Source organism: Ruegeria sp. HKCCA4812 (genome assembly GCF_013034245.1).
GTDB lineage: Bacteria > Pseudomonadota > Alphaproteobacteria > Rhodobacterales > Rhodobacteraceae > Ruegeria.
The window spans coordinates 1-57,142 of sequence record NZ_WQFQ01000008.1 but is presented as its reverse complement, the minus strand read 5'-3'; the positions used below and the strand labels follow the sequence as shown (position 1 = coordinate 57,142).

Annotated in this window: 53 protein-coding genes and 1 tRNA gene (1 of these 54 cut by a window edge); 27 read left to right on the top strand and 27 right to left on the bottom strand. The window is 57.5% G+C overall.

The annotated features are described in order from the left end of the window. The 6 genes from addB to regB form a co-directional block, all read right to left on the bottom strand. Positions 1-479, bottom strand: the 5' end (the start) of a protein-coding gene (gene addB / locus GOW04_RS18060) for a double-strand break repair protein AddB (protein WP_171233516.1). 2,446 nt of this gene lie to the left of the window's left edge; only the first 479 of its 2,925 coding nucleotides appear in the window; its start codon is at positions 477-479; the stop codon falls past the left edge of the window. Next, a complete protein-coding gene (locus GOW04_RS18055) occupies positions 472-1,158 on the bottom strand; it encodes a nucleotidyltransferase family protein (protein ID WP_171233515.1) in 687 nt (228 codons plus the stop codon). Before GOW04_RS18055 ends, addB begins: the two co-directional genes overlap by 8 nt. After that, entirely contained in the window at positions 1,155-2,159 is a 1,005-nt protein-coding gene (locus GOW04_RS18050; protein ID WP_171233514.1) for an aminoglycoside phosphotransferase family protein, read from the bottom strand. The genes GOW04_RS18055 and GOW04_RS18050 overlap by 4 nt, the downstream gene beginning before the upstream one ends. Next, positions 2,156-2,629, bottom strand: coding sequence for a tRNA (adenosine(37)-N6)-threonylcarbamoyltransferase complex ATPase subunit type 1 TsaE (gene tsaE / locus GOW04_RS18045; RefSeq protein ID WP_171233513.1), 474 nt, complete (start codon positions 2,627-2,629; stop codon positions 2,156-2,158). Before tsaE ends, GOW04_RS18050 begins: the two co-directional genes overlap by 4 nt. 41 nt (positions 2,630-2,670) lie before the next feature. Continuing rightward, on the bottom strand, positions 2,671-4,179 hold the full coding sequence (locus tag GOW04_RS18040; RefSeq protein ID WP_171233512.1) for a PAS-domain containing protein: 1,509 nt from the start codon (positions 4,177-4,179) through the stop codon (positions 2,671-2,673). A gap of 66 nt (positions 4,180-4,245) precedes the next feature. Then, positions 4,246-5,643, bottom strand: coding sequence for a sensor histidine kinase RegB (gene regB, locus GOW04_RS18035; protein ID WP_171116656.1), 1,398 nt, complete (start codon positions 5,641-5,643; stop codon positions 4,246-4,248). A 90-nt stretch (positions 5,644-5,733) separates the two neighbouring features. On the opposite strand from regB, the gene GOW04_RS18030 reads away from it, so the two are divergent. The 3 genes from GOW04_RS18030 to GOW04_RS18020 all read left to right on the top strand — a co-directional run bounded on the left by GOW04_RS18030 (position 5,734) and on the right by GOW04_RS18020 (position 7,468). Then, on the top strand, positions 5,734-6,360 hold the full coding sequence (locus tag GOW04_RS18030; protein ID WP_152459640.1) for an SCO family protein: 627 nt from the start codon (positions 5,734-5,736) through the stop codon (positions 6,358-6,360). An 80-nt stretch (positions 6,361-6,440) separates the two neighbouring features. Continuing rightward, a complete protein-coding gene (locus tag GOW04_RS18025; protein WP_152459641.1) occupies positions 6,441-6,995 on the top strand; it encodes an ActR/PrrA/RegA family redox response regulator transcription factor in 555 nt (184 codons plus the stop codon). A 101-nt stretch (positions 6,996-7,096) separates the two neighbouring features. Beyond that, positions 7,097-7,468, top strand: a complete 372-nt coding sequence (locus GOW04_RS18020) for a VOC family protein (protein WP_171233511.1) — start codon at positions 7,097-7,099, stop codon at positions 7,466-7,468. Between the two features lie 78 nt (positions 7,469-7,546). Here GOW04_RS18020 and GOW04_RS18015 read toward each other — a convergent pair whose 3' ends face one another. Beyond that, positions 7,547-8,260, bottom strand: coding sequence for a GDSL-type esterase/lipase family protein (locus tag GOW04_RS18015; RefSeq protein WP_171233510.1), 714 nt, complete (start codon positions 8,258-8,260; stop codon positions 7,547-7,549). Between the two features lie 51 nt (positions 8,261-8,311). Continuing rightward, positions 8,312-8,905, bottom strand: coding sequence for an HD domain-containing protein (locus GOW04_RS18010; protein WP_171233509.1), 594 nt, complete (start codon positions 8,903-8,905; stop codon positions 8,312-8,314). Between the two features lie 206 nt (positions 8,906-9,111). Here GOW04_RS18010 and GOW04_RS18005 point away from each other — a divergent pair, with 206 nt between their 5' ends. The 4 genes from GOW04_RS18005 (at position 9,112) to GOW04_RS17990 (ending at position 12,163) form a co-directional block, all read left to right on the top strand. Beyond that, on the top strand, positions 9,112-9,426 hold the full coding sequence (locus tag GOW04_RS18005) for a hypothetical protein (protein WP_171171572.1): 315 nt from the start codon (positions 9,112-9,114) through the stop codon (positions 9,424-9,426). 103 nt (positions 9,427-9,529) lie between these two features. Next, positions 9,530-10,918 carry an adenosylhomocysteinase gene (gene ahcY, locus GOW04_RS18000; RefSeq protein ID WP_171233586.1) on the top strand — a complete coding sequence of 463 codons (1,389 nt, stop codon included), beginning with the start codon at positions 9,530-9,532 and terminating at the stop codon, positions 10,916-10,918. A 13-nt stretch (positions 10,919-10,931) separates the two neighbouring features. After that, entirely contained in the window at positions 10,932-11,681 is a 750-nt protein-coding gene (locus GOW04_RS17995) for an extensin family protein (RefSeq protein ID WP_171233508.1), read from the top strand. Positions 11,682-11,821: 140 nt separating this feature from the next. Beyond that, on the top strand, positions 11,822-12,163 hold the full coding sequence (locus GOW04_RS17990; RefSeq protein WP_152459648.1) for a DUF2853 family protein: 342 nt from the start codon (positions 11,822-11,824) through the stop codon (positions 12,161-12,163). A 218-nt stretch (positions 12,164-12,381) separates the two neighbouring features. Here the strand turns inward: GOW04_RS17990 and GOW04_RS17985 are convergent, their stop codons facing one another. The 5 genes from GOW04_RS17985 to tsaD all read right to left on the bottom strand — a co-directional run bounded on the left by GOW04_RS17985 (position 12,382) and on the right by tsaD (position 16,606). Then, positions 12,382-13,695 carry a hypothetical protein gene (locus GOW04_RS17985; protein WP_171233507.1) on the bottom strand — a complete coding sequence of 438 codons (1,314 nt, stop codon included), beginning with the start codon at positions 13,693-13,695 and terminating at the stop codon, positions 12,382-12,384. A 161-nt stretch (positions 13,696-13,856) separates the two neighbouring features. Next, positions 13,857-14,279, bottom strand: a complete 423-nt coding sequence (locus tag GOW04_RS17980; RefSeq protein ID WP_171233506.1) for an EVE domain-containing protein — start codon at positions 14,277-14,279, stop codon at positions 13,857-13,859. After that, positions 14,279-14,548 (bottom strand): YciI family protein, encoded by a 270-nt coding sequence (locus GOW04_RS17975; RefSeq protein WP_171116638.1) that lies wholly within the window; start codon positions 14,546-14,548, stop codon positions 14,279-14,281. Before GOW04_RS17975 ends, GOW04_RS17980 begins: the two co-directional genes overlap by 1 nt. Position 14,549: 1 nt before the next feature. Beyond that, positions 14,550-15,512, bottom strand: a complete 963-nt coding sequence (locus tag GOW04_RS17970; protein ID WP_171233505.1) for an NAD(P)H-dependent glycerol-3-phosphate dehydrogenase — start codon at positions 15,510-15,512, stop codon at positions 14,550-14,552. Further along, positions 15,509-16,606, bottom strand: coding sequence for a tRNA (adenosine(37)-N6)-threonylcarbamoyltransferase complex transferase subunit TsaD (gene tsaD, locus GOW04_RS17965; RefSeq protein WP_171233585.1), 1,098 nt, complete (start codon positions 16,604-16,606; stop codon positions 15,509-15,511). The genes GOW04_RS17970 and tsaD overlap by 4 nt, the downstream gene beginning before the upstream one ends. A 98-nt stretch (positions 16,607-16,704) precedes the next feature. Between tsaD and GOW04_RS17960 the strand changes: the two genes are divergently transcribed. From GOW04_RS17960 to GOW04_RS17950, 3 genes are read left to right on the top strand one after another with little or no spacing between them, the layout of a single operon-like run. Then, positions 16,705-17,418, top strand: a complete 714-nt coding sequence (locus GOW04_RS17960; protein ID WP_171233504.1) for a uroporphyrinogen-III synthase — start codon at positions 16,705-16,707, stop codon at positions 17,416-17,418. Between the two features lie 54 nt (positions 17,419-17,472). After that, positions 17,473-18,687, top strand: a complete 1,215-nt coding sequence (locus GOW04_RS17955) for a COG4223 family protein (protein WP_171233503.1) — start codon at positions 17,473-17,475, stop codon at positions 18,685-18,687. A gap of 10 nt (positions 18,688-18,697) precedes the next feature. Continuing rightward, on the top strand, positions 18,698-20,191 hold the full coding sequence (locus GOW04_RS17950; protein WP_171233502.1) for a heme biosynthesis protein HemY: 1,494 nt from the start codon (positions 18,698-18,700) through the stop codon (positions 20,189-20,191). A 343-nt stretch (positions 20,192-20,534) separates the two neighbouring features. Here GOW04_RS17950 and GOW04_RS17945 read toward each other — a convergent pair whose 3' ends face one another. Then, a complete protein-coding gene (locus tag GOW04_RS17945; RefSeq protein ID WP_371813782.1) occupies positions 20,535-21,113 on the bottom strand; it encodes a TetR/AcrR family transcriptional regulator in 579 nt (192 codons plus the stop codon). 89 nt (positions 21,114-21,202) lie between these two features. Here GOW04_RS17945 and GOW04_RS17940 point away from each other — a divergent pair, with 89 nt between their 5' ends. Further along, positions 21,203-21,676, top strand: a complete 474-nt coding sequence (locus GOW04_RS17940; RefSeq protein ID WP_254430201.1) for a cupin domain-containing protein — start codon at positions 21,203-21,205, stop codon at positions 21,674-21,676. Between the two features lie 260 nt (positions 21,677-21,936). Here GOW04_RS17940 and GOW04_RS17935 read toward each other — a convergent pair whose 3' ends face one another. Then, positions 21,937-22,578, bottom strand: coding sequence for a TetR/AcrR family transcriptional regulator (locus tag GOW04_RS17935; protein ID WP_171233500.1), 642 nt, complete (start codon positions 22,576-22,578; stop codon positions 21,937-21,939). A gap of 87 nt (positions 22,579-22,665) precedes the next feature. Here GOW04_RS17935 and GOW04_RS17930 point away from each other — a divergent pair, with 87 nt between their 5' ends. Together GOW04_RS17930 and GOW04_RS17925 are read left to right on the top strand one after the other, a co-directional pair. Then, a complete protein-coding gene (locus tag GOW04_RS17930) occupies positions 22,666-23,826 on the top strand; it encodes an efflux RND transporter periplasmic adaptor subunit (RefSeq protein WP_171233499.1) in 1,161 nt (386 codons plus the stop codon). A 12-nt stretch (positions 23,827-23,838) separates the two neighbouring features. Continuing rightward, entirely contained in the window at positions 23,839-26,982 is a 3,144-nt protein-coding gene (locus GOW04_RS17925; RefSeq protein WP_171233498.1) for an efflux RND transporter permease subunit, read from the top strand. A gap of 518 nt (positions 26,983-27,500) precedes the next feature. Here the strand turns inward: GOW04_RS17925 and GOW04_RS17920 are convergent. Then, positions 27,501-27,587 (bottom strand) — tRNA-Leu (locus GOW04_RS17920). A gap of 201 nt (positions 27,588-27,788) precedes the next feature. Between GOW04_RS17920 and GOW04_RS17915 the strand changes: the two genes are divergently transcribed. Then, positions 27,789-28,772, top strand: coding sequence for a complex I NDUFA9 subunit family protein (locus GOW04_RS17915; RefSeq protein WP_171233497.1), 984 nt, complete (start codon positions 27,789-27,791; stop codon positions 28,770-28,772). Here GOW04_RS17915 and GOW04_RS17910 read toward each other — a convergent pair whose 3' ends face one another. After that, complete coding sequence (locus GOW04_RS17910) at positions 28,773-29,576, bottom strand: undecaprenyl-diphosphate phosphatase (protein WP_171233496.1); 804 nt, start codon at positions 29,574-29,576, stop codon at positions 28,773-28,775. Positions 29,577-29,806: 230 nt separating this feature from the next. Between GOW04_RS17910 and GOW04_RS17905 the strand changes: the two genes are divergently transcribed. From GOW04_RS17905 to GOW04_RS17870, 8 genes are all read left to right on the top strand, one after another. Then, positions 29,807-31,240 carry an NAD(P)-dependent oxidoreductase gene (locus GOW04_RS17905; protein WP_171233495.1) on the top strand — a complete coding sequence of 478 codons (1,434 nt, stop codon included), beginning with the start codon at positions 29,807-29,809 and terminating at the stop codon, positions 31,238-31,240. A gap of 23 nt (positions 31,241-31,263) precedes the next feature. Next, the gene (locus GOW04_RS17900) at positions 31,264-31,701 is read left to right on the top strand and encodes a GFA family protein (RefSeq protein ID WP_152459664.1); all 438 of its coding nucleotides are present in this window, start codon (positions 31,264-31,266) and stop codon (positions 31,699-31,701) included. Next, positions 31,698-36,230 (top strand): glutamate synthase large subunit, encoded by a 4,533-nt coding sequence (gene gltB, locus GOW04_RS17895; RefSeq protein WP_171233494.1) that lies wholly within the window; start codon positions 31,698-31,700, stop codon positions 36,228-36,230. The genes GOW04_RS17900 and gltB overlap by 4 nt, the downstream gene beginning before the upstream one ends. A 181-nt stretch (positions 36,231-36,411) precedes the next feature. Next, positions 36,412-37,326 carry a Hint domain-containing protein gene (locus GOW04_RS17890; RefSeq protein ID WP_171233493.1) on the top strand — a complete coding sequence of 305 codons (915 nt, stop codon included), beginning with the start codon at positions 36,412-36,414 and terminating at the stop codon, positions 37,324-37,326. A gap of 39 nt (positions 37,327-37,365) precedes the next feature. Then, positions 37,366-38,100, top strand: a complete 735-nt coding sequence (gene mtgA / locus GOW04_RS17885) for a monofunctional biosynthetic peptidoglycan transglycosylase (protein WP_171233492.1) — start codon at positions 37,366-37,368, stop codon at positions 38,098-38,100. 58 nt (positions 38,101-38,158) lie between these two features. Beyond that, on the top strand, positions 38,159-38,824 hold the full coding sequence (locus GOW04_RS17880) for a glutathione S-transferase family protein (protein ID WP_152459944.1): 666 nt from the start codon (positions 38,159-38,161) through the stop codon (positions 38,822-38,824). A gap of 74 nt (positions 38,825-38,898) precedes the next feature. After that, a complete protein-coding gene (gene queG, locus GOW04_RS17875; protein WP_171233491.1) occupies positions 38,899-39,936 on the top strand; it encodes a tRNA epoxyqueuosine(34) reductase QueG in 1,038 nt (345 codons plus the stop codon). 72 nt (positions 39,937-40,008) lie between these two features. Next, a complete protein-coding gene (locus GOW04_RS17870; RefSeq protein ID WP_171233490.1) occupies positions 40,009-42,012 on the top strand; it encodes a hydantoinase/oxoprolinase family protein in 2,004 nt (667 codons plus the stop codon). Between the two features lie 39 nt (positions 42,013-42,051). Here GOW04_RS17870 and msrA read toward each other — a convergent pair whose 3' ends face one another. Beyond that, positions 42,052-42,564, bottom strand: coding sequence for a peptide-methionine (S)-S-oxide reductase MsrA (gene msrA / locus GOW04_RS17865; protein WP_171233489.1), 513 nt, complete (start codon positions 42,562-42,564; stop codon positions 42,052-42,054). Next, positions 42,564-43,010, bottom strand: a complete 447-nt coding sequence (msrB, locus tag GOW04_RS17860) for a peptide-methionine (R)-S-oxide reductase MsrB (RefSeq protein ID WP_170345953.1) — start codon at positions 43,008-43,010, stop codon at positions 42,564-42,566. The genes msrA and msrB overlap by 1 nt, the downstream gene beginning before the upstream one ends. 145 nt (positions 43,011-43,155) lie before the next feature. On the opposite strand from msrB, the gene GOW04_RS17855 reads away from it, so the two are divergent. Further along, the gene (locus GOW04_RS17855; RefSeq protein ID WP_152459672.1) at positions 43,156-43,677 is read left to right on the top strand and encodes a glutathione peroxidase; all 522 of its coding nucleotides are present in this window, start codon (positions 43,156-43,158) and stop codon (positions 43,675-43,677) included. Here the strand turns inward: GOW04_RS17855 and GOW04_RS17850 are convergent. After that, positions 43,653-44,540 carry a DMT family transporter gene (locus GOW04_RS17850; protein WP_171233488.1) on the bottom strand — a complete coding sequence of 296 codons (888 nt, stop codon included), beginning with the start codon at positions 44,538-44,540 and terminating at the stop codon, positions 43,653-43,655. The two genes, GOW04_RS17855 and GOW04_RS17850, sit on opposite strands and share 25 nt — an antisense overlap. Before the next feature lie 182 nt (positions 44,541-44,722). Here GOW04_RS17850 and GOW04_RS17845 point away from each other — a divergent pair, with 182 nt between their 5' ends. After that, on the top strand, positions 44,723-45,919 hold the full coding sequence (locus GOW04_RS17845) for a BCCT family transporter (RefSeq protein WP_171233584.1): 1,197 nt from the start codon (positions 44,723-44,725) through the stop codon (positions 45,917-45,919). 201 nt (positions 45,920-46,120) lie between these two features. On the opposite strand, the gene GOW04_RS17840 is transcribed toward GOW04_RS17845, so the two are convergent. The 5 genes from GOW04_RS17840 to GOW04_RS17820 all read right to left on the bottom strand — a co-directional run bounded on the left by GOW04_RS17840 (position 46,121) and on the right by GOW04_RS17820 (position 51,595). Further along, positions 46,121-46,609, bottom strand: coding sequence for a CHAP domain-containing protein (locus GOW04_RS17840; protein ID WP_371814418.1), 489 nt, complete (start codon positions 46,607-46,609; stop codon positions 46,121-46,123). A gap of 327 nt (positions 46,610-46,936) precedes the next feature. Continuing rightward, complete coding sequence (locus GOW04_RS17835; RefSeq protein WP_117871130.1) at positions 46,937-47,224, bottom strand: HU family DNA-binding protein; 288 nt, start codon at positions 47,222-47,224, stop codon at positions 46,937-46,939. 130 nt (positions 47,225-47,354) lie between these two features. Next, entirely contained in the window at positions 47,355-48,818 is a 1,464-nt protein-coding gene (locus GOW04_RS17830) for an AMP nucleosidase (RefSeq protein WP_171233487.1), read from the bottom strand. Then, positions 48,815-50,617, bottom strand: coding sequence for an adenine deaminase (ade, locus tag GOW04_RS17825; protein ID WP_171233486.1), 1,803 nt, complete (start codon positions 50,615-50,617; stop codon positions 48,815-48,817). Before ade ends, GOW04_RS17830 begins: the two co-directional genes overlap by 4 nt. 108 nt (positions 50,618-50,725) lie before the next feature. Next, positions 50,726-51,595, bottom strand: coding sequence for a LysR family transcriptional regulator (locus tag GOW04_RS17820; protein WP_171233485.1), 870 nt, complete (start codon positions 51,593-51,595; stop codon positions 50,726-50,728). A gap of 112 nt (positions 51,596-51,707) precedes the next feature. Here GOW04_RS17820 and GOW04_RS17815 point away from each other — a divergent pair, with 112 nt between their 5' ends. Both GOW04_RS17815 and GOW04_RS17810 read left to right on the top strand, forming a co-directional pair. Beyond that, positions 51,708-52,463 carry a class II aldolase and adducin N-terminal domain-containing protein gene (locus GOW04_RS17815; protein ID WP_171233484.1) on the top strand — a complete coding sequence of 252 codons (756 nt, stop codon included), beginning with the start codon at positions 51,708-51,710 and terminating at the stop codon, positions 52,461-52,463. A gap of 23 nt (positions 52,464-52,486) precedes the next feature. Continuing rightward, positions 52,487-53,476 carry a sterol desaturase family protein gene (locus GOW04_RS17810; protein ID WP_171233483.1) on the top strand — a complete coding sequence of 330 codons (990 nt, stop codon included), beginning with the start codon at positions 52,487-52,489 and terminating at the stop codon, positions 53,474-53,476. 24 nt (positions 53,477-53,500) lie between these two features. Here the strand turns inward: GOW04_RS17810 and GOW04_RS17805 are convergent, their stop codons facing one another. After that, entirely contained in the window at positions 53,501-54,133 is a 633-nt protein-coding gene (locus GOW04_RS17805; RefSeq protein WP_171233482.1) for a class I SAM-dependent methyltransferase, read from the bottom strand. Between the two features lie 88 nt (positions 54,134-54,221). On the opposite strand from GOW04_RS17805, the gene GOW04_RS17800 reads away from it, so the two are divergent. Next, positions 54,222-55,067, top strand: coding sequence for an SDR family oxidoreductase (locus GOW04_RS17800; RefSeq protein WP_171233481.1), 846 nt, complete (start codon positions 54,222-54,224; stop codon positions 55,065-55,067). Positions 55,068-55,072: 5 nt separating this feature from the next. Here GOW04_RS17800 and GOW04_RS17795 read toward each other — a convergent pair whose 3' ends face one another. Then, positions 55,073-56,692, bottom strand: a complete 1,620-nt coding sequence (locus GOW04_RS17795) for a GMC family oxidoreductase (protein ID WP_171233480.1) — start codon at positions 56,690-56,692, stop codon at positions 55,073-55,075. Positions 56,693-57,142 lie beyond the last annotated feature (450 nt).

Genomic DNA, 57,142 nt, shown 5'->3' with positions numbered 1-57,142 from the left:
ATAAAGGCTTGTGCCCGCGACCAGTGTCCGGACATGTCGCTGACGTCCAGCTGCCGGATCGCCTCGGGGGATACGCCTTCGCCCTGCATTTCGTCAATCAGCGCGGCCAGACTGTCAGACAGGTCAAAGATCGATGACCGGGCGGCAAGGTCCGGCTGTTGTTCCAGCAGTTTGGATACAAGCTGAGTCAACTCAAGACGCCGCCGCAGAGGCGGGATAGCAGGCGGGATCCGCGCCAGATCAACCCTTTCACCCAAGTCCGTCACCAACGAGAGACGGGGCAGAAGGCAAGGTGGCCCCTGATTGAACAGATCGCGGACGCGCCGTTCCATGCGTCGTGTGTTCAGGATCAACTCTACCTGCGCCAAAGCTTCGGGTGGGCCCGAACAGCGCTGCCGCAGGCCATCGACCAATGCCTTGGGGAAATCCGTACCGGGAGGCACGGCAAATACACGGGGCAGGGTGCCGGATTCAAACATCTGCCAGCAAACCCTCGGCCAGCGCGATGCCTTCCAGACGACCTACGTCGCACCAGCGTCCCGGGTATTCGACCGCAAAAAGCCGACCCTTATCAAGCATCTGGTTCCAGAGCAGGTTAAGTGAAAACGCAGTTTGCGAGAACGAATGCAAACCCTGGGCCCTGAGGATCTGGGCCCCGCCGTAAACCAGACCAGGACCGCGCGTGATCCGTCCATCTTTTCCAGCGGTGAAATCACCCGATCCAATATGACCAACGGTTCGCGCAACTGGAACACACATCAACAGCGCATCCATACGACCCGGGTCCCAGGCTTGCTGCAACAGGGTCAAAGGGTTTGGCCCGGACCAGATCGCGTCCGTGTTCAACGTGAATACGGGGTCGGTGCCCAGCATCGGCAAAGCTGCCCGCAATCCGCCACCTGTTTCCAGGATTTCAGGGTCTTCCCGAGACAGCAGAACGCCTTTGGGACCGAGATGCGCCGCGAGTTGATCAGCGTGATAATGCAGGTTGGCAACGGTACGGACGGGATCAAGATCTTCGACAAGGTCCAGCGCATGATCAATCAGTGGTCGCCCCGCCACTTCGATCAATGGCTTGGGCCGATCTTTGGTCAACGCTCCCATACGGGTGCCGAACCCGGCTGCGAACAGCATTGCGGCAAATGGCGATCCGGTCATTGCGCTCTCAACTTGGCCAGGTTTTCCGGTGTGGGTCTGGGCAAAGCTTCGTGCAGCAGGGACGCCACCGAAACCAGGGCAGGGTGATCCAGATCGCGCATCAGATGTGCCCAGACGGCCGGGATCATGTCCACATAGTGAGGCTTGCCATATTCCGTCGCCAGACGTGCGAAGACGCCAAGGATACGCAGGTTTCTCTGGGCCCCAAAAACACTGTAGGCCGTGCGGAAATCATGGTCGTCCATACCTGACGCAGAGATGTAGTGGTTGATCATCTGCATTTCGATCCCGGCCGAGACATCTCGGCGTACATCCTGTAGCAGAGACACCAGATCGTAGGCCGGGTGCCCCAGCATGGCCAACTGAAAGTCCAGCAACCCGACGCGCTTCACGCCTTCGCGCTGCGGCAGCCACAACAGGTTTTCCGCGTGATAATCCCTGAGAACGACGACTTTCGAACCGGATGTTTCACGATGCAGGATGTCCGCGAACCGGTGCTCGAACCGGGACATGGCGTCTTCATCACATGTTCCCAGGATACCGGCCGCATACTTGGTGAAAGCCAATGCCGCCAGTTCCGTCATCAGGGACGGATCATAAGACTTCAAGGCAAGAGAAGGCGCCTGATGCAGGTGGAGCAGCACGTCGGTGGCGGCCCGGTACAATTCACGCTCTTTGCCCGGGTCTTTTTTCAGGACGCGTGCAAAAAGATCATCACCCAGATCTTCCAGCAACAGAAAACCGTACTGGGTATCTTCGGCATAGATTTCCGGCGCGCTCAGACCAACCGATCGGAGGTATTCGGCAACCCGCAAAAAGGGTTCAACATCGTCACTTTTTTCAGGTGGCGCGTCCATCAAAACCGCAGTGCGCCCGTTGGTTGGATCAATCAGCCGTTCGTATCGCCGGTTCGAGGCATCGCCTGCCAGTGGCGTACGTGTTGCTCCGGCCCAGGGTGTTTGCGCAATCAGGGCTTCGGCCAGGACCGTCCTGTTCGTCATGCGGTTCTCTCCAGTTTTTCCGCCCATTTCGGAGCAGTCCAAGACAGGGTCACACGGCGGAAATCGATATTGTTAGGGTCTGTTTCAAAGGTCAATGTCAACGCACCTTGAGGCGCCAACGGGCCCAGCTTGTCCGGCCATTCCACAAGGCAGATTGCCGTATCGAAAGCGTCCGTCAGGCCCAGTTCGTCAACTTCTTCGGCCGAGCTCAGACGATACAGGTCGCAATGCCATATTTCCCCTGATGGCGTGTCGTAAGCCTGGACCAAAGTGAATGTTGGCGAGGGCACATCTTCGGGTTCATCCATCAATGACTGAATGAGGTTGCGCGCGAAATGCGTCTTGCCGCTGCCGATCGGGCCCTCCAGCAGAACGACATCGCCCGGGCGCAGAGATGTTCCCAATTGCCGTGCGAAAACTGCGGTTTCTTCGGGCGATTTGAAAGTCAGAGATCGGGCGGTCTGTGTCATGCCGCCACAATGGCCTTGCGCCTGACCGGCTGCAACCCGGTTCAGGCGCTGATCTGTTCCATCGCGGTGGATTTCGAGGGAAACTCGGATTGCGTAAACCGCACGATTGTCGCGCCGTTATGAACCGGTGTGACGGTGCAATCCACGGTTATGCCGGTTCTCATCTGGATTTCAGCTGTCCATTCGGCGCGGTTTTCCCGCATTTCGACAAAATCCCGCACCTCACCCAAAACCGGTGTCGCAATACAGAGGTCTTGCCAGCGTCGCGTGACGTCGGTGACCGTTTCGCTTTGGAACCCGACCTCGTGCGCGTCTCCCCACAGCTTTTGATACGCATAGTTGGTGAAGGCCAGCGTACCGTCATCCGCAAAGACGGCAATCGCGTCCGCCAGTTTGTCCAGGATGGACTGCATCAGATCCATTTCTGATCGAAAGCGCCGCGTCAGGGTGATTTCGGCGGTGATATCCTCGAATAGAAACGCCACTGCGCCGTCCGGGTGAGGGCGGCCGCTGACGGAATAGACCGATCCGGATGGCAGCGACCACGTCTCGTGATAGTTTCCATCTTCAGCCGCTTCGAGAAGGTCGTTCATCTGACGCCGCCAGCTGCGGTAATTCTTCGGCTCCGGCATCATGTGTTGATCCCGCAAGCGGTCGAAGAAACTGCTCAGGCTGGGGCGGCAACTGAGGAAATCGGGCGGCAACGTGGTCAGATCGATCAGGGCCGGGTTGAACAGGGCCAATTGCCGATTGCGGTCAAAAATGGCGAGACCAATGGACAATTGGGCAAAGGTCTTGGTCATGGTCTGCACGAATTTGCGCTGGGCGGTTTCCGCCTCGACAATCGCGTTGACGTCAACGGCGTAGCATAGATGACCGTTTTCGTGTTCGATCCGAGTCAAATCGAACCAAAGCTTGCGATCAGTATCTGCCACATCCACCGACACGCGGGTTTTTCCGGTAGGTCTTGTGGCATCCTCCGGGCTTTCAAAAAGCGGTGCAGTCAGATCGGCGTCCTGATCACGTGCCTTTTGAACAAGTGCGACATAGGCGGCATTGCACCATTGCACCCGATTGTCGTTATCCGCCAACCATACCGGGTAAGGGGCCAGATCCATTGCCAGACGGGTCGGTTCGCCTGGGGTAACCGATCCGGCCGAGGAGGTCCTGGCGCATTCGCAAAGTCGAACGCGGACGATACCGTCGATCCACTCACACACGACTTCTCGTTCAACCGTGCAGTCAATGGCCGATACCAGGATTTTGCCCTGATCGCGCACTTTGTCGGAAGTTTCGGGAAAGGTGGGGAAATCCCTTTGCAACAAGCGCCGCAGATCCAGCCAGTTTTCAACATGCTCAAACCCGGCCAGTGCGAAATCAGAATGGCTGATCAGTTGGTCGCCATCGAACAGGAATACGGCATCAAACAGCGAGGTGTTCGAAAACAGACCAAAAGCCTTGTCGCGCTGAGCCCGGCGTGGCAACAGCCACAGAACGGCGAAACAGCACGAAACAAGACTGATCGCGGCCAGAATAATCCAATCGGCCATCAAATCCCCCAAGCCTGAACGATACAAGGGCAAACTATGCGTGGGATTGGTTAATGGTCTCTTAATTCACACCTGGATGCGCGTGTTGGATCCCGACGGGACCGGGGTGTCACCTTTCTGCGCATCAATCAGTTTGCGTGGCCAGGTCACCTTGACGATTGCCCCGCGCCGTTCAGGATTGTCGGTCAGATGCTGGTAGGGGTCCGAACCATTGGCGAATTCCAGTTCGGCGCCGCTGCGTTCCAGCAGGGTTTTGGCGATGAACAATCCCAGGCCCATCCCTTCGTATTCCGGGCGTGCTCTCTGATCGGATTCTGCCCGTCTGCGGCGCATAAAGGGATCGCCGATGCGTCCGATCATGTGGGGCGGATATCCCCGCCCGTCATCCATGATGCTGACGGTGATCCTGCTGTCGGTCCATTCGGCCTCGACCCAGACATTTGCGCGGGCGAAATCCACGGCATTCTGAATCAGGTTGCGCAAACCGTGAATGATCTCGGGTTTGCGCAGGATCGAGGGCTGCTGAACATCCCCGTCCTGCGCGGGGCCTTCAGAGAAATGAACCTCTTTGCCGCGACCGACATGTGGTTCGGCCGCTTCGTTCACCACTGTCGAAAGCGGCGCCTGCCGCAGGTGCAGATCATCTTTGCCCGCCCGCCCCATGTCGCGCAGAATGTCACGGCAACGGTCTGCCTGCTCGCGGATCAAAGCGGCGTCTTCTTTCAGGTCCGGGCGGTCGTCCAGTTCTTCGATCAGTTCCGCGCTGGTCAGTTTTATCGTCGCCAGAGGCGTGCCCAGTTCATGCGCGGCAGCGGCGACAACGCCCCCCAGATCGGTCAGCTTCTGTTCGCGCGCCAGCGCCATATGCGTGGCGGCCAGCGCTTCGGACATGGATTGGACTTCGGAACTGACGCGGTGGGAATAGGCGCCGATGAAGACGATGGCGATTATGATCGCGGCCCAGTTTCCAAACAGAAGGATATCGGGGATATCCAGAACAAGCCCCAGACTTGTCCGCAACGGAAGGTGAAATTCCGCCAGCACAGTTGTCAGAACGATTGCGACGGCGCCGACAATCAGGGTCGATCGTGTGCTCATGACATTGGCTGAAATCGTGACCGGGCCCAGCAGAAGCAGCGCAAACGGATTGTTCAGCCCACCGGTCAAGTACAGCAGAATTGACAATTGCAGCAGGTCGAACAGAACCATCAGGAAGTTTTCAAACTCGGTCAGGCGCTTGTTTTGCGGAAACAGCAATATGGCAGTCAGGTTGCCCATGACCGAGATTCCGATGGCCAGGTAACACAGGCCCAGTTCCAGCTGCACGTCATAATATCGCTGGGCCACCGTGATTGCGGTGAGCTGGCCGATGATGGCCACCCATCGCAAAAGGATCAGGGTCCGAAGCCGAATCCAGCTGCTGCGTTCCTGGCCGCGCCAAAAAGTCTGATTGGATTCTGCCATCGGTCGCTTATGTCCTGTTGCATCGGCTGGTCATCTTGATAGGTGTCCCGGCCGGAACGATCAACAACCCCTTGAGACCGGATAATCGAAATGACCCGCCTTCTCGCAATTCTCGCAACTGTTGTTCTGGCTATCGGACTTGGGGCCATGTGGATTCTGACGCGGGGCGGCGGGTCCGATGACAAATTCGCGCAATGCCGGTCCAGCCAGATTGCTGGGGGTGCCGCCGCAATTGGTGGACCATTTGAACTGGTGAACGGCAAAGGCGAGACGGTTACGGACAAAGATGTGATTACCGAACCGACGCTGGTTTACTTCGGATACACGTTCTGCCCGGATGTTTGCCCGTTCGACATGTCCCGCAACGCCGACGCTGTCGATATTCTGGCCGAACGCGGGCTGTCGGTGACACCTTTGTTCATCTCGATTGACCCGGATCGCGATACGCCCGAAGTCATGGCCGACTATGCTTTCAATCTCGGGGGCAAGACGATCGCCCTGACCGGCTCGCCCGAACAGGTCAAGGCGGCCAGCAAGGCCTACAAGACCTATTACAAGGCGCATGACAAGGGCGATGAATTCTATCTGGTTGACCATTCCACCTTTACCTATCTGGTTACACCCGAAGATGGATTTCTGGAGTTCTTCAAGCGCGAAGACACGGCCGAACAGATGGCGGACAAGGTTGAATGCTTCCTGAAGCAGGCCGCGTCGTAACAAGGTTGTTTGACCTTTGTTCCCGCGCTGCTATTACTCATGTTCGAGCCAAAGGCATGAAATAGCGAAAGACCTAACATATGGCAGACACTTCTCAGCTTGACATCGGCCCTGACAAATCCCTGCTTTTGGTTGATGATGACGAGCCGTTTCTGAGACGTTTGGCCAAGGCCATGGAAAAGCGTGGCTTCGAGGTTGAGACCGCAGGATCCGTCGCGGCAGGGCGCGCGATATCCACCGCCCGACCCCCGGCTTATGCCGTCGTCGATCTGCGGCTGGAGGATGGCAACGGATTGGACGTTGTCGAGGTATTGCGGGAAAAACGCCCTGACAGCCGTGTCGTTGTTCTGACCGGATATGGTGCGATCGCGACCGCCGTCGCGGCTGTCAAGATCGGCGCGACCGACTATCTGTCAAAGCCAGCCGATGCCACCGACATCACGAACGCATTGCTGGCAAAGGGTGACGAGATGCCCCCGCCGCCGGAAAACCCCATGAGCGCGGACCGTGTGCGCTGGGAACATATCCAGCGCGTCTATGAGCTGTGTGACCGGAATGTTTCCGAAACCGCGCGACGGTTGAATATGCATCGGCGGACGTTGCAGCGGATACTGGCGAAACGCAGCCCGCGTTAGGTCTGCCGGCCGCTCGATGACGGTTTAGTGACTTGTAACCTTGGACTCTGTCGAGGACTGTTCGCCGCATCTGGAATCTTTTGTCAGAACAGGACCACTTTATGATCGGATATGTAACCGTTGGCGTTTCGGACATGGAGCGCGCCAAGGACTTCTATACCAAACTTTTCGCGGAAAAGGGCGCGAAAGTGGTTATAGACGCAGGCCGGATCGCGTTCATCGGCAACAAACCCGACGCGCCGATGCTGGCTGTGTGCGAGCCCTACGACGGTGATGTCTGTGCCGCCGGAAATGGTAACATGGTCGCCTTTACAGCCGACTCCAAGGATGAGGTAAAGGAACTTTATGACAAGGCAATCAGTCTGGGTGCAGTGGACGAAGGCGAACCTGGTCAACGCGTCCCCGACAGGTTCTATGGTGCCTATGTGCGTGACCCGGATGGCAACAAACTGTGCTTCTACGTCTTTGGCTGAAAAGGCGTGAACACAAACCCTGCCCAAGTTTCAGACAGGTCTGCGGGCAGCGGTGCTGACCGTGCCCATTCAGTGTCTTTAGGGTAAGCAGGAAATTTCTGCGCAGAGCTGCCGCGCCAGCTGACGATATCCGATTGCGTTGGGATGCAACCCGTCCGATGTCCAGTCGGCGGTGTTCTCGGCGAACCCGTCCGGCGGGGTCAGAAACGTGCAGTTCGCCATATCCTGACAGGCCTGTTGTGCAGCCGAATTGAAGGCCGTTCGAAACGCCTCTTGTTCCGCGGTCCAGTTTGCACCGGTGACGGGCAACACAGCACGCCAGATCAACCTGTCAGCAGGCATGAACAGGGCCTTCAACTGTGCGACATAGCCTGCAATCTTCTCTGGCGGTGTGGCGGTCAGAGCGTCATTGACCCCGATTCCCAGATACCATGTCGGAACATGGGCAATCAGTTCCGGTTTTGCCCGTGCGATCAGGCCCGGGGTGGTGTCGCGGCTGATCCCAAGATTCAGCGAGTTGGGCAGGATGTTGCTGGTCAACCACCCTTCGATAATGGAATCGCCGATGAAAGCGATCTGAATATCCGGTGAGGCGAGCGCCTGAGAAGTCGGCCGCTCGTGCAGCCAGACCATGAGCTTGTAGAGATCGGTTTCCGTGACCGGGACATGTGTGCCCGAGATTTTTCTGAGCGCCTTCGAGACATACCCGGTTTCGACCAACGCTGCCGCAAGACCAACAGTCAGCACGACATTGACGACAAGCAAAACTCGGGTTCCGGTCTTTGTTTTCATCTTTTTTCCACCAGTTCCCCCGTGCCACTCACCGCATTCGGAAAGCGCCTCTCAGACCTGTGCAATCAACTCTGCGTGCCGCGCCGTAAAGGCGTGCCGCACTTCGACCGGGGGGCGCAGCCTGATCAGTAAACCCGCCAAGATCCCCCTGTCCGGGTGGCCAAAGAATTTCGTGGCTTCGGCCTCGGAAAACCCGGCAATCTGTGTCGCCTCCATCCAGGCGCTGATCTTGTCGGCCTTCTTGATCTGGCGCTTCACCGTTTTTGGGACCTCAGCCGGTAGTCCAAACCGTATGTGGATTGCTGCCGCCAGCCGGTCGTCCAACGCGCCGTAGTCTGGGCCGACGGCGGATTTCACGGGCGAGATCATATCGCCGATCACATATTCGGGCGCGTCATGTAACAGGGCCGCCAAACGCCATTTCATGGGTGCTTTGGGGGCAATACGGCCAAAAATCTCTTCAACCAGCAGGGAATGTTCGGCCACGGAATAAGCGAAATCGCCGTTTGTCTGACCGTTCCAACGAGCGACAAAGGCAAGGCCGTGTGCGATGTCTTCAATCTCGATATCCACCGGTGTCGGGTCCAGCAGGTCCAGCCTGCGGCCCGACAGCATCCTTTGCCACGCTCTGGGTTGTGTTGCCATTCTGCCATGCCTTGTGAAGTTGGACACGTTCAATTCGCGTTTTTATGGTATGATGTACCTGTCTGGATCACACGCTGCCAACATTTTCTTGAGCGTTCGTGCTTTGAAACGGCGCGGTAAGATCCCGACATTGAAGACTGAGGGGGGTGCATTCTCCTCCCAGTGTGCCCCTCTCGAACTGAAACACGTATCGAAAGGAGCACTCTATGTTCAAACGTTTATTCGCAATCGCACTGACCTTCGGAATGGCCGCCACCGCGCCACCTGCCTTTGCCCAGAATTGTGCGGCACGGGATCACATCATATCCAAATTGCAGGAGAACTATGCCGAAGAATTGGCCTTTGGCGGCCTGCAAAAAACACGCGGCGCGCAATCGGTGATGGAGGTTTGGACCTCGAAAGAAACGGGAAGTTATACCGTTTTGGTAACCAATGCGAACGGTATCAGCTGTATTGTTGCCGTTGGCACCGATTTTTTTGAAGCGATTCCAAAGATCGAAATTGAAGGCACACCAAGCTGATATTGGCCATATCGTTTCCGATCACAGTCTTCAAAGTTGCCACCTGCCCCAAGGAATGCTAGGGGCAGCGAGGACTGTGAATTACCGGAAAATGGAGCACCTGATGGCCGGGGACTATATCGTTAAAGACATTTCATTGGCTGGCTTTGGCCGCAAAGAGCTGGACATAGCCGAAACCGAGATGCCGGGCCTGATGTCCCTGCGCGCGGAATACGGCGACAGCAAGCCGTTGAAAGGGGCGCGCATCGTCGGGTCGTTGCACATGACCATCCAGACGGGCGTTCTGATCGAAACGCTGGTGGCGCTGGGCGCGGATGTGCGCTGGGCGTCGTGCAACATCTTCTCGACCCAGGACCACGCCGCCGCCGCGATTGCCGAGGCGGGTATTCCCGTCTTCGCAGTCAAGGGCCAGACACTGGAAGAGCACTGGGATTATCTGGACAAATCCTTCCTGTTCGAGGAAGGCCCGAACATGATCCTGGATGATGGCGGCGACGCAACGCTGTACATCCTGCTGGGTGCCCGTGCCGAAGCGGGCGAGGACATCATCCCTGTTCCGGGTTCGGAAGAGGAAGAGGTGATCAAGAAGCAGATCGCCAAGCGTATGGCGGCAAGCCCGGGCTGGTTCACAAAGATGCGTGACCAGATCAAGGGTGTTTCCGAGGAAACCACCACCGGTGTGAACCGCCTGTATCAGCTGGTCAAGGACGGCCACCTGCCGTTCCCCGCGATCAACGTGAATGACAGCGTCACCAAGTCGAAATTCGACAACAAATACGGCTGCAAGGAATCGCTGGTCGACGGTATCCGCCGCGCCACCGACACGATGATGGCCGGCAAGGTTGCAGTGGTCTGCGGTTACGGTGATGTGGGCAAAGGCTCGGCCGCGTCGTTGCGTGGTGCTGGTGCTCGTGTGAAAGTCACCGAAGTCGACCCGATCTGCGCCCTGCAAGCCGCGATGGACGGTTTCGAAGTGACCCTGCTGGAAGACGAAGTCGCCACCGCGGATATCTTCATCACAACCACCGGCAACAAGGACGTGATCCGCATCGAGCATATGCGCGAGATGAAGGACATGGCCATCGTCGGCAACATCGGCCACTTCGACAACGAAATTCAGGTGGCCAGCCTGAAGAACCACAAATGGACCAACATCAAGGAACAGGTGGACATGATCGAGATGCCTTCGGGCAACCGCATCATCCTGCTGTCCGAAGGCCGTCTGCTGAACCTGGGCAACGCCACCGGGCACCCGTCCTTCGTGATGTCGGCCTCGTTCACCAACCAGGTTCTGGCCCAGATCGAACTGTTCACCAAAGGTGACCAGTACGAGAACAAGGTCTACATCCTGCCCAAGCATCTGGATGAGAAAGTGGCCCGCCTGCATCTGGATCGCATCGGCGTGAAGCTGACCCAGATGGATGCGGATCAGGCCGCTTACATCGGTGTCAAACCGGAAGGTCCGTACAAGCCGGAACACTACCGCTACTGATCGCCGTCTGGGTATGACGCAGAAATCTGGGCGCCGCCGGTATTTGTACCTGGCGGCGTCTTTCTTTTTCAGGCTGGCGGTTGTTGTGATCCTTTTGGGCGGTGGTGTCTGGTGGGTGTTGGCGCATCCCGAAACGCCGATACCGTCACACTGGAACCCGTTGCGTGATCTGAAGGTAACCGCCCCGATCACACCCGTCACCAAGCTTCAGTTGAACCGCGCACTGGCCCGCGAAGCACAGTGTCGGGCCGCTCTGGAAGACGCAGGTGTTCGGTTTGAGGCGATGGGGGACCTGGTCGTCGATCAGAACTGCGGTATCGCCGGTCGGGGTCGTCTTACCAAATTGGTGACATCAGGGATCGAGGATGTTGAAACCAGTTGCGCCACGGCGTTGCGCCTGACCATGTGGGAACATCACGTCGTACAGCCTGCCGCACGCGATCTGCTTGGGACCGACGTTTCCCGATTGCGCCACATCGGCAGTTACAATTGCCGCCCCATGCGCACCGCGCAGGGTGAAAACAGTGGGTGGAGCAGCCATGCCCGCGCGGATTCGATAGATATCGTCGGTGTGGATACCGTTGACGGTCGGACGCTGACCTTGTTGTCAAACTGGCAGGGCTCGGGACCGGAAAGCGCCTTTTTTCGACGGATCTGGCGCGGGGCCTGCGGTTGGTTTCGCGTGGTTCTTGGGCCCGATTTCAATCGTTTGCACGCGGATCATTTCCACTTGCAAGGCCCGGGGTGGGGCTATTGCCGATAGGCTTTTCAGCAAGAAACGTGCGGGCTGCGACCAAGGGGGAGAAATCGCGGTTTTTTTTCCTTTTGGAAAAGCCTGCGACGCGGCTAGTCTTTCGATCATCGGTAAAAGGTGCCGGGTAAACGGATCAAGGAGACTAGGATATGGGCAAGCGCGACGAGCTGATCGCCAAATACGCAGAAGACCTGAAAACCAAATGCGGGATGGACCCAGATATGGACCTGCTGACCAAGGTCACCATCGGTTGTGGTCCGGCGATCTATGACGCAGATGCGGCAACTGTCGCGGCCAGCCAGGACTCGGAACTGGAAACCGTCAAGAACAACTTCCTGATCAAAAAGCTGGGTCTGGCAGATGGCCCCGAGCTGATGGAAGGGATCAACAAAGCCATGGAAACCTATGGCATGTCCGAGCGCAACAAGTACCGTGCCGTTGTCTATTATGTTTTGACCAAGCATTTCGGAAAAGAATCCGTTTACAGCTGACCCGGTCGAAATTTACCAAGCGCCCGCCGAGATTCTGGCGGGCGTACTTAATTTGAGTTTCAATTTAAAGACTTGGCATTTGAAACCAAGGGTGCGGCTGGGCTAAGTTCAACCTGTGACCAGGACGGTCAGAACCAGATATTTCCATACGCGTGTGGTGAGTAGGGAGCACGCGGGGGTAGGGAAGGTTCTGTATCGTCAGAGCCTTCCCTCGTTTCTTATCTGAGTTCGCCAAGAATACGCGCAATGAAATTGTCGAATTCCGTGGGCCTCGGGTCCGAATTCCTGGATGACGCGCCACCGCTGCCTGCCAGGTAGACTTCTATCCGCCCCGGACGGGTCTTGCTGCCCGAATTCGTGAAATCCCTCAATATTCCGTCAAGAGCATCAGCTGCCAGCGCCGCGTTTTCAGCGTCGCTTGGATGGTAGAAACGAACCTGTGTTTCTCTGACCCGAAAACCCACGCGGTCTGTTGATACAACAGTCGCGCGGCCCTGCGTAAGCAGTTCCAAAGCCCGGCTGCTGGCGTCTTGCGACACTCTCAACGGAACAAAAAGCGAGACTTCCAGATCAATGGGGGATTGTGCGGGCGAAAGCAGTTTTACCTCTGCATAAGACGGGACCGCAGATAAAGTGATCTCTTGCAGAACAGGGTCCAAAACCATCAAGGATGTCTGCGAAAAGCTGTCTTTGTTCGACCGGTTGGTGTGGCGCCACGGCGGTTCGGCAGAAGCCGGATACAAGGTTTGAATATCCGCAGAAGAAACTGTGGCCAAGATGGGTTCGAGCTGTGGCGGAATGAATATGGCTGGCGGGGACAAAGACACGGCCGGTTCCGCTTCTGGGGTTGGGGGTCTTGGTTCCACCCTGCCTTGGTCATCCGCAGCCGAAATATCTTCGGCAAGAACGGGTGGCGTCACAATCGCCTCAACCGCGACGCTCTGGTCGAGAGTTGCGCCTGTGATCGCATCCTCGGCCTCTTCGATGATTGCCGGGTTGGAAACGGGTGCGACTTCGGAAGACGCTGAATCGGCGGGGTCCTCGGCTGCTTGTGTGTCTCGTGGGGCCGGTGACTCAGCGATTCCGACGGTGGGGGCTCTGTCTGAAAGCAGCTCCTCGATTTCAGGAAGAGTTTCAGTCGCCGCATCCAGGCTGGCTGGGGGCGTTCCACCGCTGGGGCGCAAAGTTCCGGCAATATGTGTGACCGCCCATTGCAGGAACGCGCCGCAAACCAAGGCGGCCAGAATAATTCCTGCTCTAACCAAGGGTTTTTTCCGGGTTTTTGGTTCTTCCAAATGCAGGGAACGGACCCGGTCTGATACGATCTCTTCGATTTTGGTTTCGTCTGGTCGGGGCAGGTGCTCTGTCTCGGAAGGTTTCAGGGCGGGTTTTTCCTGCGCTTCACCCTGCGCCCCGCTGAGCACTCTGGCACGCTTTTCACGCGCCTCTTTTAGGCGCGCTTCCCAGTTTTTTGAATTCTTCGCAGCAACGGCGTCTTCGAATATCCCATTGCCGCCTTCGTCGTCAGACATGGGTTTTTGCTTTCAAGAAAGACCGATCTTTATTCGAACACCACCCGGCAATTTCGATCGCACAAAACCGCGACCGACATGATCTCACCCGGCAAAGCCCAAGGAAAGATAGCATCTTGCCAGAGCTTTGAGAAGTTCCGTGCCCGGCGCCATTTTCCCGTTCAATCAGGCTGGGTTTCGCCCAGCATGCAAATCACCCGCCATTCATCCTCGGCCACGGGTTGCACCGACAAGCGAGAGTTCTTCACCAGCACCATGTTGGCCAGACGCTCGTCCGCCTTGATCTGGTCCAGCGTTACGGGTTTGGAAAAGGGCCGCACGGCTTTGATGTCCACACACTCCCACCGTTCGTCATCGGTGGTGCTGTCGGGATGGGCCTCGGCACAGACCTCGATAATGCCAACAACGGACTTGTCCTTTTGCGAATGGTAGAAGAACCCCCGGTCCCCAACCTTCATCTGACGCATGAAATTGCGCGCCTGATAATTGCGGACACCGTCCCATTCCTCGCCCGCGTCGCCCTTTGCGACTTGCTGATCCCAACTCCAGGTCGACGGTTCCGACTTGAACAACCAATAGGCCATCAACCGATCACCTTTTTCCACGGGATCAGCTCAACCGATTGGAACAATCCTGCCTTTGCGTAAGGGTCGCCATCGGCCCACGATTGTGCGGCGGCCAGGTCCTCCACATCGAGAATTATCAATGAGCCGATCATGGCGTCACCGTTCAGCAACGGTCCGGCCTGTGACACGACGCCGGTTTCTTCGATATAGGCCAGGTGGGCCGAGCGGTTGTCCAATCGGGTTTGCAACGCGTCGGGTTTATCACGAGCGATGAGGGCGATCAGCATGTTATTCCTCCTTGAGGGGTCGATTTAGCAGGTTTTGAATGGCCTCGGTGACACTGTAGGCGCCATGGCTCAGGTCCGCCACCGTGGCGCTGATGGGCATATCCAGCCCTTCCTTGGCGGCAATGTCCGACATGGCACGGGCAGTGGCGACGCCTTCGACCGTCATTTGGCTGTCAAAGGGCTGATTCAGACCCAAACTAAGGCCAAAACGATAGTTTCGGGACAGCTCGGAAGAGCAGGTCAGCACAAGATCCCCCAACCCGGACAAACCCATCAGGGTGTCGGGGCGCGCGCCGCGCATCGCGGCAAAGCGCTGCATCTCTGCAAACCCGCGGGTCATCAAGGCCGCCCGGGCGCTGTCTCCCAGACCTGCGCCGATGGCGGCACCGCAGCCAATGGCCATGACATTCTTCAGCGCGCCGCCAAGTTCGGCGCCGATCGTGTCTGTGGTGCGGTAAAGGCGCAGGTTCGCCGTCGTCAGTTCGGCCTGAAGCGCCTTGCCAAGTTCCGTATCCTCGCAAGCCAGCGTCAGAGCGGTGGGCAGGCCATGTGCAATGTCATCAGCAAAACTGGGCCCGGTCAGCAGCGCGACGAGGGCATCCGGGATGCTCTCTTTGATGACCGCGACAGGTCCAAGCCCCGAGGTCAGTTCAATTCCCTTGCAGCAGGCCACCAGAGTCTTGCCGCGCAGGGCCGGTGCGTGATCCTGCAAAGCGCTGCGCAATTTCTGCATTGGCACGGCCAACAAAAGCGTGTCAGCCCTGAGCGCCTTGGCGATATCCCCAGTCACATTGATGTCCTCGGGCAAGGTTATGTTGGGCAGTCGGGTTGCATTTTCGCGCGTCTCGCGCATCTGCTGCGCCCGATCGGCGTTTCTTGACCACAGTGTCACTGGCCCGTTGCCTGCCAGCGAGATAGCCAGAGCAGTGCCAAACGCACCGGAGCCCAGGACGGATACGCTCATGCCTTAGCCCCTTTCTTGCCGCCGCCCAGCATGGCCGGGCTGTGTTGATCCAGAGGCCAGCGAGGGCGGGCGACCAGGTCCAGCCCATCCCGCGCGCCGGTACGAAAGCGTTCCAGGCCAGCATAGGCAATCATCGCGGCATTGTCCGTGCACAACGCCAATGGGGGGGCGGTGAATCTGGTGTTTTTTTCAACACAAACAGACTCTAATTCGGACCGAATGGCTGAGTTCGCGGCAACCCCTCCGGCAACGGCAATCACGGGTTCAGACGGAGAGGTTTCCAGATACAGATCAATCGCTCGCCGGGTCTTTTCGGCCAATGTGTCCACAATCGCCTGCTGGAATCCGGCGCACAGATCTGCGCGGTCCTGGCGCGTCAAACCGCCCTTTTCGTTCACGATCTGGTCGCGCATCCGCATCAAGGCCGTTTTCAACCCCGAAAAGGACAGATCGCAACCGGGCCGGTCCAAAAGTGGCCTGGGAAATCTAAAGCGTTTGGGATCACCGGCGCGCGCCTCGGCTTCGACGGAAGGGCCACCAGGTTGCGGCAGACCCAAAAGGCGGGCGGTTTTGTCGAAGGCCTCGCCCGGCGCATCGTCGATGGTGCCGCCAAGGCGGGTAAAATGTTCGGGCCCGTGGGCGATCAGGAATTGGCAGTGGCCGCCAGACACCAGAAGCATCAGGTAGGGGAAGGCAATGTTGTCCGTCAGTCGTGGTGTCAACGCGTGACCGGCAAGGTGATTGACACCCACCAGCGGCAGACCGGTTGCCGCACTGATCCCCTTGGCGCACATGACGCCCGACATGACCCCTCCGATCAGACCCGGCCCCGCGGTGACCGCAACGGCGTCCACGTCCTTCAGGGAAAGACCAGCGGTGTCCAGCGCTTGCAGAACGCAGACATCCAGCTTTTCCGCATGCGCCCGGGCCGCGATCTCGGGCACGACGCCACCAAAAGGGCTGTGCAGTTCGGTTTGGCCATGTACCACGGATGACAGGACTTCGGCCTTGGCGCCCGTCGTTTGACGCACGATGGCCGCGGCGGTATCGTCGCAGCTGCTTTCCAATCCCAGTACGGTAAGTGTTTGCACCATCACCCTGATCCGTTGCATCATGATCTAACGGCGGGGTATCACCCTGCGCGGATGCAAACAATCCTGAAGGGCCAAGGGGCCGCACGTTGTATTTGTTGATGACCCGCCCGCGCGCTGCCTCTGAACGGTTCGTCGCGCAGCTGCCGACCCGTACCAAATCCCGGGTTCAGGTCATCTATTCTCCGATCATGGAAATCCGGCCTCTGCCGGTCGAGGTTGAGACCGAGGGTGTGCAGGGGTTGATTTTCACGTCGGCCAATGCGGTGCACGCGGCGGCCCTGAAAGGTGTGGACCGCAACCTGCCCGCTTTCTGCGTCGGACCGACAACGACCAGCACAGCGAAGGGTTGCGGGTGGCGGGCCGAAATGGTCGGGGCCACGGCGGAAGAACTGGTGGGACATCTGCTCAAGCGGAGGCCCAAAAGCCCGTTGTTGCATTTGAGGGGTGAGAACACGCGCGGCAATGTTGCCGGTCGACTGACCGAATCCGGCCTGACCGTGGGGGAACTGCCAGTCTACCAGCAATTGCTGTTGCCGCTAACATCCGAAGCGACCCGGGTGGCAGATTTGGATTCGCTGGTAATCGCACCGCTTTTTTCGCCAAGAACGGCGCGACATTTTGCCGATATTTGGACCGGATCCGCGCCTTTGTGGTTGGCCGCAATCAGCCAGGCCACGGCGGATCCCCTTTATTCATTGGACTATGCACGCCTGAAGATCGCAAAGAAGCCGACACCAAAGAAAATGCGTAAGGCTGTCAAAAAGCTTGTGAAACATGCGTTGCGGGTTGAGGGCGGCGCGGTCCCCGATTAACTTGACTGGGGCTGTTATTCATCTGAATTTGGATTCGATAAGGGGAATATTGCGGTGGCTGGTAAGAAAAAGTCCGAAGAAAAGCCGGTGGAAACCCCCAAGGCAGATGACGTCGTCGAACCCGAACTGCAACAGGAAGATACACCTGTTGACCCGACTGAGACCGTAGAAGAAGAACTTTCCGAAGCCGAAGCCGAAGCCGAAGCCGAAGCCGAAGCCGAAGCCGAAGCCGAAGCCGAAGCGTCGACTGAAGATACTGCCCCGGCCGAAGAAAAAGTGGTCGAGCGTGTCGTTGAAAAGCGTGGCGGATTTGTTCCCGCTTTGCTGGGCGGCGCCATCGCTGCCGCCGTCGGATTTGCGCTGGGTAATGGCGGGCTGTTGTCAACTGGCTCGGACAGCTCGGATACCTTGGCGACGTTGGAATCCAAACTGGCAGACCAGTCCGACCAGATTGCCAAGCTGTCTCAGGCGCTTGCAAACAGTCCGGATGATGCTGGTCTGACGGATCAGGTCAAAGCGCTGTCCGACAAATTGACACCCGTGGAAAGTGACCTGAGTGCGATCAAATCCACTGTGGATACGCTGTCAGGCCAGATCGGACCATTGTCAGACCGCATTGCGACGCTTGAGAAAACCCCGATCGAATCCAGCGTGTCGCCCGAATCCATGGCCGCGTTCGAAGCTGAGCTGAAGAAGCTTCAGGACTCGCTGGCCTCGCAACGGGCCGAGGTTGAAAAAATGGTTTCCGACGCTCAGGCGCTGGAGGCGAAAGCATCAGCCGATGCGCAGGCTGCGGCCAATGCCGCCGTTCTGTCGCGTTTGCATGGGCAATTGGATGCGGGTCAGCCCTATTCCGATCTGGTTGCAGAACTGAAAGCAGGCGGTGTGGATGTGCCGGATGCCCTGTCCGGGCCGGCTGACAAGGGTGTTGAAACACTCTCTTCTCTGCGCGACAGTTTCGCGCCTGCGGCCCGAACCGCGCTGGCCCAAGCCCGTGAAGCCGACAAGGGCACCGGCCTGATCGCATTCCTGCAACGTCAAACGGGCGCGCGCTCGGTCACGCCCCAGGAAGGGGATGGGCCAGATGCCATCCTGTCACGGGCACAGGCTGCGCTTGCGGACGGAGACCTGGCCAAAACCTTGAGCGAACTGAAATCACTTCCCGAAGCGGCACAGGCTGCAATGTCCGATTGGGAACAGGCGGCCCAAACACGGGTCGCCGCCGTCGATGCGGCGAATACACTGGCTTCCAGCCTGAACTCGAACTGAAGGACCTGCCATGCTGTGGTCACTGTTTAAGATCCTCGTTTTTGTTGCGATTATCGGCCTGCTGGCGTTGGGCGGTCACTTCCTGATGCAAACCAGTGGCGGGGTTCAGATCACCGTCGCGGGCACGGAATTCACGCTGGGGCCGCTTCAGTCAGTGATCGCGCTGGCTGTATTGGTTTTTGCGGTCTGGCTGTTTTTCAAGTTGCTCAGCCTGCTGATCGCAACGCTGAAATTCCTGAACGGTGACGAAACGGCCCTGTCTCGGTATTTTGACCGCAATCGCCAGCAAAAGGGATACCAGGCGCTGGCTGATGGTCTGTTGGCGCTGGCCTCGGGCGAAGGCCGCGTGGCGATGACCAAAGCCAGCAAGGCCGAGAAACTGCTGAACAAGCCCGAGCTTACAGACCTGCTGGTGGCACAGGCCGCCGAGATGACCGGGGATACGAAAAAGGCATCGGACACTTATAAAAAACTGGTGACCAACAGCGCCACCCGTTTCGTTGGCGTGCGCGGGATCATGAAGCAGAAGCTGGCCGAAGGTGATGATGAAACGGCCCGCAAACTGGCCGAGAAGGCCCTGGCGATCAAACCACGTCATGAAGAAACGCAGGACGTGCTGCTGAACCTGCAAACCAAGGCGCAGGATTGGGCCGGTGCCCGTTCGACCCTGACGGCCAAGCTGAAAGCCGGGTATTTGCCGCGCGATGTCTTCAAACGGCGTGACGCGGTTTTGGCCTTGTCCGAAGCCAAGGGAATTCTGGACGAAGGTGCGACGGTCGAACAGCAGGAGCGCGCGATTGAAGCCAATCGCCTGTCGCCTGATCTGGTGCCTGCCGCTGCCATGGCGGCCCGCGCGTATATCGCCAAAGGCAAACCCCGGGCCGCAACCAAGATTCTGAAAAAAGCATGGGAGGCGCAGCCGCATCCGGATCTGGCCCATGCCTTTGCCGACATCGTGCCGGATGAAACCCCTGACCAACGGATCAAGCGGTTCACCGCGCTGACCCGGATTCACCCCGAGAACATGGAAACGCGTCTGATATTGGCCGAACTGAACATCGTGGCCGAGGACTTCCCCGAAGCCCGCCGTGCGCTGGGCGATGTGGTCGAAACGCAGGGTGATGCGCGCGCCTATACGTTGATGGCCGCTATCGAACGGGGCGAAGGGGCCTCGGACGCCATTGTGCAAGGCTGGTTGGCCAAAGCGCTGAATGCGCCGCGTGGTCCGCAATGGGTGTGCACCAATTGCCATGATATCCAACCTGAATGGGGACCGGTCTGCCAGAACTGCGGCAGCTTCGACACGCTCAGCTGGCAGACACCACAAACACCCGAAATCGCAAGCGCGACCGGCGTACATATGTTGCCTTTGATCGTTGGTGCGCTCGAAGATCAATCCGAAGAGCCTGAAGTCATGGAGCCCGCGGACGAGGATGATGTGGTCGAAGTGACACCAGAGTCGGCAGAGTTGGCAGACGAAGCCGAGGTTCAAAAGCAGGCCTGAGCCCTGCAACGTCTGTTTTTGCCTGCTTGCGCTCATTGAGATTGATGCGACGCCGCGCTTTTTTTGGTGAAGCCAAACCGGACGCCAGCGGTCCGAAGGGTCGTGCTTTTTCGTCTCTCTCAGCGGCTTGTCGACGCGTTGGCGGCCTCTTGCATTTACAGGCTGTGTTGGCCGCTTCCTCCGCAAAGCAGCCGTTTAACAAAGGCGCAGTTAACGTCCGAGATGCGGTCAAAATGGCCGTTCGCGTTCTTCGTCGCGAAGTACACAGTCAATCCGAAGCGGACGTTTAACTGGTGTCTATTTTCCAGCAGTTTTGGGATGAAATCGGCATCTGAATTCTGCCTCAGTTTTTTGGTAAGTACCGATCCAACAGAGCGTCGACCAACCCTTCCTGAAGTTGGTAACCAGTTGCTTCGTCCACTCGCAAAATATCTTCCAGAATAATAAGTTGTTCCATGCCCGTCGTCATGGACAATCGCTTTGCCAGGTCGTCAATTTCCTTCGGCTTCATCAATGGCTGAACTGGTGCAAGTGCTTCCGAAAAAGCCGCCACTCTTCTGGCGCCACGCATTTTGACAGTTCCATCTTCAAGTGATGCCTTGAGTGATTCAGCCAGAAACTGCCGGAAGTGCGCCTCATGAACCCGAGAAAAATCCAGATAGTAGCGCGCAACGGCGTGTACGCGGCTCCTGACGTTATTCAGCCCCTCGAGAAGTTCTGAAGTTGGAGTAACTTCAAGATCGAGCGTCGCATCCAAAGCCAAGACACTTGGATCAGAAAAGTAACGATAGACCGTCGCACGACTGGTTTTGGCACGCTCAGCGACTTTTGCCAGCGTGACTTCTTTGCCTTCCGACATCAAGTCACGTGCAGCTGAAAGAAGTGCTTCTCGTGTTCGATTAATTTGATTTGTACGCGACACCAATACCAAGCCTTTTATGATACACTTGTCTCATTAATAGATATATGTATCATAAGGGCAGTGTGTTTCAAGTAAAGGGAGTTGAAGTAATGGCTGAACCTCGCCCACGAATTTATCATCTTCTAGGAAACCTTCTGACTTTTCACGCCTTTCCCAGTGAGACCGGAGATCGTTGCACAATCGTTGAGATAAAGACGGCGCCGGGTGCCGGTGCGCCACCCAATCATCATGCTGGCGAAGACGAAAGCTTCTATGTGCTCGATGGTGAATTCGAGTTCTTTGTGAATGGTGAGGCAATCAGCGCAAAAAGTGGTGACTTCGTCAAAGTTCCGGACGGCGCAGTGCACGCCTTTACGTGTACTGGGGAACGGCCTGGCCGGCTACTTTGCATAAACGCCCCTGGCGCGATGCATGACACTTTCTTTACTGAAGCTGGTGAAGCAATGCCTGATGGTACGACAGAAATTCCGGCGCCAGATGGACCGCCAGACATTCCGGCAATCATGGCCGTAGCAGACCGAGCAGGAATGACGATCTTGGTGCCTGCAGAAGTTCCCAGCTAACAAACGCGCCTATATAATTCCAGGTTGAGAAACGGAAGTATTGGACTGAAAACTCTGCTATAGACCCTATCTGGTAACACTAGCTCAATCCCAAGCCGGCATTCACGATGAGACCTTGCGATTGTGGATAGTGGACATTCGCTGCGCTGTCCAAAAATGTCTTCTATGTGAACCAGAGCAATCGTTTACGCGTAGGCGTGATAGCGGCTTAGATTGTCTGCTATCTGCGCTTGGTCAAGTTCGTTTTGGCGTGAGAACGCTCAATTCAGCATTCTTTCCGAAACGTCCTCAAGAAGGGTATGAAGATCGAAATCTTCGCCTTTCTCAGCAAGCCCTTTGTCATGCAGAATGAAGGACAGCCCGTGCACGAAACTCCACAACAAAAAACCACGGCGGCGAACTTCGTCTGTGATTCCCGGTTCACCGAGACACTTTGCTACCTCAGTCAAGAGAATCCCGAAACTTTGCTGGCCACCTTCCTCCAACCGGGGATCCGCGATGCGATCTGTGAAGCCGCCAAATTTCAGTCTGAAGATCCCAGGCTCATTTAACGCGAAGGCAACATACTCCATCCCGATGGCAGTAATGCGCTCGGGAGATCCTTCGGGAACGCCTTCCAGTGCGGCAAGCATTTTGTCTCGGTGCCGATCCATTCCTTCAAGGACAGTGGCGACCAACATTTCTGTCTTGTCTTTGAAGTGTTTGTAAGGTGCCGCGGTTGAAACGCCCGCGCGTCTGCACGCCTCGGATACAGAAAAACTGTCCGGTCCTTTTTCTTCAACCAACTGTCGGGTTGCTTCGATCAGTGCAGCGCGGAGATCGCCATGATGATAGGCTTTCTTGCTCACCGTTTGACCGGTCGCTTGGCTGATTTTTGAGTGACTTTTTTCTATGCTGGTCATGATCCAACATGTGCCAGATCACGTATCCCTTGTCAAAGTGAGAACTTCTAACATATGTTAGAGATACTAACTTGATGAGGTCCGCAAATGCAAAGTCCCGCGAAATACTTTACTGAAGAGACCAAGCCGAGCTTCTTTTCTCGTGTTTTACGCGGTACCGTGCGTGTCGGGGTGACCGTTAGCTTCATAGGTGTTGCAGCGGCCGCAGTTTACTTCGGTGCATCGGAGCTGACGCGCAGAGCAGATGCTGTACCGGCGCCAGATGCCGCTGCTGTAACCCCGGTCTCCGCCACACCAATCACGTCCGAAAGCGCCTACACAGTCGACCGTGTATTCATCGGTCAGGTCGAGCCTCAGCGTTCGGCAGATATCTCTTTCGAATTGAATGGGACGCTTGATCAAATTCTGGTGGATGAGGGTGACGAGGTTGCTAAGGGCCAACTTCTCGCAACGTTAGACCTAGCTCTGTTGGAGGTTGAACGCGACCGACTGACGGCATCTCGTGATGCCATTGCAGCCCAGCTTTCATTCGCCGAGAAAACGGTCGAGCGAAACGCGAAACTCATCGAACAAGGCTTTACCAGTCAAGCTCGCCTAGATGAGGCAGTTTCCAGACAAGATGAATTGTTGTCTAGAATTGGGGAACTGGATGCAGCGCTGCGGGACGTAACCGTTCGGATCGAAAAATCCAGCATTGAGGCTCCGTTTTCTGGTCAAATAACCGCGCGACACGTCGACGGCGGTGAAACCCTGCGCTCGGGTGAACTGGTTCTGGGTATGGTCGAGGTCGTGTCGCCGCAGATTCGAATTGGTATCCCACTCGACGTTGACCCGGCGCTTCTGACAGATGTTGAAATCGAGATCGCTGGTCAAAGCTATCGGGCTGACCTTGCAACCTTGCGGCCCGACATTGATCCGGTAACCCGCACCAGAACCGCACTTTTCGATCTGAGGAACGCGCCGGACGTTGCCTTCGGGCAGACCGCTCGTGTGCATATAATTGATCCCGTACAGAGTGCGGGAACCTGGGTGCCCACGACATCCTTGAAAGAAGGTACGCGTGGGCAATGGACACTGCTGGTTGCAGACGCGCAGAAGATTGTGCGCCTAGCAACGGTCGAAGTTCTGCATGCTGAAGATGACCGTGTTTTCGTACGCGGCGCGTTTCCAGAAGGCACTGTTCTGATCGACCAAGGGCCACAGCGCGTTACTGTTGGCCAGCGCGTCGCTTTCAACACGGGCGAGTAACGGAGCGATTTGATGGAAACCCTTACTTTTCGCCACCCCCGACTGGTTGCTCTTATCATTTTGGTGCTTGTGTCTGCAGGCCTGTCTTCGTTCTTATCGTTGGGCCGGCAGGAAGACCCAACGATTACCAACCTCTTCGCAACTGTGACGACGCAGTTCCCGGGTGCAGACCCGGAGCGGGTCGAAGCGTTGGTCACCGCAGAAATCGAAGAAGAACTGCGGAAAATCTCCGAAGTGGATGAAATCAGCTCTGTATCCCGGTCGGGCGTATCGGTCGTTTCGGTAGAGTTGCTGGAGACGCTGGATGAAGCAACCATTGAGCAGGTTTGGGCCGAAGCTCGGGATGCCGTTGAAGATGCTCGACAGAACTTTCCGAGTGGAGTGTTGCCGCCGGAATTCGATGCCGAGGGTATTTCTGCCTATTCTGCTGTCATTGCCGTTGCGGCCGAGGATCCGGACTTCCCGTTAACTTTGCTGTCGCGGCATGCCGAAGCTCTGGGTGACAGGCTGCGCGCGATACCCTCTACGCGAGCCGTGGACTATTTCGGTCAGCCGGAAGAAGAAGTGCTCGTAAATGTCGATATGGACAAGGCCGTTGCGCTTGGGCTCAGCGCTGCCGAGATCTCCCAGCGGATTGCAGAAGCAGATGGGAAGGTCCAATCCGGGCGGTTGCAGTCCGATGTCGACCTGACCATAGGCATAAGCGGAGAAATTGAGACTTTGGACCGCATTCGAAGCATCGTCCTGCGAGAAAATGCAGACGGTGCCGTGGTGCAGCTCGGAGATATTGCCAGGGTAGACCGGGGCGCGCGCAAACCGCAGCCCTCAATCGCGTTTGCCAACGGAAAGCCCTCGGTTTTGATAGGAGTTCTGGCGCAGGACGGGGTACAGATCGACCGCTGGACAGGCTTTCTTCGGGATGAGCTTGAGGCCGGCGCCGCATCGGTACCTTTGGGCATGCAGGAAATACTGCTGTTTGATCAAAGCGAGTACACGACGGATCGTTTGTCAGAGGTTGGGATCAACATGGCCATTGGCGTAGCACTGGTCGTGGCAGTTTTGTTTGTTACGTTGGGGGTTCGGGCAGCTGGGATTGTGGCTTTGGTATTGCCGGTTGTCTCATTGGCAACTCTGGCGACGATGAACATGATTGGATTGCCAATTCATCAGATGTCCGTGACGGGCCTGATTGTTGCCCTTGGTCTGCTCGTTGACGCAGCCATCGTCATGACCGATGAAATTCGGCGTCGTCTGCAGGATGGGATGGATCGGCTAGCAGCCGTACGGGATGCTGTTCGCAGGTTGGCCGCGCCACTGCTGGCATCGACCGTAACAACGGCGCTTGCCTTCACGCCGATGATCTTGCTGCCGGGACCCGCAGGCGACTTTGTCGGTGCCATCGCTATCGCCGTGGTGCTTATGCTTGTCTGGTCCCTTGTTGTGGCCTTGACGGTGACCCCGGCGATTGCGGGCTGGCTACTGTCGGACCGCCCCGACGCAGGAATGCTGAGCCGCGGCATCAGCATCCCGCCGCTTGCCCGAATGTTCGAGGCCTCAATTCGATTGTCAGTCGCTAATCCGGTGCGATCCATCGTGTTGGCATTGATCTTGCCCGTGCTTGGCTTTGCGGCCTTTCCAACGCTGACCGCGCAATTCTTCCCGGGCGTCGACCGCAACCAATTCTATATCGAAGTCGATATGCCGGGTGGAACGTCAATTGCCACCACCGAAGCAACCGCCCGCCAGATCGATGAAATGCTGCTGGCTGACGACGGCGTCAAAAGTGTCTACTGGACCGTCGGAGAGTCCGGCCCGGCATTCTACTACAACATCGTTGGAAACCGTTCGCGCGAGCCCGGTTTTGCACAGGCCATGATCACGACCAACACGGCCGACGATGCGGCCCGCCTTGTCGGAGCGTTGCAGAGCCGTCTGGATATCGACTTTCCTGACGCGCAGATCATCGTGCGCAATCTTGTTCAGGGTCCTCCGGTCGCCGCACCGGTTGAAGTCAAAATTCAGGGGCAGGACATCTCGGTATTACGTAATCTGGGCGACGAGGTGCGTTCAGTAATGGCCAATCTCGATCTGGTGACGCAGGCGCGTGCCAGTGTGAACGGCGGCAACCCTCAAATCCGGTTCGAGATTGATGAGGTCAAAGCCCGTTTGCTGGGGCTGGACGTGGCGGATATAGCGGGTCAGCTGGACACGGCGCTTGTTGGCATCACCGGTGGGTCACTGATCGAAGGGACTGAGCAGTTGCCGGTGCGCGTTCGTTTGGGTGACGAGGTGCGAGCAGATCTAAGCGCGATTGTCAGTATGCCCATTCTACTGCCGAACGCTGCCGAAATATCCGCGACAGGAATTTTCCCTGCTGTGCCGTTGTCAGAACTAGCCAGACCCATAATCGAACCTGCAGAAAGCGTCATAACTCGAACGGATGGCGTGCGAGAAAACACCATACAGGCGTTTATCGTACCTGGTGTTTTACCCGAAGAGGCTTTGCAGGACATATTGGAAGCGCTTGATGCGTCCGGGTTTGTGTTGCCACAAGGCTATTCGATGTCCTTAGGCGGCGACAGTGATGCGCGATCCAATACCGTGGGAAATTTGCTCGCCTCTGTCGGATTGATCGTCACACTCTCCATCGCGACGATCGTTCTGACCTTCAACTCGTTCCGGCTGACCCTTGTGACCTTGGTCGTGTGCGTGTTGTCTGCAGGCCTTTCACTGCTGTCGCTGGCAGTCATGCAATTCCCGTTCGGAATAACGGCAATCATCGGGGTCATCGGCTCAATAGGGGTTTCGATCAATGCGGCGATCATTATTTTGACCGGGTTACAACAAGACCGAGAGGCCGGCCAGGGAGATCGCGCAGCCATGGCTCGCGTAGTTACTGGTTCCAGCCGTCACATTATTTCGACAACGGTCACGACCTTTGGCGGCTTCTTACCCCTGATATTGGGTGGAGGTGCATTTTGGCCACCATTCGCCGTAGCAATCGCAGGCGGCGTTCTGTTATCAACCGTTGTATCTTTCTACTTCACCCCTCCCGTGTTCGCTTTGGTGTATCGTAGAACATTCAACAAACAACGTCCGGCCAAAAACCGCCATTCCGAACCACGCGAAGCCGTTGTCGCGCTGGTGGCGGAATGAGAATTGCGCCTACTTCTCCTTGTGAGTTGGTGTGGTTCAAAGCCGCCGTTGTTCGAAGTAAGAGTCAAGTTCTGCTGTGGGCCGAACGCCGGATTTTGCAGTGTCTGGTTTCTGCGCGTTGACGTCGTTATCGCGGACTGCAGCACCTGGTTACTTTGTGGCCGGATCGGAAATTTGCTCTACTGAGATGCACTACTGCTTTGCGGTGCTTTTCCGTCAGTGACCCGCTTGCGCCGGTTGTGCGGAGGATACGACTCATAATCGATTTGGGCTATCCGTCTCGTTGTAGATTGCGCAGCCTTGGCTTTGATCATTAGGACCATTGAAACGGGCGGAACAACCATAACTAAACCTAACAACTCGGTTGCAGTCAGCGGACGATTCTGCCGAAGCTTGGAAGCTGCGCGATACCAACCAATACCTACAGATCTATCTGCGAAAAGTCGGGAGATAAATCAGGGGGGTATTTTGATGCCCGCAAAGAAAATTTTTGTGTTTCAACATCTTGCGGGGAGATATGGTGCCCAGGAGAGGACTCGAACCTCCACGTCCATACGGACACTAGCACCTGAAGCTAGCGCGTCTACCAATTCCGCCACCTGGGCAGGTGTCGTGGAGGGGCGTTTAAGCCTAGTCGCGGGAGGCGTCAACCAGATTCGGCGAGAATTTTTAAAGTTTTTTGAATTCGATTCCCGGCCGGTGTTTTCCACGCATGGTTTTCAACACCGTCGCGGCGAATTAGCGCCTTGTTTGACTGGCCTGCCGGCGCTAGTTCTAGGGCGCAATTTCTCAGCAGGAGCCCTCTCATGTCGAAACTGGTGACGATTTTTGGCGGATCGGGATTTGTCGGTCGCTACATCGCGCGGCGCATGGCGAAAGAGGGGTGGCGAGTCCGGGTGGCTGTACGTCGCCCGAACGAGGCCATGTTCGTCAAACCCTATGGTGCCGTGGGTCAGGTCGAACCGGTGCTGTGCAATATCCGGGATGATGCCTCGGTGGCGCTGGCGATGCAGAGCGCCGATGTGGTTGTCAACTGCGTGGGTGTGCTGAACGAGCTTGGCAAAAACGGGTTTGATACCGTTCAGGCCGAAGGAGCTGAACGCATCGCGCGTTTGGCGGCCGAGCAGGGCATCAAGCGGATGGTTCACATCTCGGCCATCGGTGCGGATGCGAATTCAGCCAGTGCGTATTCCCGGACCAAAGCACATGGTGAAGCGGGCGTGTTGAAACATATGCCATATGCCGTGATCCTGCGTCCTTCGGTGATCTTTGGCACCGAAGACCAGTTCTTCAACCGTTTCGCCGGAATGACCCGCATGGGACCGTTCCTGCCTCTGGTCGGGGCCGAGACAAAATTCCAGCCCGTTTACGTAGACGATGTGGCGCAGGCTGCCGTCAAAGGCGTTCTGGGGCAGGCAGAGCCGGGTGTTTACGAGCTTGGCGGCCCCGAGGTTAAGACCTTTCGTGCCTTGATGCAGCAGATGCTTGAAGTGATTCACCGTCGCCGCGTCATCATCGGCCTGCCGTTCTTTGCCGCGCGGATTATGGCGGGTGTGCTGGATATCGTTAAATTTGTCAGCTTCCAGCTGTTCCCCAACAACATTCTGACGCGCGATCAGCTTAAGAACCTGCGTCACGACAATGTTGTCGCCGAGGGCGCAAAGTCTTTTACAGACCTTGGTATCGTGCCGACCACGCTGGAATCGATACTGCCGGAATACCTGTGGAAATTCCGCCCCTCGGGTCAATATGACGACATTCAGAACTCGGCCAAAAACCTGCGTATCTGATCAGCTGTAGGCCATGATCAATAGTATCACGCCTAGAATGACGCGGTAGATGACGTAGGGTGTGAAGCTGACGCTGCGCAGAAGCCGCATCATCAGGCTGAGCGCCAGCAGGGCCGAAAGAAAGGCAAACAGCGCCGCAATGGCCCCATCCCGGGCCAGTTGCATATCGGCCCCGCGCACGGCATCCAATGCCAGCAGTGTGCCCGACGCCAGGATTGTCGGGATCGACATCAACATCGCGATCCGCGCGCCGTCTTCACGGGTATATCCCAATTGCCGCGCGCCGGTTATGGTTATCCCGGAACGGGACGTGCCTGGGATCAGGGCAAGAACCTGCCACAGACCCATGATGAGCGCGTCGCGTATTCCCCAATTTTCGGCCTCTTTGGTTTCAGGAGCCCTCTGATCCACCCAGTACAACAGCAGACCGAATCCCAGCATTGTCCATCCGATGACCGTGATCGAACGCATGGCCTGACTCAACCCGGTGACATGCAGAATGAGGCCCGCGATCACGGTAGGAACAGTTGCAACGATCAGGCCCAGAGCAAGCCGGGCCTGCGGTGTATCCGCCCGTCCGGTCAATGCGCGCGGTAATCCGGCAAGGGCCTGTTTTACATCTGACCGGAAATACAGCACCACGGCGCCCAGGGTTCCCACATGCACCGCGACATCAATGGCTTGACCCTGGTCCTGCAACCCCGACAGGTTGGGCAGCAGGATCAGGTGACCAGATGAGGATATGGGCAAAAACTCAGTGATTCCCTGAATGATTGCTACGAGAATCAGGTGAAACAAACTCATCTGCCCTGCCGTGCTGCTGCCACGTGTTCTTTGTGGGTTATGGGTATAAGGGCGATGGAAAAAAGGAAAGCGCGCATATAGGTCCGAATCGGATCTAAAATTTCCAATTATTTTCTACTTTTCTTAAAGGCGCGCTGCATTTTTTCAATTTAGGTCAGTATAATTGACTTTTCATCCAAAAGCGCATCCCGTAAAGAAACGGAACCTAGCCAATTCATGGAGTCTGACCCGTGGCCAAGCAACCGATGCTGAAATTTGTGCAGATCGACCGCGTCATGCCGGAAAAGCGTGCTGCCAATGACCGCAAGGACGACTTTGACGAGATCTATTCCGAGTTCGCCGCCGAAAAAGCAGCCGAGCAGGCGAGTCGGTGCAGCCAATGTGGTGTTCCGTACTGCCAGTCGCATTGCCCGTTGCACAACAATATTCCCGACTGGTTGCGCCTGACTGCGACCGGGCGCTTGGAAGAAGCCTATCAGGTAAGTCAGGGCACCAATACCTTCCCCGAGATCTGCGGGCGCATCTGTCCGCAGGACCGCCTGTGCGAGGGCAACTGCGTGATCGAACAGTCGGGCCATGGAACGGTCACGATTGGTTCGATCGAGAAATACATAACGGATACCGCATGGGAAAAAGGCTGGGTCCAGCCGGTTGCTCCATCGGCCGAACGCGCTGAAAGCGTAGGTATCATTGGTGCAGGCCCAGGTGGATTGGCCGCTGCGGATATGCTGCGCCAGGCTGGTATCCAGGTCACGGTATACGACCGCTATGACCGGGCCGGTGGCCTGCTGATGTATGGCATTCCGGGGTTCAAACTGGAAAAAGACGTCGTTCAGCGCCGCAATGACCTGCTGGCAGATGGTGGGGTCGAGTTTGTTCTGAACTGCGACGTGGATGCGGCCAAGTTCGAAGAAATCCGGGCCAGGCATGATGCCGTTATCATCGCGACCGGTGTCTACAAGTCGCGTGACCTGGCAATGCCGGGCAGCGGTCTGGCTGGGATCGAAAAGGCGATCGACTTCCTGACAGCCTCGAACCGGAAAAGCTTTGGCGACCAGGTCGAAGAATTCGACAACGGCCGCTTGAACGCCCACGGCAAGAAAGTCGTCGTGATTGGCGGCGGTGACACTGCGATGGATTGCGTGCGCACTTCGATCCGTCAGGGCGCGACTTCTGTCAAATGTCTGTATCGCCGGGACCGGGCCAACATGCCGGGGTCACAGCGTGAAACGCAGAATGCCGAAGAAGAAGGCGTGATCTTCGAATGGCTCAGCGCGCCCAAAGGGTTCACGGGTGAAGACACGGTCAAGGGTGTCATCGTTCAGAAGATGCGCCTGGGACAGCCAGACGCATCCGGTCGTCAGGCCCCCGAAGTGATCGAAGGTGCGGACTATGTCGAAGACGCCGATCTTGTGATCAAGGCGCTTGGATTCGAACCTGAAGACCTGCCGACGCTGTTCGGACAACCTGATCTGCCGGTCACCCGCTGGGGTACGATCAAGGCGGCGTTCCAAACCGGCGAGACCGAAATGGACGGAGTCTATGCAATCGGTGACATCGTACGCGGTGCCTCGCTGGTGGTCTGGGCGATCCGGGACGGTCGTGACTGCGCTGATGCGATCATCGAACGCTTCAATGCTAAATCTGCCGTTGCGGCCGAATAATCCCGCGATCAGGAGGCTTCGAAATGCCTGAATTGCAAGGCCAATGCATGTGTGGCGCAGTTACGGTGACGGCAACTCCGGCGCGGGATGCGCTGGGGGCCTGCCATTGCGACCAGTGCCGGCGCTGGACCAGTTCCATGCTGGTGACGTTTCAGGCCGAAGAAGGCTATGCCGCGCTTGGACCGGTCAAAACCTTCACTTCCTCTGACTGGGCCGAGCGCGCCTTTTGCGCCGATTGCGGCTCGGCGCTTTGGTATCGGATCACGCTCCCGGGCGAGATGCACGGCCAGACGCAAATGGCGGCAGGTCTGTTTGACAACGCCGCAGGCAACCCACTGAAACTTGAACTTTACATCGACAAAAAGCCCCAGGGCTACGCGTTCGCAGGCGAACGCCGGCAGATGACCAAAGCCGAGGTCGAAGCCATGTACGCCCCCTCTGACGAAGGAGACAGCCAATGACCAAATATGATGCCGATTGGGTGCGGGCCGAAAAAGCCAAGCGCAAATGGATGGCTGAAAATGGTCTCTATTCCGAGGAAGAAGAGCATTCTTCCTGCGGTGTGGGTCTTGTTGTGTCCGTGGATGGGAAAGCGTCGCGCAAGGTTGTGGACGCCGGTATCGACGCGCTCAAGGCGATCTGGCACCGCGGCGCGGTTGATGCTGACGGCAAGACCGGTGATGGCGCGGGCATTCACGTGCAGATTCCGGTCTCGTTTTTCTACGATCAGATCAGGCGCACAGGCCACGAGCCCAAATTGGACGAACTGATCGCTGTTGGTCAGGTTTTCCTGCCGCGCACCGACTTTGGCGCACAGGAACAGTGTCGGACCATCGTGGAAAGCGAAGTTCTGCGCATGGGCTATTACATCTATGGCTGGCGTCACGTGCCGGTCGATGTCACCTGTCTGGGTGAAAAAGCCAACGCCACCCGGCCCGAGATCGAGCAGATCCTGATCTCGAATTCCAAAGGTGTGGACGAAGAGACCTTTGAGCGTGAACTCTATGTCATTCGTCGCCGTATTGAAAAGGCCGCCTCGGCTGCGGGTATTTCCGGGTTGTACCTGGCGTCGCTGTCCTGCCGTTCGATCATCTACAAGGGCATGATGCTGGCCGAGCAGGTTGCCGTCTTCTATCCCGACCTGATGGACGAACGGTTTGAATCCGCCTTCGCAATCTACCACCAGCGCTATTCCACCAACACCTTTCCGCAATGGTGGCTGGCGCAGCCCTTCCGCATGTTGGCGCATAATGGCGAGATCAACACGCTGAAAGGCAACATCAACTGGATGAAAAGCCACGAGATCCGCATGGCGTCCTCGACATTTGGGGATTATGCCGAGGATATCAAGCCGATCATCGCCGGAGGATCGTCGGATTCGGCAGCATTGGACTCGGTTTTTGAGGTTCTGGTGCGTGCGGGCCGCTCGGCCCCGATGGCGAAAACCATGCTGGTTCCGGAAAGCTGGTCCAAGCAGGCGGTGGAACTGCCGCAGGCGTGGCGCGACATGTATTCTTACTGCAACTCGGTGATGGAGCCGTGGGACGGCCCCGCCGCACTGGCCATGACGGATGGCCGCTGGGTCTGTGCTGGACTGGACCGCAACGGCCTGCGTCCGATGCGTTACGTCGTGACTGGCGATGGTCTTGTCATTGCGGGATCCGAGGCCGGCATGGTGCCGATTGATGAGTCCACAGTGACCGAAAAAGGCGCGCTGGGCCCCGGTCAGATGCTGGCTGTCGACATGAAAAAGGGCAAGCTGTATCGCGACACCCAGATCAAGAACAAGCTGGCGAGCGCATTGCCGTTTGGTGAATGGGTCGGCAAGATCAACGATCTGGACGAGGCGCTGGCAGGTGTGACCGAAAAGCCGATATTCTCGGGCGAAGATCTGCGCAAACGCCAGATCGCGGCAGGCTATTCGGTCGAAGAGCTGGAGCAGATTCTTGCGCCCATGGCCGAAGATGGCAAAGAGGCGCTGGCGTCCATGGGTGACGATACGCCTTCGGCGGTTCTGTCCAAGCAATACCGCCCGCTCAGCCATTTCTTCCGGCAGAATTTCTCTCAGGTCACCAACCCGCCGATCGACAGTTTGCGCGAATACCGCGTCATGTCCTTGAAAACCCGGTTCGGGAACCTGAAGAACGTGCTGGATGAGGACAGCAGCCAGACCGAGATCATCGTTCTGGAAAGCCCCTTTGTTGGAAACGCGCAATGGGATGAACTGGTTGGGAACCTCAATGCTCCGCTGGCCGAAATCGATTGCAGCTTTGAGCCTGGTCAAGGTGCGCTGAGCGCGGCTTTGGCCCGTGTCAGAGCCGAAGCTGAAGAGGCTGTCCGGTCTGGCGCAGGGCATCTGGTGCTGACCGACATGAACTCGGGTGAAGATCGTGTGGCGATGCCGATGATCCTTGCCACCAGCGCAGTGCACTCACACTTGACCCGTCAGGGCCTGCGGACGTTCTGTTCCTTGAACGTACGCTCGGCTGAATGTGTCGATCCGCATTACTTTGCGGTTCTGATCGGCTGTGGCGCGACCGTTGTGAACGCCTATCTGGCCGAAGACTCGCTGGCCGATCGCATCGATCGTGGGCTGCTGGACGGCACCCTGACCGAAAATGTTGCGCGCTACCGCGAAGCCATCGACCAGGGCCTGTTGAAAATCATGGCCAAGATGGGAATTTCGGTGATCTCGTCTTATCGTGGAGGTCTGAATTTCGAGGCTGTAGGCCTGAGCCGCGCGATGGTCGCCGAGTACTTCCCGGGTATGACCAGCCGTATTTCCGGCATCGGCGTCACCGGTATTCAGGCAAAGGCCGAAGAAATCCACGCCAAGGGCTGGAACAGCGGTCTGGACGTGTTGCCGATCGGTGGTTTCTACAAGGCGCGGCAATCGGGTGAAACCCACGCGTGGGAAGCGACCTCGATGCATATGATGCAGATGGCGTGCAACAAGGCGTCCTATGAGCTGTGGAAACAGTATTCTGCCAAGATGCAATCGAACCCGCCGATCCATCTGCGCGACCTGATGGATTTCAAACCATTGGGCAAACCGGTGCCGATTGAAGAGGTGGAATCGATCACCTCGATCCGCAAGCGTTTCGTCACGCCGGGCATGTCACTGGGCGCACTCAGCCCCGAGGCGCACAAGACGCTGAACGTGGCCATGAACCGGATCGGGGCGAAATCCGACTCGGGTGAAGGTGGTGAAGACCCTGCACACTTCGTGCCGGAGCCGAATGGCGACAACCCCTCGGCCAAGATCAAACAGGTGGCCTCGGGCCGGTTTGGTGTGACCGCCGAATACCTGAACCAATGTGAAGAGCTGGAAATCAAGGTTGCCCAAGGTGCGAAACCGGGCGAGGGCGGCCAGCTGCCGGGCATGAAGGTCACCGACCTGATCGCGCGTTTGCGGCATTCCACCAAGGGCGTTACGCTGATTTCTCCCCCGCCGCATCATGACATCTACTCGATCGAGGATCTGGCGCAGCTGATCTATGACCTGAAACAGATCAACCCGCGCTGCAAGGTGACGGTGAAACTGGTGGCGTCCTCGGGCGTTGGCACGATTGCAGCCGGTGTGGCCAAGGCGAAAGCGGATATTATCCTGATTTCGGGTCACAATGGCGGTACGGGTGCCTCACCCGCGACCAGCATCAAATATGCCGGTCTGCCATGGGAGATGGGCCTGACCGAGGCGCATCAGGTTCTGGCGATGAACAACCTGCGCGACCGGGTGACTCTGCGCACCGATGGCGGCCTGCGCACCGGGCGCGACATCGTCATGGCGGCGATGATGGGGGCCGAGGAATACGGCATCGGCACCGCCGCCCTGATCGCGATGGGCTGTATCATGGTGCGTCAATGCCAGTCGAACACCTGCCCCGTCGGCGTTTGCACGCAGGATGAATCGCTGCGTGCCAAGTTCACCGGCAACGCGGACAAGGTGGTGAATCTGATCACCTTCTACGCGCAGGAAGTGCGCGAGCTGCTGGCCAGCCTTGGCGCGCGTTCCGTGGATGAAATCATCGGTCGGGCTGATCTGCTGGCGCAGGTTAGCCGGGGTTCGGCACATTTGGACGATCTGGATCTCAACCCGCTGCTGATCACCGTCGATGGTGCGCATAACATCGTGTACAATCGCGACAAGGACCGCAACGCCGTGCCCGACACGCTGGATGCCGAGATCGTGCGCGATGCGGCGCGGTTCCTGAAGGACGGCGAGAAGATGCAGTTGTCATATGCCATCCAGAACACGCACCGCACCGTCGGAACCCGTATTTCCAGCCACATTGTGCAGAATTTCGGCATGCGGAACACGTTCCAGGATGACCACCTGCACGTGAAACTCCAGGGTTCGGCCGGCCAATCCCTGGGGGCTTTCGCTGCCCCGGGTCTGAAGCTGGAAGTTTCGGGGGATGCCAATGACTATGTTGGCAAGGGCCTGTCTGGCGGCACGATCGTTGTGCGCCCGCCGCAGGTCAGCCCGCTGAAGGCAGACGACAACACAATCATCGGAAACACGGTTCTCTACGGTGCAACTGACGGCCATCTGTTTGCGGCTGGCCGCGCGGGTGAACGGTTTGCCGTGCGCAACTCGGGTGCCACAGTTGTGGTTGAAGGATGTGGCTCGAACGGGTGTGAGTACATGACCGGCGGTGTGGCCGTGATTCTTGGTGATATCGGGGCCAATTTCGGTGCCGGGATGACCGGTGGCATGGCATATCTGTATGATCCTGAAGGCAAGGCCGAAGCGTTGATGAACAAGGAAACGCTTGTGACCTGCCCGGTCACCGTGGACCATTGGGTGGATCAATTGAAAGCCCTGATCACGCGTCACGCCGAGGAGACTTACAGCCGCAAGGCTGCGGATATTCTCCAGCATTGGGATGTGGAAAAGGGCAACTTCTTACAGGTTTGTCCCAAAGAAATGCTCAACAAACTCAGCCACCCGCTGAGCGAAGAAGCCACGGCAGTTCCGGCGGAGTAAGCCAAAATTCCACCAAAAAACCGGCCCCGCGTGCCATTTGCAGCACGCGGGGCCACAGTTTTTTGTGCGGTTTCGGTGGGATTCTTGCCTGTTCTTCCGAATTTCGCCATGCTTTTTTCACCTTGTAGTGATAGCCATTGCCTGTTTCGGTTTCTAATGGTGACAGAGTAGGGGCAACAGTATGCCAACGACATATCGCGATCAGTTCTTCACCTTTGATCCCGCAAGCCCGCCACCAGCGGGAACGGCCGTCGCGGTCAGCAATTTCACCCTGACTGATGCGAATGATGACAATCTTATTGACGCGCCCAGTGGTGACACGGTCAACGGTCAAGACGTTACAAATTCCTGGCCAGGCGATACTGTAACGATCAACGTGTCAGGCGTTGGGAACGTGACCTATACAGGAACCACGTTCTACCTGGCCGATGGGTCTCGGGCTTTCACCCCCACAGACGGCCAGGTTCTGCAGCCCGGAACGCTGGTGTCGACCACTTTTGTTAACACGTCAGGCCCGCTGAATGTCGGTAACCTTGGGCCGCCGTGCTTTACGGCCGGGACCATGATCGCCACACCGGAAGGTGAGCGCGCGGTTGAGGATTTGAAGGCTGGTGATCTGGTCATCACGGTGGATCACGGACCACAACCCTTGATCTGGGTCGGGTGTACAACCGTCGCAGCCGAAGGCAAACTGGCCCCAATCCGTTTCGATGCCGGGGTGTTTGGTCTGGATCGCCCCTTGCTGGTTTCACCGCAGCACCGAATGCTGATCGAAGACTGGCAGGCGTCCTATCTGTTCGGCCATACCGAAGCGCTGGTTCCGGCGCATACTCTGGTCAACGATGACACCGTGAAACGGGTCGAGGGCGGTGAGGTTGAATATTTCCACCTGTTGTTCAAACAGCATGAGATCGTTTTCGCCAACGGAGCAAAGAGCGAAAGCTATTATCCCGGGCACGCGTTGTCAGCTTCGGATCGTGAAACACAAAGCGAAGTCCTGCACTTGTTTCCCGAGTTGACCGGGCTTGATCCAATGTCGCTGAAAACCGCGCGCCCGATCGTTCATCCGCGCGAGGCGCGAGCTTTCGCGATTTAGGCCGTTTCAAACCGGAACCTTGCGTCGTATAGCTGAGACATGGCGAAGAAAGCAGCCCGCAAATCCGGCGGTAAAAAACGCAAGGCATCCAGAAAGAAGGAACCGGTGGCGCGGCAGATTCGCCGCTGGGCAACACGAGCGGTCATGGCGGTTCTGGGCCTCGTGGTTGTTCTGGTCCTGATTTATTCGGTGGTGAACCCTCCTGTCACCCACACTATCTGGTCGGAATGGCGCCGGCTGGGAAAGGTTGAACGCGAATGGGTTCCGATCGAAGACATGGCACCGATCATGGCAAGATCAGTTGTTGCAGCCGAGGACGCAAATTTCTGCCTGCATTGGGGCTTTGACGTCGAAGCCATCCGCGACGCGCTTGAGGATGGCGGCAATCGTGGTGCCTCGACCATCACGCAACAGGTGGTGAAGAATGTGTTCCTCTGGCAGGGCCGCAGCTGGGTGCGCAAGGCATTGGAAACCTCGATCACGCCGGTGGTTGAAATATTCTGGAGCAAACAGCGTATTCTTGAGGTGTATCTGAATGTCGCCGAAACGGGAAATGGCGTGTTCGGGGTGGAAGCCGCCGCGCAACGCTATTTCAACACCAGTGCGGCAAAGCTGACTTCGGTTCAAGCGGCGCGAATTGCCGCAATCCTGCCGTCCCCGCGCAACCGGTCGGTCACGGATCCGACTGCGCGCACCCGCAGACGGGCGGCTTCGATCCTCGATGGGGCGGCCACCATCCGCGCAGATGGTCGCGCGGATTGTTTCGAGGATTGAAACCCGCTATCTGCCAAGGCTAAATCTGTCGGGTATTCACTGGTTCGAATGGAAGTCCATGGCGCGTCTGTTTCACGTTCCCCTCTCTCCGTATTGTCGCAAGGTCCGTCTGTCGCTGGCGGAGAAGAAGATCGAGGTTGAGCTGGTAGAAGAGCGATACTGGGAACAGGATCCTGATTTTCTGCGGCGCAACCCGGCAGGAAAAGTACCCGTGTTGCGTCTGGATGGGCAGATCATGTCGGAAAGCGCGGCGATCTGCGAATACATCGAAGAAACTCGCCCAGAGCCAGCTTTGATGCCGAAAACCCCCGAAGCCAGGTTTGAAGTAAGACGCCTTGTCGGGTGGTTCGACGACAAGTTTCACCACGAGGTGACATCGAAGCTGTTGTATGAGCGAGTGAACAAAAAGGTGACAGGACAGGGGTATCCGGACAGCAAGAATGTCAAACAGGGTGCCAAAGCGATCAAGTACCATCTGGATTACATGGCGTGGCTGCTGGATCACCGCCGTTGGTTGGCCGGGGATCAGATGACATTGGCGGATTTCGCGGCCGCGGCGCATCTGTCTTCGCTGGACTACATCTCGGACGTGGACTGGAACCGAAGCCAGGTGGTCAAGGACTGGTATGCCAAGATCAAGTCTCGACCGGCATTTCGGTCAATTCTGGCGGATCAGGTGCCAGGGTTCCGACCGCCGCCCCATTACGCTGATCTGGATTTCTGATAGGGTGCGCAAGGGGGGCTGTCTGCCCCCCATCGCGCCAAGGGCGCGATTTCCCCCGAGGATATTTTGGCCAGATGAAGAGCGGACCGGATCTTAAGGAAAAGTTGGTGCAACAAGCCCAGGCAGAGGGGTTTGTTGCCTGTCGCGTGTGCCGCCCTTGGGATGTTCCACAGGTTCCGAAACGCTTGCGGGCATATCTGGACGCCGGGTACCACGGGCAAATGGGATGGATGGCCGAGCGCACGCATTGGCGTGGCGATCCTGCCGCCCTTTGGCCCGAGGCGCAATCGGTGGTCATGTTGGCCGAAAGCTATACGCCGGAACATGACCCGACGGAGATCCTGAAACACCCGGATCGTGGTGCAATTTCGGTCTATGCGCAGAACAAGGACTATCATGATCTGGTCAAGAAGCGGCTGAAGCGGTTGGCGCGATGGCTGATTGCCGAAGCCGGAGGTGAGGTAAAGGTATATGTCGATACCGCGCCGGTTCCCGAGAAGGCGCTGGGATATGCCGCCGGACTGGGGTGGCAGGGCAAGCACACCAATCTTGTAAGCCGCGAATGGGGAAATTGGGCTTTTATAGGGTCTGTTTTCACTACTCTGGACCTACCGGCGGACAATTCAGAGATCGATCATTGCGGATCGTGCCGCGCCTGTCTGGACAGCTGCCCGACCGATGCTTTTCCGGCCCCCTATCAACTGGATGCACGGCGGTGCATTTCATACCTGACCATTGAGCATAAAGGCCCGGTGGACCATGAGCTGCGCGGAAAGTTGGGCAATCGGATCTATGGCTGCGACGATTGTCTGGCGGCCTGTCCATGGAACAAGTTTGCCGTCGCAGCGAGCGATATGCGCTATGCCGCCCGGGACGATCTGAAAGCGCCCGGTTTGGAAGAACTGGCGGCGCTGGACGATGCCGCTTTTCGTGCAAAGTTTTCCGGCTCGCCGATCAAACGAATCGGCCGGGACCGGTTCGTGCGCAATGTTCTGTATGCCATTGGAAACTCGGGACAGCCGAAACTGAAAACAGTGGCTCAGCGTCTGTTGGAAGACCCGGATGAGACCGTGGCAGAGGCGGCGCGTTGGGCGGTGGAACAACTGTCATAATTGCCGCAAACAGGCTGGACGTGTCGTGCATAACCGCTAAACCCATCCGCAGCGAACAGACAGGAGGACCCGATGACGTTGTCTTTGGGGGTAGATACGGGCGGGACCTATACCGACGCGGTGCTGATCAGGGATGAGAAAGAAGTCATCGCCTCGGCCAAGTCGCTGACCACCCGGGCGGATCTGGCGATTGGGGTGGGCAAGGCGATCTCGTCTGTGCTGGCAGAGGCGCAGGTCACGCCGGATCAGATCTCGATGGCGTCATTGTCGACGACGCTGGCCACGAATGCTCTGGTCGAGGGGCAGGGTGGTCGTGTCGCGTTGATCTATATCGGGTTCAAGGACAGTGATCTTGAAAAACACGGGCTGAAAGAGGCGCTGAAGGGCGATCCGGCCTTGGTGATTGCCGGTGGGCATACCCATTCCGGCGGGCAGGCTGCCGCCTTGGATGTCGCAGCGCTTGAGGCCTTTTTGGATTCGCATAACGGAATTTCCGGCTTTGCGGTTGCTGCTCAGTTCGCCACCCGCAACCCGGCGCACGAGTTGGAAGCGGCGCGCATAATCTCGGAAAGAACCGGGGCGCAGGTGACCTGTTCGCATCACTTGTCCGCCAAGCTCAATGGTCCGAAACGCGCGGTGACGGCTGTGCTGAATGCGCGGCTGATCGGGATGATCGACCGATTGATCGGGCGTGCACAGGATCAACTGCATGCGCTGGGAATTTCGGCGCCGATGATGGTGGTGCGCGGCGATGGCGCCCTGATGAGCGCGGAACAGGCCCGGGAACGGCCGATCGAGACTATTCTGAGCGGGCCTGCGGCTTCTATCGTCGGGGCGCGATGGCTTACCGGAGCGGACAATGCGCTGGTCTCGGACATCGGGGGAACAACCACTGATGTGGCGCTTATCCGGGACGGAAAGCCCGTGATCGACCCGGCCGGGGCGCAGGTGGGTGGGTTTCGCACCATGGTCGAAGCCGTGGCGATGCGAACCCATGGTCTGGGCGGCGACAGTCAGGTGCATGTTGCGACCGAAGGGTTGCGGGGCGGTGTTTTCCTGGGCCCGCGTCGCGTGTTGCCCGTTTCGCTGATCGCATCAGAAGCGCCCGACGTTGTGCATTCCGTACTGGATGAACAATTGCGGGCCACGACCGTGGGCGAGCATGATACGCGTTTTGCCCGCCGCGTGCCCGGCATCCATGCTGAAGGAGTCGGCGCGCGGGAAGAAAGCCTGCTGGAGAGGCTGGGAGATCGCGTTCTGCCCCTGAGCGCCTTGCTGCGTTCGCGGATGGAGAACGGGGCGCTGATGCGCCTGGTCGATCGCGGAATCATCCAGGTGTCTGGGGTTACGCCATCTGATGCCAGTCACGTGTTGGGGCGGGTTCGTGCCTGGGATGTCGATGCGGCGCGCAAGGCATTGGAACTGATGGCACGCAAACGGGTCGGGTCAGGGGATATGTTGGCAAACTCTCCCGAAGCGCTGGCCCAGATGATCGTGGATCAATTGACGGAACAGACCAGTTTGACCTTGTTAGAGGCTGCTTTTGACGAAGAACAGGTTGGTTTTGGTCTGCCTTCGCAAGACTTGGCGCGTCATGTGCTGACACAGCGCGGGTTGGCACAACACCGTGGGTTGCTGTCGCTGAGCGCTGCTTTGAATGTGGATGTGGTTGGCCTTGGGGCGTCGGCCCCCAGCTATTACCCTGCGGTGGGTGAACGGCTGCACTGCCGAATGATCCTGCCGGAACATGCGGGCGTGGCAAATGCGATTGGTGCTGTCGTGGGGCGGCTGACCCTGCGTCGCTCGGGCACCGTCACATCCCCGGCGGAAGGGCGATATCGTGTGCATCTGGAGGATGGCTCGAAGGACTTCGCCGCGTCAGAGGACGCTCTGGCCCTGTTGGAAAAGGTGCTAATGTCCGAAGCAGAGGGCGCAGTACGAGAAGCCGGCGCAGAAGACATTCGCGTGATCGTGGATCGTGACATCAAAACCGCGCGAGTCGAGTCAAAGGACGTTTTTGTCGAGGCGCTGATCACGGTCGAGGCAAGCGGACGTCCACGGGTGGCCGCGGGCTAGCCCCCCTGAAAGCTTCAGAGGGGCCGGGCAGGTGGTGCTTTATTCTGCTGCGCTTGTGCGTTTGGGCAGGACCCAATCCTGACGCGGGAAGTGGCAGGTATAGCCGTTCGGGATCCGCTCCAGATAATCCTGATGCTCTGGTTCGGCTTCCCAGAACTCTCCGACAGGTTCGACCTCGGTCACGACTTTTCCGGGCCACAAGCCGCTGGCATTCACGTCGGCGATGGTGTCCAGGGCCACCTGTTTCTGGGTGTCATCCACGTAGTAGATCGCGGATCGATAGCTCATGCCGATATCGTTGCCCTGACGGTTGACCGTGGTCGGGTCATGGATCTGAAAGAAGAATTCCAGCAGGTCGCGATAGCTGATCCGAGACGGATCGAACCAGATCTCGATCCCTTCCGCGTGGGTACCGTGGTTGCGATAGGTCGCGTTGGGCACGTCGCCGCCGGTATAGCCGACACGCGTACGCGACACGCCCGGCAGTTTGCGGATCAGGTCCTGCATCCCCCAGAAGCAGCCCCCGGCCAGTACAGCGCGTTGCTCGGTCATCAGATATCCTCCACATGAATCAGGTATTCGCCATACCCTTCGGCTTCCATCTCATCCCGATGAATGAACCGAAGCGAGGCAGAGTTGATGCAGTACCGCAAACCGCCATGTTCACGCGGACCGTCCGGGAAGACATGCCCCAGATGGCTGTCGCCGTGTTTCGAACGAACCTCGGTCCGGATCATGCCATGCGTGGTATCGCGGAACTCTTCGACATGTTCGTGCACGATCGGCTTGGTGAAACTGGGCCAGCCGCACCCGGATTCGTATTTGTGGGTCGAGGCAAACAGCGGCTCACCCGATACGATATCCACATAAATGCCCGGTTCCTTGTTGTTCAGGTATTTCCCGGTGCCCGGACGTTCTGTACCACTGCGCTGGGTGACATGAAACTCTTCGGGTGAAAGCGCAGCAATGGCCGTGGGGTCTTTGGTATAGCGAGTCATGGATCCTCCGGCTGAAATAGTGTTTGCGCCATTATCTGGGGGCTGCGGGGTGGAAAGCAAAGCGATATTTCAAACCGCTCTCGCAGTCGTGCAAGTGATCTGAACAACAGAGTCACGCGTATCTGAATTAAAGGGAGGACAAGACATGATGAGATTGCTGCTTTTGACTGCCCTGATCTTGCTGGGCCGCGCCGTTCAGGCGGCACCGCTGACCGGTGAGTTCGACTCGATCGACGGAGGCACATTGGCCATCGAAGAGTGGCGCGGCCAACCCATCCTGGTGGTCAACACCGCGTCACAATGTGGGTTTACCGGGCAATACAAGGCTCTGCAAAAGGTACATGAGGCCTATTCCGGCAAAGGGCTGGTCGTTCTTGCGGTTCCGTCGGATTCGTTCAATCAGGAACTTGGGTCCGCGGAAGAGGTGAAACAGTTCTGCGAGATGAACTATGGGCTGACCCTGCCGATGACGGATATCACTCCGGTCAAAGGGGCTGACGCTCACCCGTTCTACAAGGCCGTTGCCGCGCAGACCGGGTTCACGCCCAAGTGGAACTTCAACAAAATCCTGATCGATCCTGAGGGTGAAGTCGCGGCGACTTTCGGGTCAAATGTAAAACCCGATTCCCGCAAACTGCTGTCTCAGGTCGAAGCCCTGCTGCCCTGAGCGGGCTGGCGTGAAAGCTGAACCGCAAGAATGCCAAGGGTTGTAACCGTGACGCCAACCGCATCCATGGCGCCTAGCTTCTCGCCCAGCAGGATCGCCGCGATGGTGACCCCGAACACGGGGTTCAAAAAGTGGAAGGTGCCGGCCCGAACGGCTCCGATCCGGTCCAACAGCAGGAACCAGATCAGTGTCGCCAGCAAACCGGGGAAAAGGGTTGTGTAGGTAAAGGCCAGCGCCAGTGGCAGCGTCGGGTGGATGTAGATGGTTTCAAAGACCGGAGCAGCCGCAAACAGCGCGGCTGAACCAACCAGCATCTGCAAGCCGACGACCATCATGAAGTTCCCGCCGGATGTTGCACCGCGAACGGCCAAGGTTGCAAAGGTCAAGGCAAGAGCACCAAAACCGCAAAGCGCGACCCCGAACATATCAACACCCGCGCTGATCCGGCTGCTCATGATAAGGGCGACTCCGGCGAAACCGGCGAACAGACCCAAAACACCCAGTGGCCGCAGCTTTTCGTCGAAAATCAACCACCCCGCCAGCGCCACCAACAAGGGCATGGTGGATGCGATTATGGCCGCGACCGAAGCCTCGACCGTTTGCATCGCATAGAAGTTCAGACCCAAATACAGGGCATTTTGGCAGATCCCGAACAATATCGTTGCGCGCCATTGGTTTCGGGTCAGGTGCCAGCTTTGCCCCATCGCGCGAGCTATCATGACCCCCAGAACACCGGAGATCAGAAACCTCAAGGCCAGCGAAAACAGAGGGGACGCATCCGCCACGATAATACGCGCCGAGGTAAAGGCAGATGACCAGATCAGGGCAAATGTCAGCCCCATGGCTATGGCGCGCAGATCCATGGAGACCCCCTGTCACTTTGCGCGGACTGTTCCTGATTTTGGGGTCGGTCGCAAGCGGTGCGCGTCAAAAAAGACACATGCGTGATGCAAGAAAAGTCTTGCGCATGTTTATATTGATTGACCGGCCAATTAAAGATATCGGCGGCAGGACCTGACATATCAAGGGAGGTTTGTCGGTGCTTCTGGAGTACATTCTATCGTTCGGCGTCCTGCTGGCATTGGGGCTGGTCGCTTTCTTCGTCGTGAAATGGTGGAACCTGCGCTGTGTCGGCGTGACACCGGTTCATCTGTTCACGTTCATCGCGATTCTGTTCACATCCGGCCTGGATGTCGGCCTGATCATGTTTCCACTGACCGAATTCGGAGGATACGCCGAGGACCCGGCCTATGCCTTTGCCAACCCGCTGGCGATCGAATTCGGATTCTGGGGTTTTCTGATCTGGGCCTTCTACTTCCTGACGGCTTTCTACTTCTGCGTGATCGAACCCCGCGTGAAGTTCTTTGAGATCCCGCTGGTCAAGCTGATCAACAACGTCGTCATCATCGGCACATGCGCTTTCACCGCCAGCCTGTTCCTGATCTACCTGCCCGGCTATCTGCCCGAGGTCGGCGATGGCGAATCCGTCGTCACCACCTTCTACATCATCGTGTTTGTCGTCATTCTGGCGGCGGCCTATTCCTCGACCGATCTGAAATACGTTCGCATCCTGTCCGTCGGTTCGACCTTTCTGTTCCTTGCCCTGATTCTGGGCATGTGGGCAGCCGCAGGTATGGGCGTGACCGGGTTCGTGGAAACCGGCAGCAATATCGGCGCCTATTTCGCCAACCTGCACAAGTTCGTCCTGCCATTGACCGACTATCACGCGTTCTACCTGTTCTGGTGGTTTGCATGGTCGATCATGATCGGACAGTTTACGTCGCGCTTTGTGGGTGGTCTGACCACGTGGCAGTTGCTGGCCGCGCTGTTGATCTTCCCGTCGATCCCGCTGGGGATCTGGTTCACTGTACTTTATTATTACCACCTGAACGGCATCAGTACCGCGGGCATCACCAACATTGCGATGGTGATCGTAGGTGTAACGTTCGTGATCAACTCTCTGGATTCGCTGATCCGTCTGTACACCGACAACCTGAACCTGACCGTCGAGCGGTTCGGAAAGGCGGTCTATGTGGCTGGCAACGTCGCACTGCTGTTTGTCCTGACCCTGTTGTTCCAAAGCCAGTGGCTGCAAATCCAGTGGATCGGAGCGGTCGTGGTTGGGCTGTATCTGGCTTGCGTCGTCTATATCCTGATCACCAAACGCCAGGAGGTATTGAGCATCAACGCGATGCCAGAAGATCGTGATCTGGACTTCCACAAGGTTGAAACGGTCCACTGACCGGACCAGAGACACGGAACAGAAACGGGCACCTCTGGTGCCCGTTTCTATTTTTACCGACAATATCGCAGCTTTGGACAATCTGCGGTCTTTTCAGACGCGCGACATCCCAACCCGGGCGGCGGCTGCCTTTACGGTACGATCAAAAGGAATGTTGCCCGCGTTGCAATCAACCCGCCCGTGAAATGAAGTTGGGCAAGGCTACTCGTCTACCGCCGGATAGATGAACCCGTTTACCGGGTAGGGATTGCCGTAGCGGCCCGGTTGGCTTTCAACCCGAACCAACGTCCAGTCATTGTTTTTTGAGACATCCTTGACGCCCATCTTCAACGACACCTTGTTTCGGTGCCAGTTGGCATGATTCACGATGACTTCTCGGTCGGTGACGATATCGGATACGACAGCAACATGGCCCAGGGGCATTCCGCGGGTCGCCCGAAACGACATAACCGCACCAACAACCGGTTCCTTGCTGCGCTCAAACACTTGCTGCGCCCTTCCCCACCAGTCCTTCGCGTTGCCGCGAATTTCAATACCGCTGAGGTCTCGGGCGTAGGGCACGCACCATACTCTTTGCCCTCTGGCCCGCTTTTTCGAGACCTCTTGCAGAGCCATCAACTGACGTTCAGGGTCGAGATTTTCATTGGTGGTGCTTTGCGCGCAGGCAGAGACAAGAGTGATAAGACCCACCGCAATCGCGGAACGGGCGCTGCCAGACAAGCGCGGCCAAGTCGTTCTCTTTCTACAGACGCTGTTTTGCAAGATACTTCATTGCCGGTTCGAAGATTGACGAAGTTGTAAGGTGATCGGACAAGCCTTGAAAAGAGGCCCGTCAACGCACGGCAAGATTTTGCCAGTTCTCTGACCCTGAAGGCGCATTTTCACTTGGGTGGCGAATATCCGGGCCGAAACATGCTGTGCGAAGCGGGTTCAAACCCGGAAGGCACAACATATTCAAGACGATAGAAAAAGGGCCCCCCGAAGGCGGCCCTTTATCGTTGTCCTGAAAAGCTGAAATCAGCCGTTCACGCTGTCTTTCAGCGCTTTGGCGATGGTCATTTTCACAACCTTGTCGGCCTCTTTGGTGAAGGTTTCACCAGTGGCCGGGTTACGGACCTGACGCTCGGGCCGCTCGCGGCAGTAGATTTTGCCGACGCCGGGCAGGGTCACTGCGCCACCGGCCGAAACTTCGCGGGTAATCAGGCCGGTGATGGCCTCCAGCGCGGAGTTTGCGGATTTCTTGTCGGTTCCCATTTCCTCAGCGAGAGCAGCTACCAGCTGAGTCTTTGTCATAGGCTTTGCCATTTCTTGGTCTCCTTAACGTGCCCGATCTATAGGGCCTCACCGCGTAACTGTAACGGGATATTGTGGCCAAACACAACGAATAGTAGCGCTGAAACCCCTAAAAATATGGGGAAAACGTTGCTTTTTTGCGTCAGAGGAAGGCCGTTTCGTCGAAGGAGCGCAGTTTCCGGCTGTGCAAGCGCTCCAACGGCATGCCGCGCAGATGCTCCATCGCCTTGATGCCGATGGCCAGATGTCGGCTGACCTGAGTGGTATAGAACGAAGACGCCATGCCTGGCAGCTTCAATTCTCCGTGCAGGGGTTTGTCCGACACGCACAGCAAAGTGCCGTACGGAACGCGGAACCGATAGCCGTTTGCGGCAATGGTGGCACTTTCCATATCCAGCGCGATTGCCCGGGATTGGCTGAGTCGCTGGACCGGGCCGGACTGATCGCGCAATTCCCAGTTTCGGTTGTCGACCGAAGCCACGGTGCCGGTCCGCATGATCCGTTTCAGCTCATACCCTTCCAGTTTCGTCACCTCCGCCACGGCGTGTTCCAGCGCCACCTGAACTTCGGCCAGAGGCGGGATCGGCACCCAGACGGGCAGATCGTCATCCAGGACCTTGTCTTCGCGCAGATAGGCGTGGGCCAGAACGAAATCGCCCAATGCCTGCGTATTGCGCAACCCGGCGCAATGGCCAACCATCAGCCATGCGTGCGGGCGCAGAACGGCAATATGGTCGGTGGCGGTTTTTGCATTGGATGGGCCAACACCGATGTTCACCAAAGTAATTCCCGAACCATCTTTGCGCTTCAGGTGATAGGTCGGCATTTGCGGCAGTTTCAGCGGTTGTTCGATAGGTGCCTTGGGGTCCGTGATCTCGGTATTGCCGGTTGAAACAAAGCTGGTATAGCCGCTGGCAGGGTCCGCCAATTGTTCTCGGGCGTAGTTTTCGAATTCCGAGACATAGAACTGGTAGTTCGTAAATAACACGTGATTCTGAAAGTGACCAGCGTCGGTGGCGGTGTAGTGTGCCAATCTGGCAAGCGAATAATCCACGCGCTGGGCGGTGAAAAGGGACAAGGGTCCAACGGCATCTTCATGGTCATGCACGCCATTGACGATGTCATCATTGGTGGTTGTCAGGTCCGGAACATCAAACACATCGCGTAAGGTGAAGTCGGCTGCGCCCTGATGAGGCACGACCAGATCGGGATTGTTTGCCACGGCAAAATGCACCGGAATCGGCGTGTCCGACGCCGCAATTGTCACAGGTTGGCCATGGTTCTTGATCAACAGGGCGATCTGTTGGGTCAGGTAGGATCTGAACAGATCCGGGCGCGTCACCGTCGTGGCATGAACACCAGGTTCAGACACATGACCAAAGCTCAGGCGGCTGTCGACTTGGGCATAGGTCGAGGTTTTGATGCGAATTTCCGGATAATAGGCTCTGAATCGTGCGGCAGGTGCCCCATTTTCCATGGCGTCCGCAAAGCTGTCGCACAGGAAATCGGTGGCCTGCACATACAGCTCTTCCAACCGTGCTACAGCGGCGGCGGGATCGGTAAACTGTTCTGGCGCGGGTGCTTGCGGTGTCAGGAGTGTGGTCATGCCAATGGTTCCAGAAGTTCTACTTTTTCGAATGTGCGTACGTCGACCAACCCGAGATCCGATATTCGAAGCTCGGGAATCACGACCAGCGCCAGCAATGAATGCTGCATGTACGCGTTGTTCAGATGACAGCCGCAGTCCTGCATCGCCTGCACCATCCTGTCGGCCTTGGCCGCGACTTCGGCGGCGGGGCTGTCGGACATCAGGCCTGCGATGGGCAGTTCGACCAGCGCCAGTTCCTGCCCGTCCCGGAACAAGGTGATGCCACCGCCCACTTCGGCCAGACGGTTGGCGGCCAGCGCCATCTGACCCCGGTCCGTTCCGACGACGATCATGTGATGACTGTCATGCGCCACGGTCGAGGCCATGGCCATTTTTCCCTGATAGCCAAAGCCCGAAACAAAAGCGTTGGTGACGCCCCCGGTGGCCCGGTGCCGCTCGACCAGCGCGATTTGGCACACCTCGCCTTCGCCCTCGACCAGCCCGCCAATGATCGGCAATTCGGCCTTCAATGCCTTGGTCGGGGCCTGGTTTTCCACCACGCCGATGACGTTGGCCCGAACTTTGTTGGCCCCTTCCGGTGCCTTGATCTCAAAATCGGCCGACGTCAGCGCATGCCCCAGATGAACGGTATTGCGCGATTTTTCGGGCCAGTTCAGATGTGGACAATCCACTTTGATTGCACCGTTTTCCGCAACAACCTGCCCGCGGGCTATCACCATCTCAACCGGCAGTTCGGTCAGATCTGAACTGAGGATGATATCCGCCCGCCGCCCCGGAGTGACGGAACCGATCTCGCGTTCCAGCCCGAAATGCATTGCCGTGTTGATCGTCGCCATTTGCAGCGCGACCAGGGGGTCACATCCGCAAGCAATGGCATGGCGCACGACGCGGTTCATATGCCCGTCATTCACCAATGTGCCGGAATGACAGTCATCCGTGCACAGAATGAAGTTGCGCGGATCCAGCCCTTTTTCTGTCACGGCCGTAATCTGGCTTTCCACATCATACCAGGCCGACCCCAGACGCATCATCGAGCGCATCCCCTGCCGAACCCGTGCAATGGCGTCGGCCTCGCATGTGCCTTCGTGATCATCCGCCGGGCCACCCGCCACGTAAGCCGCAAAATCAGGCCCTAAATCAGGCGAAGCATAGTGCCCTCCGACCGTTTTCCCGGCCCGTTGAGTGGCGGCTATCTCGGCCAGCATCTTAGGATCGCCGTGGATCACGCCGGGGAAATTCATCATCTCGCCCAGCCCGATGATACCTGGCCAGTTCATCGCCTCGGCCACGTCTTCGGGCGTGATTTCATAGCCCGTTGTCTCCAACCCCGGTGCGGATGGCGCGCAGGATGGCATCTGAGTGAAAATATTGACCGGTTGCATCATGGCTTCGTCATGCATCATGCGCACGCCGTCCAGACCCAGTACATTGGCGATCTCATGCGGATCGGTGAACATGCTGGTGGTTCCATGCGGGATGACGGCACGGGCGAATTCGGCTGGGGTGAGCATTCCGGATTCGATATGCATATGCGCATCACACAAGCCGGGCAAAATGTAGCGCCCTTGTGCTTCGATGATTTCCGTATCCAGACCCACGCAATGCGAGGCATCCGGTCCGACGAATGCTATGCGCCCGGCAGCAATCGCCACAGAATGATCGGGCAACAATTCGCGGCTGTGTACGTTCACCCAGATTCCGCCCTGAATGACCATGTCCGCCGCCTCGCGTCCGGCTGCAACTGCGATCAATTTGGGGGCGACATCGGGCCAGCTTGGGAAAGGTGTGTATTCCATGGCTCAACTTTCACGAATGCGCCAGCGGGTGCAACCCCGGTTCTTCGGTCTTGGGGATTCCTCATACATGTTGGGCACGTCTTTTGGTTCTGGCGCGCGCGTTTCCCTTTACGCAACAGATCCGATCTCACGCCGCACCCAGTTGGCAAAGGCCACGGCGCCGGGTGTGTCCTCGGCCTGCGGGGACAGCAGCAGATAGTAGGACTCGGGCATTCGCGCACGGTGCTTGAACGGCGCGACCAGCTGACCGCGCTTGATCAGATGACTGGCGATCGCGTCATGTGCTAGGCAAAGACCACCACCAGCCATGACCGCTGACAGGCAAACCAGATAGGTCGTCGCGTAGGTTATCGGCGGATTTCCCCAATTCAGACCCTGATCTTCCGCCCAACTTGGCCAGTTGGACAGCAGGTTGGAGCAGTCGAAAAGTGGCTGTTCCTGAAGGTTTTCCAAGCATACCGGATAATCTGGTGTGCAGACCGGATAATAGTGTTCGGTACGCAGAATTTCAGTTCGGACCGTGTCGGACGGGCGGAGCGAGAACCGAATCTCGACCGCCGCGCCTTCGGCCATTTCGCGCGGTTCCCAAAGCTCGGTGAAGACGTTCAATTGAACATGCGGATGTTCCGCCCGAAACGCCGGCAGGCGCGGGGCCAGCCAGTTGACGGCAAAGCTGATGTTGCATTGCACTTGAACCGCGTTTGGTTGCGCGCCGGTAACCGCCCGGGTTCCGCGCATCAGTGTCCGGAATGCCTCTCGCACAACTGGCAAATAGGTGATTCCGGCCTCGGTCAGTTCCAGAGCTTTGGGGCGGCGCAGAAACAGTGGCTGCCCCAGATGCCCTTCCAGAGATTTAATCTGCTGGCTGACGGCGCTTTGCGTCATGTTCAGGTCTCGTGCCGCGCCGGTAAACGAGAGATGGCGTGCGGCGGCTTCGAAAGTGCGCAACCAGCCCAGCGGAGGAAGCGAGTTCTGCATCTACATAACCTCGGCATAAGTTCAGCTAATGGGATAGTTGCGTTTTTTTCGTTGGTCAAACTGCCGGACCCCATGCAGGTTTAGCCTCGACCAGCCGCGAAAGGAGCCAAGCATGAGCCTCACCAGTCTTCGTCCCAATATCGATCATTGGTCCGAGCGCGTGGATATGGCCGCCACCTTCCGCTGGACGGCCCGGTTGAACATGCATGAGGCGGTTGCCAACCATTTCAGCCTGGCGGTGAATGATGACGGCACGCAGTTTCTGATGAACCCCAATCAGGTGCACTTCGCGCGCATTCGTGCCTCGGATCTATTGTTGCTGGATGCCAATGACCCGAATGTGATGGAACTACCTGGCGCGCCGGACCCGACGGCCTGGGGGCTGCACGGCTCAATCCACCGCCACTGCCCGTATGCGCGTTGCGTCATGCATGTGCATTCGATCTTTGCGACTGTTCTGGCGGCTTTGGCCGACAGTTCATTGCCGCCGATCGATCAGAACACGGCGACCTTTTACAACCGCTACGTGGTAGATGAAGAATTCGGAGGTCTGGCCTTTGAAAGTGAGGGTGAACGCTGCGCCGGGATGCTGTCCGATCCCAGGAAGAAGGTCATGATCATGGGCAATCACGGTGTTCTGGTCATCGGCAGCGACCCTGCGGATGCCTTCAACAGGCTGTATTATTTCGAACGCGCGGCCGAAACCTACATTCGTGCCTTGCAGACCGGGCGGCCCCTGCGAGTCTTGTCGGATGAGATTGCCGAAAAAACAGCGCTTGAGCTGGATGACTATCCCGATCAGGCCGAGGCGCACCTGCGTGAGATCAAGGCGATTCTCGACGCAGAGGAATCAGACTACGCAACCTGACTGCACATCCCAAAGAGAGCATCATGACGGATATCGCCCCGGATCCCGAAACCGCCCGCTGGCACTATCACCCCGAAGGTCCCGTGGGTCTGAACCCTTTGTTCAGCTGGCCACCGCGCCCCGCGGCAGTGCTGAAATGGTACAGCGGCGCGTGGTTGCAGATCACGTCCCTGACCTTGTGCATGGTTCTGGCGATAATTGCCTATGCCTTCTTTTTCCCTGCATTAGAGACGATGCAGAGCTTTGCACCCGGCTGGATGTTTCGGATCTGGCTGTTGAACATGGTGCCGCAAATCCTGGTGGCTGGGGGGCTGCATTGGTGGCTTTACATGCGAAAAGGGCAGGGCATGTATAAAAAGTTCGACCGCCGGGATCTGACACGGAACAACGGAACGTTTTCTTTCCGCAATCAGGTTTGGGACAATATCTGGTGGACGCTGGGCAGCGCCATGACGGTTGCCACTGTTTACCAGTGGATCATCTACTGGGCGATGGCCAACGGCTGGGCGCCGACGATCACCTGGGCTGAAGCTCCGGTTTGGTTTGTGGTCTGGATGATGTTCATTCCGATGTGGTCTGGCCTGCACTTTTACTGGGTGCACCGGCTAGAGCATCACCCAAAGCTCTACAAACACGTCCACGCCGTGCATCACCGCAATGTCAATATCGGGCCCTGGTCTGGGATTTCGAACCACTGGTATGAAAACCTGCTGTATTTCACCACCTACTTCATCCACCTGATTGTGCCGTCTCATCCGCTGCATCTGCTGTTTCACAGTTCATTCCAGCAGATCAGCCCGGTTCTGTCCCATTCAGGGTTCGAAAAACTGAAAGCTGGCGAAACCGAGGCTGCGCGAGCTGGGGATTTCTTCCACCAGCTTCATCACAGGTATTTCGAGTGCAACTACGGCACGTCCGAAATCCCGTTCGACAAGTGGTTCGGCACCTACCACGATGGCTCGGCTGAGGCGACAACGCGTACGCGCGCGTACAAAAAGCAGATGTACTCCTGATGGCTTCGGCGTGATTGCCTTAGTTTAAACCCGCTCAAACAAAGCAATGAACGCCGTGTCGTCTTTGTTGGGGCCAGCAGCAAGATCGCCATAAATGCGAACTTCGGGCAGGGTCAGATTTCGAATTTGACCCTGTTCCAATTGACGCAGTTTTTCTGCGAAACCCAATTTTTCGAAATGACGGGCATTGATCGAAAGAGCGAACTGCGCACCAGGCCGTGCGACACGCAAAAGCGCGGGAAAGACCTCGGGGCCGAGATGGCCGTGGGTGAAGGTCCCGGAAGAGACGATGCCGGAATAGCTTTCACGGGGCACCGGAATGCCTCGGGTCAGGTCCGCTTCGATCGCGTCCCGGTAAATGTCCTTGCTCATCGCCTGATCCAGCATCTCTGCGCTGATGTCGGTTGCATCAATGGGTCCGACGCCAAGCGCCGACAGCACCGCGCCGCACAGGCCGGTTCCTGCTCCGACATCCAGAACGGGCCCCTGACCGCCCGCGCCGACAAATGCCCGTGCCGTGTGGGTGTGAAGCTGATAATCTTCGCGCGCGGCGAAACTGTCATCATAATCTCCCGCCCATTCCGCATAGAGCTGTCTGTTCTCGTCCGGAGAACTCAGCGCATAGGCCGAATGCAGGTCAGGTGTTTTTTTGCTCATGGCCAACAGAAAGGCGCAATCGAAGATTCGATTCAAGTGCGTCCATGCGGCGCTTGCATCCCGGTACGACGCAGATCATCAAAGGGGCATGACCAAGACGCTCTTTTCATTCGGCCATGGCTATTCTGCCCAGGCCCTGTCCCGAAAACTTGCCCCTGAGGGCTGGAAAATTTTTGGCACGACGCGAGACCTTGAAGGGACGGGTGCAATCCGGGCCTCTGGCGCCGAGCCGCTGATCTGGCCGGGTGATGCACTGAACCTTGATTGGGTGACCCATTTGCTGATCTCGACGGCGCCAGATGAAGCGGGTGATCCTGTGCTGGCGGCGCTGGGCGATGAAATTGCCAAGCGGTCCAGTCAGTTCGAATGGGTGGGCTACTTGTCGACAACGGCCGTCTATGGCGACCATCAGGGTGGCTGGGTGGATGAGGACACGCCGCCCACACCGACCGCCAAGCGCGGAAGATGGCGTATACTGGCCGAGGAGCAATGGTCGGCCATTCCGGGCCTGCCTGTTCACATCTTCCGTCTAGCGGGTATCTATGGGCCGGGGCGCGGTCCGTTTTCCAAGCTCAAGCGTGGTGGATTGCGGCGCATTATCAAACCGGGTCAGGTGTTTTCACGCATTCATGTGGAAGACATCGCGCAGATATTGGAAGCCTCGATGATGAAGCCGAATCCGGGAAGCATCTACAATGTATGTGACGACGAACCGGTTCCGCCGCAGGATGTCATAGGATACGCAGCCGAGTTGCAGGGTTTGCCCCTGCCTCCTGCGGTCCGGTTCGACGACGCCGATCTGACGCCGATGGCGCGCAGTTTTTACAACGAAAACAAGCGGGTTCGAAACGACCGGATCAAGGAAGAACTGGGTATTGATCTGATCTATCCCAATTACCGTGTCGGGCTGGAAGCTCTGATGAAAGGCAAGTAGCGTCCTTACATCGCCGCCGCTTTGATCATGTCCGCCGCTTTTTCGGCTATCATGATCGTGGGCGCGTTTGTATTGCCCGACACCAATGTCGGCATCACCGAGGCATCGACGACCCGCAGGCCTTCAAGCCCGCGCACGCGAAGCTGGGGGTCGACGACCGCCATTTCGTCCACGCCCATTTTGCAGGTGCCCACGGGGTGATAGATCGTGTCGGCGCGGGCGCGGATGTGCTTCTCCCAATCCTGATCTGTCTGGGCGGTATCGGTGCCGAACAGTTCTTTGTGCCGGTACTCGGCCAAAGCTGGCGCGTTGAGGATATCCCGCGCCATTCGCGCGCCTTTGATCATGGTTTCCAGATCGCGTTTGTCTGACAGAAACGCCGGATCGATGGCGGGCGCCGCCGTGGGATCTGCGCTGTTCAGGCCTACGGTCCCCCGACTTTCCGGCCGCAGCTTGCAAACATGGCAACTGTACCCGTACCCGTAATGCAGCTTGCGGGCATGATCATCGACCATTGCGATGGTGAAATGCAGCTGAATGTCGGGACGCTCCAGATCGGGGGTGGTTTTCAGAAACGCTGCGCCTTCGGCAAATGGCGTAGCCGCCATCGAGACACCCGTCTTGTTCCACCGTTGAATATGTCGCAACAACCGCGCTACCCCTGTCGGGCCGATACCAAAATTGTCGGTGTCTTTGGTTTTGAAGATCAGCGCGAAATCCAGATGATCCTGCAAGTTCCGTCCCACGCCGGGCAGTTCGTGGTGAATCGCGATTCCGTGCGGATCAAGGTCGCTTTTTGCGCCAACACCTGAAACCTGAAGCAGTTGCGGCGTTTTCAAGGCCCCTGCGCACAGCAGGACTTCGCGTTTCGCCTGAATGGTGATGTCTGCGCCCTTGCCTCTCACCCGGTATACAACGCCCGTTGCGCGCCTGCCCTCAAAGCGCAGCCTGCTGCCATGTGCATGCGTGATGACAGTCAGGTTCGGTCGGCCGGAAACTGGGAAAAGATAACCAGCTGCCGCGGAACACCGTTCCCCATTCTTTGCCGGGTCGTGAAACTGGGTAACCTGATACAGACCGACGCCTTCGTTATCACCCCGGTTGAAGTCTTCGGTATGGCGGTGTTGCAGCTGCTGTGCGGCTTGAATGAACGCATGGGTGATTGGACGAGGCTCTTTTTGCCGTGAAACCTGCAACGGCCCGCTGTCACCATGCACGCTGTCTGCGCCAAGCTCATTGTTCTCGGCCCGTTTGAAATACGGCAATACGCTGTCCCAGTCCCAGCCGTCGCAGCCCAGATCGGCCCAGCCATCATAGTCCTGCTGCTGACCTCTTACATACAACATGGCGTTGATCGCGCTCGAGCCGCCCAGTGCCTTGCCGCGCGGTTGATATCCTCTGCGCCCGTTCAGACCGGGCTGCGGGACCGTTTCAAAGGCCCAGTTGTTGATCCTGGGACGCCCGGGAAGTGCGGTCACAACAGCGGCAGGCATTCTGACGAAAAGGCTTTTCCCACCGCCACCTGCTTCAAGCAGGCAGACACTTGTGGATGGATCTTCGCTCAGGCGATTGGCCAGAACAGAACCGGCCGAACCGCCGCCTACGATGACATAGTCGAAATCCATGCTGTCTTGCGCACCTCTTGCGACGATTTCGTTTTCTTGACTGGTCGGGCAGGGTTACCACCTTCCCGGTGAGAGTGCGTTAATGGAGCAAAAAAACAACTGTGACCCAAAGTCAGTTTTTTGCGTAACCCAACCTTTTCTTGATGGTCAGGTCCGGGCTGCACAAAAGGTGCAGAAAGGTTTTGCAGGTCGTTTCTGTCTGTCGAACCCCTCGATTCCCCCGCAAGGGCAAGTTTTGTGGTTCCTTCTTGGGATGTCCGCACGTTCCAGGCGGCATGGAGTTCTTGATTTGTTAAGTTAACTTATTGTTTTGGTTAACAAACGCAAGAAAACGACGCAAAATTCAAAGTTTTTTGAAAATGGGGGTTGCAGGTCCCAGACCTAATCCGTAAATACCCCTTCACCGGCGCTGCTGAGGCGGTGCTGACGGGTCGGAGAGACGGCCTGACG

Bases quoted from the DNA above. Each gene is read 5' to 3' on its own strand.
- GOW04_RS18020 (WP_171233511.1), top strand. From the start codon at position 7,097: ATGATCGGATATGTAACCGTTGGCGTTTCGGACATGGAGCGCGCCAAG.
- GOW04_RS18040 (WP_171233512.1), bottom strand. From the start codon at position 4,179: ATGGCCGATTGGATTATTCTGGCCGCGATCAGTCTTGTTTCGTGCTGT.
- msrA (WP_171233489.1), bottom strand. From the start codon at position 42,564: ATGACCGAGCAACGCGCTGTACTGGCCGGGGGCTGCTTCTGGGGGATG.
- GOW04_RS17940 (WP_254430201.1), top strand. From the start codon at position 21,203: ATGGCTGAACCTCGCCCACGAATTTATCATCTTCTAGGAAACCTTCTG.
- GOW04_RS17855 (WP_152459672.1), top strand. From the start codon at position 43,156: ATGATGAGATTGCTGCTTTTGACTGCCCTGATCTTGCTGGGCCGCGCC.
- GOW04_RS17995 (WP_171233508.1), top strand. From the start codon at position 10,932: ATGACGCAGAAATCTGGGCGCCGCCGGTATTTGTACCTGGCGGCGTCT.
- GOW04_RS17910 (WP_171233496.1), bottom strand. From the start codon at position 29,576: ATGAGTTTGTTTCACCTGATTCTCGTAGCAATCATTCAGGGAATCACT.
- GOW04_RS17970 (WP_171233505.1), bottom strand. From the start codon at position 15,512: ATGAGCGTATCCGTCCTGGGCTCCGGTGCGTTTGGCACTGCTCTGGCT.
- GOW04_RS17925 (WP_171233498.1), top strand. From the start codon at position 23,839: ATGGAAACCCTTACTTTTCGCCACCCCCGACTGGTTGCTCTTATCATT.
- GOW04_RS17810 (WP_171233483.1), top strand. From the start codon at position 52,487: ATGACGGATATCGCCCCGGATCCCGAAACCGCCCGCTGGCACTATCAC.
- msrB (WP_170345953.1), bottom strand. From the start codon at position 43,010: ATGACTCGCTATACCAAAGACCCCACGGCCATTGCTGCGCTTTCACCC.
- GOW04_RS17985 (WP_171233507.1), bottom strand. From the start codon at position 13,695: ATGTCTGACGACGAAGGCGGCAATGGGATATTCGAAGACGCCGTTGCT.
- GOW04_RS17935 (WP_171233500.1), bottom strand. From the start codon at position 22,578: ATGACCAGCATAGAAAAAAGTCACTCAAAAATCAGCCAAGCGACCGGT.
- GOW04_RS17990 (WP_152459648.1), top strand. From the start codon at position 11,822: ATGGGCAAGCGCGACGAGCTGATCGCCAAATACGCAGAAGACCTGAAA.
- GOW04_RS18010 (WP_171233509.1), bottom strand. From the start codon at position 8,905: ATGGCAACACAACCCAGAGCGTGGCAAAGGATGCTGTCGGGCCGCAGG.
- GOW04_RS17880 (WP_152459944.1), top strand. From the start codon at position 38,159: ATGGCGCGTCTGTTTCACGTTCCCCTCTCTCCGTATTGTCGCAAGGTC.
- GOW04_RS18050 (WP_171233514.1), bottom strand. From the start codon at position 2,159: ATGACGAACAGGACGGTCCTGGCCGAAGCCCTGATTGCGCAAACACCC.
- tsaE (WP_171233513.1), bottom strand. From the start codon at position 2,629: ATGACACAGACCGCCCGATCTCTGACTTTCAAATCGCCCGAAGAAACC.
- GOW04_RS17820 (WP_171233485.1), bottom strand. From the start codon at position 51,595: ATGCAGAACTCGCTTCCTCCGCTGGGCTGGTTGCGCACTTTCGAAGCC.
- GOW04_RS17870 (WP_171233490.1), top strand. From the start codon at position 40,009: ATGACGTTGTCTTTGGGGGTAGATACGGGCGGGACCTATACCGACGCG.
- GOW04_RS17830 (WP_171233487.1), bottom strand. From the start codon at position 48,818: ATGACCACACTCCTGACACCGCAAGCACCCGCGCCAGAACAGTTTACC.
- GOW04_RS17930 (WP_171233499.1), top strand. From the start codon at position 22,666: ATGCAAAGTCCCGCGAAATACTTTACTGAAGAGACCAAGCCGAGCTTC.
- GOW04_RS18055 (WP_171233515.1), bottom strand. From the start codon at position 1,158: ATGACCGGATCGCCATTTGCCGCAATGCTGTTCGCAGCCGGGTTCGGC.
- GOW04_RS17950 (WP_171233502.1), top strand. From the start codon at position 18,698: ATGCTGTGGTCACTGTTTAAGATCCTCGTTTTTGTTGCGATTATCGGC.
- GOW04_RS17850 (WP_171233488.1), bottom strand. From the start codon at position 44,540: ATGGATCTGCGCGCCATAGCCATGGGGCTGACATTTGCCCTGATCTGG.
- GOW04_RS17915 (WP_171233497.1), top strand. From the start codon at position 27,789: ATGTCGAAACTGGTGACGATTTTTGGCGGATCGGGATTTGTCGGTCGC.
- GOW04_RS17975 (WP_171116638.1), bottom strand. From the start codon at position 14,548: ATGCTGATCGCCCTCATCGCTCGTGATAAACCCGACGCGTTGCAAACC.
- GOW04_RS18030 (WP_152459640.1), top strand. From the start codon at position 5,734: ATGACCCGCCTTCTCGCAATTCTCGCAACTGTTGTTCTGGCTATCGGA.
- ade (WP_171233486.1), bottom strand. From the start codon at position 50,617: ATGGAATACACACCTTTCCCAAGCTGGCCCGATGTCGCCCCCAAATTG.
- GOW04_RS17805 (WP_171233482.1), bottom strand. From the start codon at position 54,133: ATGAGCAAAAAAACACCTGACCTGCATTCGGCCTATGCGCTGAGTTCT.
- GOW04_RS18025 (WP_152459641.1), top strand. From the start codon at position 6,441: ATGGCAGACACTTCTCAGCTTGACATCGGCCCTGACAAATCCCTGCTT.
- mtgA (WP_171233492.1), top strand. From the start codon at position 37,366: ATGGCGAAGAAAGCAGCCCGCAAATCCGGCGGTAAAAAACGCAAGGCA.
- GOW04_RS18015 (WP_171233510.1), bottom strand. From the start codon at position 8,260: ATGAAAACAAAGACCGGAACCCGAGTTTTGCTTGTCGTCAATGTCGTG.
- tsaD (WP_171233585.1), bottom strand. From the start codon at position 16,606: ATGGTGCAAACACTTACCGTACTGGGATTGGAAAGCAGCTGCGACGAT.
- GOW04_RS17800 (WP_171233481.1), top strand. From the start codon at position 54,222: ATGACCAAGACGCTCTTTTCATTCGGCCATGGCTATTCTGCCCAGGCC.
- GOW04_RS17900 (WP_152459664.1), top strand. From the start codon at position 31,264: ATGCCTGAATTGCAAGGCCAATGCATGTGTGGCGCAGTTACGGTGACG.
- GOW04_RS17980 (WP_171233506.1), bottom strand. From the start codon at position 14,279: ATGGCCTATTGGTTGTTCAAGTCGGAACCGTCGACCTGGAGTTGGGAT.
- regB (WP_171116656.1), bottom strand. From the start codon at position 5,643: ATGGCAGAATCCAATCAGACTTTTTGGCGCGGCCAGGAACGCAGCAGC.
- GOW04_RS17795 (WP_171233480.1), bottom strand. From the start codon at position 56,692: ATGGATTTCGACTATGTCATCGTAGGCGGCGGTTCGGCCGGTTCTGTT.
- queG (WP_171233491.1), top strand. From the start codon at position 38,899: ATGAAGAGCGGACCGGATCTTAAGGAAAAGTTGGTGCAACAAGCCCAG.
- GOW04_RS18005 (WP_171171572.1), top strand. From the start codon at position 9,112: ATGTTCAAACGTTTATTCGCAATCGCACTGACCTTCGGAATGGCCGCC.
- ahcY (WP_171233586.1), top strand. From the start codon at position 9,530: ATGGCCGGGGACTATATCGTTAAAGACATTTCATTGGCTGGCTTTGGC.
- GOW04_RS17815 (WP_171233484.1), top strand. From the start codon at position 51,708: ATGAGCCTCACCAGTCTTCGTCCCAATATCGATCATTGGTCCGAGCGC.
- GOW04_RS17960 (WP_171233504.1), top strand. From the start codon at position 16,705: ATGACCCGCCCGCGCGCTGCCTCTGAACGGTTCGTCGCGCAGCTGCCG.
- GOW04_RS17890 (WP_171233493.1), top strand. From the start codon at position 36,412: ATGCCAACGACATATCGCGATCAGTTCTTCACCTTTGATCCCGCAAGC.
- GOW04_RS17835 (WP_117871130.1), bottom strand. From the start codon at position 47,224: ATGGCAAAGCCTATGACAAAGACTCAGCTGGTAGCTGCTCTCGCTGAG.
- gltB (WP_171233494.1), top strand. From the start codon at position 31,698: ATGACCAAATATGATGCCGATTGGGTGCGGGCCGAAAAAGCCAAGCGC.